This window comes from Ruegeria sp. HKCCA0235A (assembly GCF_013033235.1).
Classification (GTDB): Bacteria; Pseudomonadota; Alphaproteobacteria; order Rhodobacterales; family Rhodobacteraceae; genus Ruegeria.
This window is the reverse complement of the sequence record NZ_WQDQ01000009.1, coordinates 54,172-111,316: the sequence shown is the minus strand read 5'-3', so window position 1 is coordinate 111,316 and position 57,145 is coordinate 54,172. Positions and strand designations below refer to the sequence as shown.

Here is a 57,145-nt window from a genome sequence, read left to right as displayed (position 1 = left end):
TTTCGCTGAGCTTCGGCAAATCGACCGAGCCGGGCGTGGGCGAGCATTGGCGTGCAGGCGGCATCATGCTGCAACACATGCCCAAAGCGTCGCCCTTTGCCGCGTCGGGTGAAGGAACCGGTGACATCCTGACCGCTGCCGATCTGGTCGATGGCGAAGAAGGTGAAAACTGGGGTCGCGTCAATATCCTGCTGGATACCGTCGAGGATTTGGAGATGATCGGCCCCTCTGTTGCGCCGACCGACCTTCTGGTTCGCCTGTTTCACGAGGAACAGCCGCGTGTCTATGATGCGCAGTCCGTGCAATTTGGCTGCACCTGTTCCGAGGATCGTGTGCGACAGAGCCTGTCGATCTATTCGGCCAAGGATATCGAAAAGATGACCACGCCCGAGGGCGAAGTCACCGCGGATTGTCAGTTCTGCGGGGCTCATTATGTGTTGGACCCGGCAACTGTCGGATTCGATGCCGAAGACCCCAAAGGTGCATGACCCGGTTGAAAAGATCCGGGCGGCCCTGCGCCGCCCCGGTCACGGGTCCAGCGACTTTGACTTGAACCCGGATACCGTTCTGCCGCCCGGACGACGGTTGCGACCCGCCGGTGTTCTGGTGGCCATTTCCCTGGCTGATGACACACCGCAGGTCATCCTGACCAAACGCTCATCCGCGTTGAAGCATCACCCGGGCCAGATCGCCTTTCCCGGTGGCAAACAGGACGAAACCGATGCTGATGTTACGGCTGCGGCTCTGCGGGAAGCTGAGGAAGAGATCGGCCTGCCCCCTGAAATGCCCGAGATCCTGGGATTTCTGCCGACGCATGAGACCGTGACCTCGTTCACAGTAACACCGGTTGTCGCAGTTTTGCGGGACAGGTTCCAACCCGTGCCTGAACCCGGCGAAGTGGACGAAGTTTTCTCGACCCCCCTTGCCCATCTTTTGAATCCTGAGAATTATCTGGTCGAGTCGCGCCGATGGCGCGGCCAGAGACGCAGATACTACGCAGTTCCGTACGGCCCCTATTACATTTGGGGCGCGACCGCCCGCATATTGCGCGGGCTTGCTGCACGGGTGAATGAATGATGCTGATTGACGAAGCTTGGATCAGTGAACCAGCGACGCAAAAGGTCTGTTCGGCCCTGACCTCATCCGGGGCTCAGGCGCTTTTCGTGGGTGGATGCGTGCGCAACGCGCTGCTTGGTGCTCCAGTGTCGGATATCGACATCGCCACCGATGCAAGGCCCGGGCAGATCGTCGAGCTGGCGCAGGCCGCCGGGCTCAGGGCCATTCCGACCGGCATCGAGCATGGTACGATCACGGTGGTCAGCGCGGGCATCCCGCACGAGGTCACCACCTTCCGCCGTGACGTGGAAACCGATGGCCGTCGCGCGGTGGTGGCATTTTCCGATCATGTCGAAGAAGACGCGGCGCGACGGGATTTCACCATGAACGCGCTCTATGCCCAACCCGATGGCACCGTGCTGGACCCTCTGGGTGGTCTTCCCGACCTCGAGGCCCGGTTGGTGCGGTTCATTGGAACCGCCGAGAACCGCATTCGCGAAGACTATCTCCGCTCGCTTCGCTACTTCCGTTTTCACGCCTGGTACGGGGATCCGGATGGCGGTTTCGACCCCGATGCCCTGGCCGCCATCGGCGCCAATCTTGACGGGCTGGAGTCATTGTCGCGCGAGCGGATCGGGGCAGAGCTGCTGAAATTGCTGGCATCGCCTGATCCGGCCCCTGCCGTTGCGACCATGCGCAGTACCGGTGTTTTGGCCCGGGTGTTGCCGGGGGCGGACGATCGGTCTTTGGCCCCTTTGATCGCGCTGGAACAGGCGGCTGGTGCCGATCCCGATCCGGTGCGTCGTCTGGCAGCCATTGCCTCGCCCGATGATGCCGCGACATTGCGGTTGAGCCGTTCGCAGTTGCAACGCCTGATCAGGATGCGTGAAGAAGCACAGTCCACAACCAGTATTGCTGAACTGGGATACCGCTATGGCGATGAAGGGGGATTGCACGAGACGCTTTTGCGCTGCGCCTTTCTGGAACAACCCTGGTCCGAAGATTTGCGGCGCGATCTGCATGCAGGCGCAGCAGCGCGTTTCCCTGTCCAGGCCAGAGATCTGATCCCCAACTTCACCGGCCCGGCGCTGGGCAAGAAGCTGGCCGAGCTGGAAAAACGCTGGATCGCATCCGGTTTTTCGCTGTCACGCGAAGAGTTGTTGGCACATTAGCGCGAAGTCTCAAAAGGGGATGACATCTCGGATCCTTTGTGCTTAGTTGCGCCTGTCACATGGATGGAGGAATGCGAATGTATTACGGGATCTGGTTCGGCTAAAGCCGGGACACCTGCCCCGTAAAGGGTGGTGTTCAGGCGCCATCTTTCTTCGCACGTCTATTTTCCTGCTCAATCGGAGCACTTTCCATGTTTCGCTATTTCGAAAACCTTGTTGACCCTTTTGTTGCCTACCGTGAGGCTGACGCACCGCCGACGCGGTTATGGCCCTTCATGCTGGATTATTCGCGGCCCTTTTTCCGGGTATTTTTCTGGGCGGCGCTGGTTTCCATAATCGTCGCGGGTGTTGAAATCGGGCTGATCTACTACATGGGTCGCGTAGTGGATCTGTTGGGCGGCACGCCGGCAGAGGTCTGGCAAAATCACGGAACGGAATTGTTGTTGATGGCAGCCTTTGTGTTGCTGTTGCGTCCGCTTCTGCATTTGGTCGACGTACTTCTGCTGAACAATACGATTTTGCCGAACTTTGGTACGCTGATCCGTTGGCGTGCGCACAAACACGTGTTGCGTCAGTCGGTTGGCTGGTTCGAAAACGACTTTGCCGGGCGGATTGCAAACCGGATCATGCAGACACCTCCAGCGGCGGGTGAAGTGGTCTTTCAGGTTTTTGACGCGATTTCCTTTTCGTTGGCCTATTTGATCGGTGCGGCGATCCTGCTGTATGCGGCGGATCCGCGTTTGTTGATCCCGTTGCTGATCTGGTTCGGATTCTACGCCATACTGGTGCGCTGGACCGTTCAGCGTGTTGGTCCGGCGTCAAAAGCGGCCTCGGATGCGCGTTCGACGGTCACGGGGCGAGTGGTGGACAGCTATACCAACATCCATTCGGTCAAAATGTTTGCCCATGGCCCGCAAGAGCTGGACTATGCCCGCGAGGCGATCGAGGAAACCCGTCGGACATTTCAGATCGAAATGCGGATTTTCACTATTATGGATGCCGTTTTGGTCACGTTGAACGGTATGCTGATCGTGGGTGTTGTGGGCTGGGCGATTGCCTTGTGGATGCAAGGCAGCGCTTCGGTCGGTGTTGTTGCGGCGGCTACGGCCTTGACCCTTCGCCTGAATGCCATGACCGGATGGATCATGTGGGCCCTGACCAGCTTTTTCCGTCAACTTGGTATCGTGTCCGAGGGGATGGAGACCATTGCCCAGCCCATCGACTTGCTTGATGCGCCTGACGCGAAACCCTTGCGGCTTACCAAGGGTGAGATCCAGATCCGCGACCTCTCGCATCACTATGGTCGCGAGGCCGGCGGTTTGGACCATATCGACCTGACCGTCCGGCCCGGCGAAAAGATTGGTTTGATCGGTCGTTCCGGTGCTGGCAAATCGACACTGGTAAAGCTGCTGTTGCGGTTCTACGACGTCGAACGCGGTGCGATTTATATTGACGGTCAGAACATTGCGCATGTCACCCAGGACAGTCTGCGCAGCCATATCGGTATGGTTCAACAAGACAGCGCCTTGCTGCATCGCTCGGTCCGCGACAACATCCTTTATGGCCGGCCAGATGCGTCCGAGGCGCAGATGATCGCCGCCGCCAAACAGGCCGAAGCACATGAGTTCATCCTCGATTTGCAAGATCCGCAGGGTCGGACCGGGTACGACGCGCATGTCGGTGAACGGGGGGTGAAGCTGTCAGGTGGCCAGCGGCAGCGTGTGACGCTGGCGCGGGTGATCCTGAAGGATGCACCGATCTTGTTGTTGGATGAGGCGACATCCGCCCTAGATTCCGAGGTCGAAGCGTCAATTCAGGAAACCCTCTACGGCATGATGCAAGGAAAAACCGTGATCGCCATTGCCCACAGGCTCAGTACCATCGCGCAGATGGATCGCATTCTGGTGATGGATGCAGGCCGTATCGTCGAGGAAGGCACGCATTCCGATCTTCTGGCGCAAGGTGGCCTTTACGCCCAATTCTGGGCGCGGCAATCTGGTGGTTTCATGAACCCGGAGGCTGCTGAATGAGGATTGCCGACCTCATCTATCCGTTCAGGAACATCGAAACGCCCCCACCGCAGACGTTGGGGGCGTTCATCCGCTGGAGCCTGTCCGGGGCGTGGCCAATGCTGTTTGTTGCGGCGTTCTTCTCGGCCATTGCAGGCGCGATGGAGGCGGTCACGGCTTGGATACTGGGCCGCGTGATTGATGTAGCGACCGCCAGCGGGCCCGAGAATTTTCTGACCGCTGCCAATATGTGGATGATCCTCGGTGCGGTCGCCTTCTTCATGTTGCTTCGCCCGATCCTGTTTGGCCTGTCATCCTTGTCGAACAACTACATTGTCATGCCAAACATCACACCTTTGGTTCTGGCCAAGCTGAACCGTTGGACCTTGGGTCAGTCGGTGACCTATTTCGACGATGATTTTGCCGGTCGGATCGCGCAAAAGCAGATGCAGACATCGAACGCCATGGCTTCGGTCGTGTCGGAAACGATCAGCGCGATTGTGTTTGCCCTGGCGTCTCTGGTGGGGTCTTTGTTTTTGTTAGGGTCTATTCATCCTTTGGTGATGCTGCCCTTCGCGGCATGGCTGGCGGTGTATTTCATGCTGGTGCGCTGGTATCTGCCGCGCATCCGCAAACGTTCCGCCGCGCGGGCCGGGGCGCGGGCGATGGTGTCCGGGCAGGTGGTCGATACGATCACCAACATCAAAACCGTGAAGCTGTTCGCCCACTCAGAATTCGAAGATCAGGCGGCGCGTGAATCGATGGTGGATCTGCGTGAAAAATCGTTGGATTTCGGCAAGTTGTCGGCAAGTTTCCGGTTCATCCTTATGACGCTGGCCGGTGTCCTGCCTGTCTTGCTGCTGGGCGCGACCTTGTGGCTGTGGAAGGGCGGCATGGCGACCGCCGGGGATATCGTGGCTGCCGGGGCGGTTTCGATCCGTATTGCTCAGATGACCGGTTGGGTCAGTTTCACCTTGATGGGGCTGTATGCCAATGTCGGTGAAATCGAAAACGGGATGAAAACGCTGACCAAGCGTGACCGGGTCGAAGATATGCGCGGGGCGACGGACCTTGATGTGACCGAAGGGTCGATTTCCTTCGAAGGCGTCAGCTTTGCTTACGGGCGCGATATCGGTGGCGTCACGGATTTGAGCCTGACCGTCAACCCGAGCGAAAAATTGGGCATTGTCGGTGCATCGGGGGCGGGGAAATCCACGCTCGTCTCACTGTTGCTCAGGCTCTATGACAGGGAAAGTGGCGCCATTCGTATCGATGGCCAGGACGTGTCACAGGTAACGCAGGACAGCCTGCGCCGACAGATAGGAATGGTCACGCAGGAAACGGCGATGTTCAACCGGTCTGCTCGTGAGAACATTCTGTATGGCCGGCCGGACGCCTCAGAGGCCGAGATGATCGAGGCCGCAAAAAAGGCCGAAGCGCATGATTTCATCCTGAGTCTTGAAGATGCTCATGGTCGAAAAGGCTATGATGCTCATCTGGGTGAACGGGGCGTGAAACTCAGCGGCGGGCAACGACAGCGGATCGCTCTGGCGCGCGCCATTCTGAAAGATGCCCCAATTCTGGTTCTCGACGAAGCGACATCGGCGCTGGATTCCGAGGTTGAAGCTTCGATTCAGACCGCGCTGCATCGGGTGATGCAGGGCAAAACGGTTCTGGCCATCGCGCACCGGCTGTCGACACTCAGCGAAATGGACCGGATTGTTGTTTTGGACGAGGGCCGGATCGTCGAAACCGGAACGCATGAGGCGCTGCTGGACCTGGGCGGCCTGTATGCGCGGTTCTGGCACCGCCAGTCGGGCGGGTTCATTCAGGCAGAAGCTGCGGAATAAGGGTTTTTTTGCTGCGAAAGCCCGGCTATCAGGCCTCTCATGACGCAGCAATTCACAATCACACGGCTTGGACATCAGGGCGACGGTATTGCCGATGGCCCTGTTTACGCCCCTCGTACCCTTCCCGGCGAGATCGTCAGCGGCACCCTTGTCGGTCAGCAAGTGACCGATATCCGGGTCGAGACACCGTCCGAACACCGTGTCAAAGCGCCTTGCCGCCACTACAAAGCGTGCGGTGGCTGCCAGTTGCAGCACGCATCCGATGCATTTGTGACCGACTGGAAATTGCAAGTCGTCCGCAAGGCGCTGATGGCGCAGGATCTCAAAGCTCCACTGCGCCCGATACACACATCGCCCGAACAGTCACGTCGGCGGGCTACGATTGCCGTAAGGCGCACGAAAAAGGGCACGTTGGCGGGGTTTCACGGTCGTGCATCCGACACGATCACCGAGATACCCGATTGCCGGTTGCTTGACCCGGCCTTGATCGCGGCCATTCCGGTGGCCGAGGCGCTGGCCAACCTGGGCGCAAGCCGCAAGGGCGTTCTGGCTGTCACGCTCACACTGTCCGAAGCTGGTCTGGATGTGGCCGTAACAGGTGGCAAACCGCTGGACGGCCCCTTGGAACTGGCGTTGGCGCAGGCGACCGAGAAACATGGGCTGGCCCGGCTCAGTTGGGATGATGAGGTTATTGCCATGCGGCATGCGCCGGTTCAGCGCTTTGGAGCAGCCGGAGTCACGCCACCCCCCGGAGCTTTCTTGCAAGCAACAAAGGACGGAGAAAAGGCTCTGTTAAAGGCAGTTTCCGAGGCTACACGGGGCGCGAAACGTATCGTTGACCTGTTTGCGGGCAGCGGAACGTTCTCTTTGCCGTTGGCGGAAAGCGCCGAAGTTCACGCGGTTGAAGGCGAGGCCGCCATGATCGAGGCGCTGGATCAGGGCTGGCGCAGGGCACAAGGGCTGAAACGCGTAACGACCGAGGCCCGTGACCTGTTCCGCCGCCCGCTTATGCCGGACGAGCTGAAATCTTTCGACGCCATTGTTCTGGATCCGCCTCGTGCCGGTGCCGAAGCTCAGGTAGATGAGATTGCACAGGCGCAACGCCCGGTGATCGCCTATGTCTCGTGCAATCCCGTCACCTTTGCGCGTGATGCGAAAACGCTGGTTAACGCGGGTTACACCCTTGAATGGGTACAGGTCGTTGACCAATTTCGATGGTCAACACACACGGAACTTGCTGCGCGGTTTGTTCTGAACGCAGCATCTTGATCTTACCGGGGAAACTGACACATGGGGTCCAAACAGCGTTTGCTGAATATTATCGAAGCGCCCGTTTTCGGGCGGTTCATAACGGCCGTGATCATTTTCAATGCCATTCTTTTGGGGATGGAGACATCGCCGACCCTGATGGAACTGGCCGGCCCCTTGATCGTGGCGCTGGACAGGCTTTGCCTGGCGATCTTTGTAGCTGAAATTTCCATGAAACTGATTGCCACCGGGCGCAGGTTCTTCACAAATGGCTGGAACATATTCGATTTCCTGATCGTTGGAATTGCCCTGGTTCCCAGCGCCGGAGGTCTGTCGGTGCTGCGCGCCCTGCGAATTCTGCGGGTGTTGCGCGTGATTTCCGTGGCGCCTCGTCTGCGTCGCGTGGTCGAAGGGTTCATCTCGGCCCTTCCCGGCATGGCCAGCGTGTTTCTGCTGATGGCAATTCTGTTCTATATCGGTGCGGTAATCTCGACCAAGCTGTTTTCGGCATCGTTCCCGGATTGGTTCGGCGATCTGGGCCTGTCTGCTTATACGCTGTTCCAGATCATGACGTTGGAAAGCTGGTCGATGGGCATCGTGCGCCCGGTGATGGAGGTCTATCCCTATGCCTGGGTCTTCTTTGTTCCCTTCATCATGGTCACGACCTTTGCGGTGGTGAACCTGTTGGTGGGTCTGATCGTCAATTCGATGCAGGATGCCCATCATGCCGAGGATGAGGTTAAAACCGATGCCTATCGCGATGAGGTTCTGGAACGGCTGGAAAGCATCGAACGTCGACTGGCCGAGCAGTCAAACATCAAAAAGTGATTTCAGTTTTTCCCATTTTTGGCATAATGATCGAAAAAAAGCAGAGCAGGCAGTGAAACATGGATCGTCGAGTATTCGGTTTAGGCGCGCTGGCAACGCTGAGCCTTTCGGCTTGTGCCTCTAGCGGCCCAAGATTTCTGACTTATAACGGACCCGAGGTGACCTCTTTGGTGGTCAACAAGGGCACGCGCAAACTTTACTTGTTGCACAACGAAAAGATCCTCAGGGAATATGACGTCGATTTGGGGTTTGCGCCGAATGGAACAAAGAACCAGCGCGGTGACGGCAGAACGCCCGAGGGCACCTATCTGATTGACCGTCGCAACCCCAGAAGCCGGTACCACCTATCCCTGGGCATTTCTTATCCCAACTCGCAGGATGTCGCCAAAGCCAAGGCTGCGGGCGTTGATCCGGGTGGGGATATCTTCATCCACGGTGAACCCAATCTGCGTTCTGAGCGGAGACGCGCAAAAAAGAAGCGGGATTGGACAGCTGGATGCATCGCAGTCAAGAATGACGAAATCGAAGAAATTTATGCGATGGTCAACAAAGGTACGCTGATAACCCTGCGCCCTTAGGCCGATCCTGGCGCCCAGTCACTGAATCCGAATGCTTCATAGTCGCGCTGATAGGCTTCAACCGCCAGCGCTTTGAGGTTTTCGTCGTAGATCTGGTCCAAAGCGTATGGTTCATCCGGTGCGCAGGAGCCAGGCTTAGGCGGGTTTGAATGCCCCATGTTACGCGCCAGATCCGGCAAGGCCGTCATCAGATCCTCTTCTCTCAGAATCAGATCGGGCATCGTGAAGGATGCGATTCCCTCCAACGTCCTGGACTGGCTGCACCACGTGCCGTCCACACGGACCGGTGTCTGCCCGTTGAGGTTGAGGCGTAGAAAGTCCAGAAAGCCCGAAAAAGCTTCGCGGTGTTGTTCGACAGAATAATTGTTGTCCCGCACTTGCCCCGGGATCGGCAGCTTGAGCCGGTTGCGAAGGTAATTCCGCACCATCTTATAGCTGCCCGGCCCCGTATTCAGAATATGACTGCAAAATGCCGTATGTGCCCGGGCCAGAGGGTGACGCAGAACAGTGAATTGCCGATGTCCGGGATGGCCCTGTTTCCATGAGCGGACCTGTTTGCGGTTTCGATCCGTGATCAGCTTGTCGGTCTGACATCCGTCCAGATCAGCGAGCCATTGCACGATAACAGGCTCTATTCCGCCCCGAATGGGCAAATACATCAAAGGAGACCTTGCAGCGGCAACATAAAGCGGTACAGCCGCGCCGCGCTGCGGCTCAAAGCTTGTTGACCGATGCAATCCGAACCGATCCTGATCGCACAGGGCTTGCTTCATTTCATCAGGATTGGTGACCTTCGACAATGCCGGCGCCGGGTTTTGCGGTTTCAGGGTATCATCCAGTCGGGTCAGCCGCCCCTCAACCCCCAGCCATACAGCCAGCCCGTTTATGACCTCCAGCTCGGTCAGGTCGTCATAGTGAATGAAGAACCCGGTTTGGCCTGTCTTCTGCAGGTGCCGTTGCACCATAAGCTGATGGTCTTGCAGCTGGTTCAGGTAATCCGAAAATTCGTCGGCGTCGAAGTCAACCTGCGCGTCGACGCGGCGTTTCACATTCTTCAGCAGCCACTGCTGCGTTTTCTGTGCTATTTTCAGCGACAGGTAACTGTCCAATGGGTTGCGGGTCAGAATGATCTTGGCACAGCGCGGGTCGTTCAGCATGGGTTTCAGGATACGTGGGTCATGGTCTTCGAAATATCGGAAGCCATTGATGTCACCCGGTGCTGATTTGATCGCCTTGAGCATTCTCATGGGGTCCGCATCCCGGTCTTCCAGCGAAAGGCCAAGCAGACGATCGGATTTCAGGCTGCCCGCAAAATGCGGATTGAACGCCTCTCCGTGACAGGTGACCCCTTCCAGCGCGTTCAGGTTGGCCTCAAGCAGGTTCGAACCTGTGCGCATGGCGGCCAGAATCACGAAGTAATCAAAATGGGCTGACATGGGCAATCACTGCACCAGATACGGTTTTCGATATGGCTTTTCCTGGCGACCGAACACATCGTCCGCCGGGAAATCACCCATCAGATATGGGTGCATTCCCTGATTCTTGAGGTTTTGCAGGAACTTCCCGAATCCGGACAGATCGACCATGGTTGGCACTTCGGTCAGATGGCTGGTCTGCTGCATGCCGATTTCTTCTAGAATACCCTGCAAGGCATCCATCGGAGATTCAATGAAGTCGGCCAGCGTCCAACTGCGCATCCGCGCCTTGGTCCAGACCGATGTCAGCACCTCCAGCTGCTTGGTTTCAATCTGTTGCAGGCGCGCCGCTTCACTCCGGATTTCCGAGAAGTTCATATTGGATCGGAACAATGGGATCGCCCAAGCGCCGGTGATGACCGAAATCTGAGCGTTCTTGTCCCGCGCCAGAAACCAGTTGATTTCCTGAGTGTCCCGCGGGCTGAACTGGAAACACTGGCGTTCACCGCGCGTATTCCAGATCAGGTTCGACAGAAAGGCGGTCGGGTTATAGTCCCGCAGCGCCGCACTGTCGCTGAGGGCACCATTTGTTATGGCTTCTCCTTGCGAAAATTCGGCGCGTTCCGGCCCGAATAGATGCCCGTGGACTCTGGCTCCGGTGGTTGCGGCCAACCAAGGTTCGAAATCCTCGAACAATTCCGAAAAGCCTTGGAATACGGAATATTGTGACGATGTCAGACCGTTTTCACTGCCATGGCGGGGAAACCGGCTTTGCATATACAGCCCGTCGCGCCCACGAGTTCGCCGTTCCACCGCTTTGGAAAATACGCGATCGATCTTGCCCGGATTGGGTTCCGCCGGTTTCATCGCCCCGGCCTGATCTGTCAGGAATGCCTGGTACAATCGCTCTGCGCGGGGCCAGATTTTTCGGGCGACAAAACAATCCGATCGACGCAGCAATTGCAGATGATCGTCATAAAAGATGTGCGGGCGGCCCTGGTAATCGAATTTGGATAGGGTCAGGGACCTGCTTTCAATATGCGTGGAATACAACCGCGCAAGCGTCTGGAAATAGCTTTCATCCGGAATCCAGACATGACGGAAATACTTGTCATACAGCTTGCGCCTGGGGTCTTGAAGGATTGCCGACAGCGTTTGGCGGGTCAGGCACCACCACTGGCTTCCCATATGCGGAACCAGGCCGTCGGGGATTTTCCTGCGAAACCCTATCAGACGCTGAAGTTTTACATATGTGTCGAATAGTTTGCGATGCTTGCGCCACGAAAACGGAAACCGCAAGGTGAACCGTTCATGATCCAGCCCGCCGATGGTCCAGCTGACATCGGATGTCGTCGCGCTTTCGATGAAATCGACACGCGGCCGGTCTGACAGGTAATCGATCAACTCCTGAACCGGTCGCAAGGGCAGGCAGGCCCCCGAGGCAAGAAACACATGCCGAACTTCGGGGAAACGCTCCAGCATCAACTCGGACGCGCTTTGCGAGGCGGCAACGATACCCCAGCCACCCCAATCGCACCGATGTCGGTCAGAAAACACGATCGATGGATTGTTCGAACAGGACGCAACAAACCGGGAATAAACAGTGTCTGGCACCTTGCGATCCACATGGATGACCACCGGGCATCCCGCTGCTGTCCAGTGTCGCGCGACCTGCTCGGCGCGGTCCAGTGAGGTATGAACCAACATGACAATACCTAGACCGCTCATGCCCAGTTTCCTTTCGACATGAGGCCCAGGATCTCAAGCTGTCGCCAGTTGATATAGGCCTCGGACCACTCGCACCAGAAAACAGGCTTGTCCTCAAGCTGAGTGGCATAGGCCTTGTATTCGCCCGAGCCCCGGTAATGCTGGCCACGCAGCAATTCCTCGCGGGCTTTTTCCCCAAGAGTATTGATCAACTTGGCATGAAGCAGTGACCCGCTGGCTTTTTCGCCGCCCCATTCGTCGTAAACCTGGTTGAGCCCGCGTGGCAAAAGCGAATGGGTCGAGCTGACATAAACATAGCGCCGGTTCCATTTTACCAGCGGAATCTTGTTCAGCGCCGGTGCTTTGGAGGGGTTGTCCTGAAAGAACACGCGCGCCCGTGGGCCCCCTTGAATCCAAAGGTTCTTGTACTCGGGGTTCTTGGTGATCATGTAATTCCCGGGATCGAACCAGCGCGCGATTTCGAACGGGTTCTGACCTTCAGCATAGGGGTCGGCGTCCACCGGACCTTCGGGGTACATGTCGATCAGCATCGTGCCAAAACTGCGCACGGCACTGCCATCCAGCCAGTCCGTCAAGGCTCGGATTGGACGGGTGTCGCAGAACGGATAGATGAAGAATTCGTCCGGATCGACGCTCAGCACCCAGTGATCGTGCGCGTATTTGCGCAACAGATAGTTCGACCAGTCCAGGCCATAGCTTGCCCGTTTGTAGCTGGTCGTCGTCCGCCAGACCGAAACGTCAGCCTGTTCTTTCAAAAATTCAAAACTGCCATCATCGCTGTTGTTGTCGACAAACAGAAAATGGTTGATGCCCAGTTTGCGATAATATTCAAGAAAGAAGGGCAGGCGAATTTTCTCGTTCCGCACAACGCTCATCAGCAGGATATCATCACGCCGTATAGCCTGTGTGTTGTTGCTGACTGGCTTGAGCTCGCGGCGTCGTCTGAGGCAGCGCAGAATACGGCGCTTGCGCCGCAATCTCATTTTGTAGGATTCAAACAGGCTCACGTGACTGCCCAACCTTTTTAAAACGCGAGCTTTCCCCGAACCAGCCGTGACCGTTGGCACGACATGGCATTACCGGTTTATGCCATCTTTGCATCTTCTGAAGCAACGTCTTTAAAACCCGCAAACTGTAAACGTGCGGTTGATGCCCTTGTTTTCGTTTTCAATCCCAGCCTCCGCCGTTCATCAGACCCAACTGTTCCAGCTGGCTCCACCCGGTGTAGCGCACCGAATGTGGGGTCCACATGTCCGGCTGGTTGATTATCCCATCGTAGTATGGCCCGAATTGGTCCGGATCATGAAAATGTTGGCGTCGCTGCTTTTCGGTGTTGGATTTCTCGATAACGTCCGGCAGGAACTTCGTGTGCAGCAACACGCCTGACGGGGTATCGCCGCCCGGTCCATCATAGGTTTCGTTCAGGCGGCGCGGCAGGGCGGAATGGCATGAGTTCACGTAGGCATAGCGCCGCGACCAGCGCATCAGCGGGATCTTGTTCAGCGTGGGCGATCTTTGCCGCGTTTGCGTAAAGAACATCCGTTCCCGCGCGCCACCCTGCACCCACAGATTGCCCATCGGGCTTTGCCGCTGCGCGCGATACGGTCCTGCATCGAACCAGCACAGCAGATTTGTGGGGTCGGTGTCCGGGTCATAAGCCGCATCACCCAAAGGACCCTTGGGATAGAGATCCAGCATCAGCGCCCCGAACCCGATCTTCCCGCGCCGGTCCAGCCAGGCTGTCAGGTCATGCAGGGACCGGGCGTCGCAGTGGGCATAGACCAGCAGTTCATCCGCATCCACCATCAGGCACCAGTGGCGGTGGCCATAGCGCATCTGCAACCAGGTCAGCCAGTCCAGGCCAAACCGCGATCCACGATAGCTGGAATGGGTTCTCCACACCGAGACATCCGGTTGATCTTGCAGATACTCGGATGATCCATCGTCGCTGCCGTTGTCGACGATTAGAAAATGATCGACGCCCAAGGCGCGATAGTGACGAAAGAACCAGGGCAGGCGAATGATTTCATTGCGCAAGGTGACAAAGGCCAATATGTCACCCCGCTGGATTCGGGATGTCTGATCCTTCTGGCAGGTCAACTGATGTCGGCTGCGCAGCGACCTCCAGAGCAGCCGCCGGCGTTTCCAGCGCAACCTGTACTTCCGTGCCCATCCGATCCGGGGAAGTGTCAAAGCAGTGCTGGATGTCACCGGGTCCTCATTTTTCGTAGTGGCCGTTCTGGTGCCAGCGCCAGGCATCTGCGATCATCGTCTCTAACGTGGATCTTTTGGGCTTCCAGCCCAGTTCATTTTCAGCCCGCACAGAACCGGATACCAGCTTGGTGCAATCTCCTGCCCGACGAGGGCCCACTGTATACGGAACGGGACGGTTGGTGACGGACCTGGATTGCTCGATCACCTCTAGAACGGAAAACCCGGACCCGGTGCCCAGATTGAAGACACGGCTGCCTTTGCCCTGTTCCAGCCAGCCCAGCCCCAGAATATGCGCATCAACCAGATCGCAAACATGTACATAATCGCGGATACAGGTGCCGTCGGGCGTATCATAATCCGTGCCAAAGACGGTCAGACCGTCCCGCTTGCCGTCAATCGCGTCCAACATCAGCGGGATCAGATGGGTTTCAGGGCGGTGAAACTCGCCCACCTCCCCTTCCGGGTCTGCACCCGCAACGTTGAAATACCGGAAAATGACATGGCGCAGCCCATGAGCCGCCTCGAAATCCTTGAGGATATCTTCGATCGCGCGTTTTGATGCCCCGTAGGCGTTCAGGGGATACTGTGCCGTGGATTCATCAAGAACCACATTGTCGTGCTCACCATATGTGGCACATGTGGACGAAAATACGAAATCCAGACAACCGGCCGCAACGGCTGCTTCAATCAGATTCAGTGAACCCGTGACATTGTTCGACCAATACATGCCGGGCTTACGCATAGCATCGCCAACCTGGCTGAGCGCCGCGAAATGCATCACTGCATCTGGTTTGTGTTTCGCGAACACCTCATCCAGGCGGTCCCGATCCAAAAGGTCGCCCTGTTCAAAAGGGCCAAATTGCACCGCATCCTGCCAACCCGTGATCAGGTTGTCGTAGGTCACAGGAAGATAACCTGCCTGCGCAAGCGCCTTGCAGGCATGTGAGCCGATATACCCGGCACCACCGGTGACAAGAATTGTCTTCATGGCATATCCATCGGGGCTGGTTGAGGAACAGTTTCGCCAAAGGCGCCGTCAGAGTCATGGGGAAAAGACGTCACTCCAGCCCCATGGCTGCCATCATCTCTTCAATCTTGGGCACGTCCTGCGGGTTGTTCAGCTCCCAGAACTGACGGCCCCTTGCCTCGACCTCGACGCACAGAACCTTGCGCCCGTTTTCCATGAACCTGAGCTGCTCCAGGCCTTCCAGCAGTTCCAGAGGCCCGGCTGGCCAGCCCGGATACGCCGCAAGGGCGTCGGGCCGATAGGCGTAAACGCCGACATGATGAAACACGGGTGTCGCTTCATCGCCAGCGTATGTCTGGGACGTGAAGGGGACGACCTCTTTCGAGAAGTACATCGCACTGTGATCGCGTCCGAACACTGCCGTCGTGCCACCTACACGGCCATGCTTGCGGTCGTTCAGAAGACTGTTCAACGCACTTCCGTCACAGCGCAAGACAGGGGTCGCAACACCGGCATCCGAGGCCGCGCGCAGGCCGGAAACCAGATCTTCGACAAACCAATGCGGGGTCAGCGGAGCGTCGCCTTGCAGGTTGACGATGATTTCATACCCGCCACCCAGAACCTCATGCGCCTCGGCGCATCGTTCGGTGCCGTTCTGACAGGTTTCCGAGGTCATCACGACCTCGGCCCCAAAGCCCTCGGACACGTCGCGAATGCGCTCATCATCCGTCGCGACAACAACACGGTCGACACCCGAGACTGACCTGGCTGCACGCCAGGACCGTTCGATCAGTGTCATGGAGTCGCCTTTTGCGCCGGTCAGGGGAACCAGCGGCTTGCCGGGATAGCGGGTCGAGGCGTAACGGGCGGGAATGGCAATCAGAACAGACATCAGGCTTCCTTCAACTCAACGCCCGGAGCGTAAGCAATAAAGAACGGATTTGCATAGCCATCCTTGCCATAAACCAACGGAGTATGGTCGTCAAAACGCACAATCCGGCCACCGGCTCCGGCCAGTACCGCATGGCCTGCCGCCGTATCCCATTCCATCGTGCGCCCGACGCGCGGATAGATGTCCGCCTCGCCCGTGGCAACCAGACAGAACTTGAGTGACGACCCCGCGCTTTTGCTGTCCTTCACGTGATATTTGTTGATGTAGTCCTCGGTGGCCTGATCCCTGTGGGACTTCGACGCCACGACCAAAAGCCCGGAATTATCCGGTTCAGAGACTGATATGGGTGTCAAAGGACCGGTCTCGTTTTTGTCGAAAGCGCCTGTTTCCTCGACCGCGCGGCCATCAGCCAGCGTGAAGAACATACGACCCCGCGCCGGGGCATAGACCACGCCCCGGGTTGGCACTCCGTTTTCGACAAGCGCGATGTTGACGGTAAAGTCGCCGCGACGGTTGATGAATTCCTTGGTGCCGTCCAGCGGATCAACAATGAGGAAAGTATCGCCTTTTTCCGAATGCGAAGCGGCCTGTTCTTCGGTGACCAGAAGAATATCCGGGAATGCCGCACGCAAGCCTGCCGAAATCAATGCGTCAGCGGCTTCGTCTGCCTCGGTCACAGGGCTGGAGTCGGATTTGACTTTGACATCGAAATCATCCGCCTCGTAGAATTCCATGATCTTGTCGCCTGCCTCCAGAGCCAGTCGCCGGATGACGGGAATAAGCGCGTCGTAGGTCACAAAAAAGCTCCGTTCCTGTGGTTTGTTGATCCAAAATCGCGATCGACTTATGATGCGGCGGTTACGGAACGGCAAGATATTCATGCCAGTTTAGAGGCGACGAAGCAGAAAAGACCCTTTGAATGTTCTATTTCAAGCGCAACCAAACGCTGCTGGGCGGCGCTTTCACGACGGCTGAGCTGGTGTTCCATGCCACCGTGCGAAAGGTGCGCTCGCAACATCCGAATGCAATAGTCGCCATCCTGATCAATGTCTTGCAGCTTGTGGTGATGGGAACCACTTTCTACCTGCTCATGTCACTGATGGGCCGGGGCGGAATTCCGAAAATCAGGGGCGAATTTTTGCTGTATGTTCTGTCCGGCGTGTTTCCCTTCATGCTGCACATCCAATCGATAGGTGCGATTTCAGGGGTTGGGTCCGCGAACAATCCGATGATGCTCCATTCGCCGATGAATGTGATGGTGACGATCCTGTCTGCGGCGCTCGGTATTCTTTACAAGCAACTGCTGGCCATGTTCGTGATCCTGTTCATCTACAGTGTCGCGGTCGCCCCGATCGAGGTGCAGGATCCCGGCGGTGCTTTCGCGATGCTGATAATGGCCTGGTTTACCGGATGCGCGGTGGGTTTGGTGTTCATGGCGATGAAACCATGGTTTCCGACGACTGTGGGAATGCTCACCAATATCTACCGTCGCCTGAACATGGTGTTTTCGGGAAAGATGTTCGTTGCAAACACACTGGGCGGCGGATTGCTGATGATGTTCGCCTGGAACCCGCTGTTTCATATTATCGACCAGTGCCGGGGCTTCATCTTCCGAAACTACTTTCCGCGAAACACAAGTTGGGAATACGCGCTATGGGTCGGGATAGCCTTGTTGATGATCGGTTTGATGGCTGAGTTTTTCACGCGCCAGCATGTTTCGCAAAGCTGGAACGCGCGCCGCTAACATGCGACCCGCAGCGTCAAGTTGATCCGTCCGCCTTTTGGCAACAGTCGGGATGATCCGTATCTGATCCGGTCGATTCCGTGATAGGCCAATCGTGCCGGACCGCCCATGATCACCACGTCGCCCGAGCCAAGCCAGATCGACTCGGTCTTGCCGCCACGGGTTGTGTTCCCAATTCGGAACAAGGCGTCATCGCCCAGGGAAACCGACAGAACGGGCCAGGAAAAATCTGCCTCGTCCTTGTCCTGATGCAGGCCCATTTTGGCGCCTTCCCCGTAGTAGTTGATCAAACAGCAATCCGGCGCGCGCTCGGTGCTGACCAGATCGTGCCAGATATCAAGAATGACCGGGGGGATTTCAGGCCAGACCCCGCCTTTCGGGTGCTTATCCTGATAGCGATAGCCTGCCTTGTCGGTCACCCACCCCAGATCCCCGGCCGAGGTCATGCGCACCGACATCTCTTTGCCCGACGGCGTGACGGGTCGAAACAAGGGTGCCGCTTTCAGAATCGGTCGAAGGGCCGCGATCAGCCGTGCCTGGGCAGCAGGGTCAATATAGCCTTTCCTGATTTCGAACCCTCGCAAGACCACCCGCGTCATTCCGGAAACCCCAAACCTTTCCAATTTCTTGCCAAAAAAGACCTCAAATTCCCGAAAACCTGCACTCTACGGTGCTTGCAGGCCTCTTGCCTCGCCCTTATATACGCCGGGACGCGCGATGGTAGTGCTGTCGCGCACATCAGATCGGGGGTGGGATGCCATAAAGGGTCCGACCCTCGGGACATCGCCTTGAAGAGAAAGGGATTGCAAAAATGGGAAAAGTAATCGGGATTGACCTCGGAACCACGAACTCCTGCGTAGCCATTATGGAGGGCTCGCAGCCGAAGGTCATCGAAAACGCCGAAGGGGCGCGGACCACGCCTTCGATCGTCGCCTTCACCGAAGATGAGCGACTGGTCGGTCAGCCTGCAAAACGTCAGGCGGTCACCAACCCCGACAACACGATCTTCGGCGTCAAACGTCTGATCGGTCGTCGCGTGGATGATGCCGAAGTAGAAAAAGACAAGAAAATGGTGCCGTATTCCATCGTGAATGGCGGCAATGGTGACGCGTGGGTTGAAGCCCGCGGTGAAAAATACTCCCCCAGCCAGATTTCCGCTTTCATTCTGGGCAAGATGAAGGAAACCGCCGAGAGCTATCTGGGCGAAGATGTCACCCAGGCGGTCATCACCGTTCCGGCATATTTCAACGACGCCCAGCGTCAGGCCACCAAAGATGCCGGTAAAATCGCCGGTCTGGAAGTTCTGCGGATCATCAACGAACCGACAGCTGCTGCGCTGGCCTATGGTCTGGACAAGGAAGAAACCCAAACCATCGCGGTCTATGACCTTGGTGGTGGTACTTTCGACGTGACAATCCTGGAAATCGACGATGGCCTGTTCGAGGTCAAATCGACCAATGGTGACACCTTCCTGGGTGGTGAAGACTTTGACATGCGCATCGTCAACTACCTGGCGGATGAGTTCAAAAAGGAACACGGTGTCGATCTGTCTCAGGACAAGATGGCCCTGCAGCGTCTGAAAGAAGCCGCGGAAAAAGCCAAGATCGAACTGTCCTCGACCTCGCAGACCGAGATCAACCAACCCTTCATCTCGATGGGCGCCAACGGTCAGCCGCTGCACATGGTCATGAAACTGACCCGTGCCAAGCTGGAATCGCTGGTGTCGGACCTGATCAAGAAGTCGCTGAAGCCCTGCCAGGCCGCTCTGAAAGACGCGGGTCTGTCGGCTGCTGACGTGGACGAAGTTGTTCTGGTCGGTGGTATGACCCGGATGCCGAAAGTGATCGAAGAGGTCACCAAGTTCTTCGGCAAAGAGCCGCACAAGGGCGTGAACCCGGACGAAGTGGTTGCCATGGGCGCCGCCATCCAGGCCGGTGTTCTTCAGGGCGACGTCAAAGACGTGGTTCTGCTGGACGTGACCCCGCTGTCGCTGGGTATCGAAACGCTGGGTGGCGTGTTCACCCGCCTGATCGACCGCAACACCACGATCCCGACCAAGAAGTCTCAGGTCTTCTCGACCGCCGAGGACAACCAGAACGCCGTGACCATCCGCGTGTTCCAGGGTGAGCGTGAAATGGCTGCGGACAACAAGATCCTGGGTCAGTTCAACCTTGAAGACATCCCGCCGGCACCGCGCGGCATGCCTCAGATCGAGGTGACTTTTGACATCGACGCCAACGGCATCGTCTCGGTTTCGGCCAAAGACAAAGGCACTGGCAAAGAACAGAAGATCACCATCCAGGCATCGGGCGGACTGTCCGACGAGGATATCGAAAAGATGGTCAAGGACGCCGAAGAGAACGCGGAAGCCGACAAGGAACGCCGCGAGCTGATCGAGGCGAAGAACCAGGCGGAAAGCCTCATCCATTCGACCGAAAAGTCGATGGAAGAGCATTCCGACAAGGTCGACCCGACCACGATCGAAGCCATCGAGTTGGCGATCGCCGCGTTGAAGGACGAGCTGGAAACCGAAAATGCCGACAAGATCAAGTCGGGCATCCAGAACGTCACCGAAGCCGCGATGAAGTTGGGCGAAGCCATCTATAAGGCGCAAGCCGAAGAAGGCGAAGAGGAACCTGCTGCCGCAGACGCTGCACCAGGCGACGATGACATCGTCGACGCCGAGTTCGAAGACCTCGACGACGACAAGCGCGCCTAACGCGTTAATCGGTTCCGGCAGGCCTGGTTCGGGCCTGCCGGAACGGTCTTGACCATGCAGCACGCGTCTCCGAAACCTTCTTTTGGCACCTACGCTCTCTCACATCGGATGGAAATATTGCGCCGGTGGTCTGAGGGCATGCCGCGTCAATGGATGTCGTCCGGAATTCGCAGGATAGTAATGGCCTCTCAGCGAGAGCCTTACGATGTTGAGGTGTTTGGCGGACAGAAATGCCGATTGTACCCATCTGACAACTGGGCCGAACGTCGCGTCATAACCGGCTCGCAGTTCTTTGATCTGGATGAGCGTCAATCGCTGGCCAACCATATGTCGCAGGGCTCTGGCGATTATGTCTTTGTCGACGCCGGTGAAAATGTCGGGCTGTACACCCTGTGGGTCAGATCAGTTGCGCAGAAGTTGGGGCGCAACCTGAAAACACTGGTTGTTGAACCGGATCCGGTCAACAAGGCTCGCCTTGGTACCAATCTGGCTGCCAATCAAGTCAGTGAGGTCATCCATTGCGACAAGGCCTTGTCCAACAAACCGGGTGAGGTGTGGTTCGAATCCGCGAACCTTGGCGATCGGGGTCATGCCAAAGTTGCCGAGTCGGGCGATCTGTGCGTTCAGGCGATTCCGTTGTTGGACGCGATACGCGATGCCGGGCTGACCAAGGTTGATGCCATGAAAATGGATATCGAAGGTCAGGAAACCCGCGTATTGCGCGCTTTTTTCGAAGACGCACCGCGGGAGATTTGGCCCGAAGTGCTGCTGATAGAAATCAAGCATTCGGATGACGGGCTTGACGAGGTCTTGAATAAGGCAGGTTACGTGGCCAGTTTTGCAAACAACACCAACGGCGTGTACAGGCTCAATGAAAGCACCGCGTCCGGCGGCACGAAGGAATAACAAATGTCAAAGCGCGACTATTACGAAGTGCTCGGCGTGTCCAAGGGCGCTTCGTCGGATGAGATCAAGAAGGGTTTTCGCAGGAAAGCCAAAGAGCTGCACCCTGACCGCAACAAGGACAACCCGGATGCCGAGGCGCAGTTCAAGGAAGCCAACGAGGCTTACGACGTTCTGCGTGATGCCGAAAAGAAGGCAGCTTACGATCGCTTTGGCCATGCCGCATTTGAAAACGGCATGGGCGGCGGTGGCCGCCCCGGTGGCGGCTTTGGCGGTCAAGGCGACTTCTCCAGCGCATTTTCGGATGTATTTGACGACCTGTTCGGCGATTTCATGGGTGGTCAAAGGAGTGGCGGCGGGCGTCGCGCCGCGCGCGGCTCGGACCTGCGCTTCAACCTGCGTGTGACGCTGGAAGAAGCCTACTCGGGCCTGCAAAAAACCATCAACGTGCCAACGGCCGTGGCGTGTTCGTCCTGCGAAGGTACCGGGGCTGAAGGTGGCGTTGAACCCACATCCTGCCCCACCTGTTCGGGCATGGGGAAAGTGCGGGCACAACAGGGCTTCTTTACGGTGGAACGGACTTGCCCCACCTGTTCGGGGCTGGGTCAGATCATCAAGAACCCCTGTAAATCCTGTCAGGGGGCCGGCAGGGTCGAAAAAGACCGCGCTTTGTCGGTGAACATTCCTGCCGGTGTCGAAACCGGTACGCGAATTCGTCTGGCAGGCGAAGGTGAGGCGGGAATGCGCGGCGGCCCTCCGGGCGATCTGTATATTTTCGTCGAAGTGGCCGAGCACAAACTGTTCGAACGCGACAGCGTGAACCTCTACTGCCGCGTGCCGGTCAGCATGGCCAAGGCGGCGCTGGGCGGATCGATCGAGGTTCCGACCATCGATGGCGGTCGCGGCCGCGTTCAGATTCCGGCCGGAAGTCAGTCGGGTCGGCAAATGCGTCTGCGCGGCAAAGGCATGCCTGCGTTGCGCGGCGGTGGTGTGGGTGACATGTTCATTGAGCTGGCCGTGGAAACCCCGGTCAACCTGACCAGCCGTCAGAAAGAATTGCTGCGCGAGTTTGATGATCTGGGTGAAGACAACCATCCGGAATCAAAAAGCTTTTTCTCGTCTGTCAAGTCTTTCTGGGACGGTATGAAAGGCTGAACGACCAGGAACGGGGGCTCTGCTCCCGCCGCCCTTCGGGCGACTCCCCCGGGATATTTGCAGCCAGATGAAGCATGTGACCCGTTCTTCATCTGGCCCAAAATATCCCGGAGCGCGAGGCAGAGCCTCGCATGCCTCTGTCATTTACATGCAGTTTTGGCCTTAGCAGAAAGCTGAAAGTGGCAATATATCTGGAAAATTGAGTCTTGATTCCGGCCCTCGACCCTGAGATTGTCCGCCTCAACCGTTGGGGTGCCCTTTGACAGGGCTGAGAGACGCAACCGCGTTAACCCATCGAACCTGATCCGGGCAATTCCGGCGTAGGGAACGGTCTCTTGAACACAGACGTTTTCTCTACTCCGTTGCCCATAGAAGATGGAGCAACGACATGGCGGCAATTGCCCTGACCATAGCAGGATCCGACAGTGGCGGCGGCGCGGGAATTCAGGCTGACCTGAAGGCAATGTCGGCGCTGGGTGTTTTTGGCGCAAGTGTCATTACCGCCGTTACCGCGCAGAACACGCAAGCTGTCACCGCGGTGCATGGGATTCCGCTGGATGTGATTTCCGCTCAAATCGACGCGGTTCTGAACGATCTTGACGTCAGGGCCGTCAAAATCGGCATGCTTGGCACACCTGAGATCATTCATACGGTCGCCAGGGGGCTGGCGGCTTTCGAGGGTCCCGTGGTTCTTGATCCGGTCATGATCGCCAAATCCGGCGACGCTCTGTTGGCGCAAGAGGCGGTCCGGACGCTGCGCGATGTGTTGTTGCCAACGGCGACGGTTCTTACGCCGAATCTGCCTGAGGCGGCGTGCTTGCTGAACATGCCAGCGGGGGAAACGCGTGAGCAGATGGCTGAACAGGGCCGGGCATTGTGCGCCTTGGGTGCGGGTGCAGTCGTGATGAAAGGCGGACACGGGTCAGGTGAAATCTGCCACGATTTGCTGATCGATCGGTCGGGTGTCATGGCCGAGTTTCAGGCCCCGCGTCAGGATACGAAAAACACCCATGGAACAGGATGCACCCTGTCGTCATCCATCACCGCCGGTTTGGCCACGGGGCTGACCCTGAGGGACGCGGTTGCGCAGGCGCATGACTATCTGCAAGGGGCCATCGCGCGCGCGGATGAGTTGAATGTCGGCGCTGGGCACGGCCCGGTGCATCATTTCCACCGGGTTTGGCCCTCGTGACGCTTTGGTCTGTCATAGGGGCAGGGGTTGCCGGTCTTGCCGTTGCCAGCGAACTGGTGTCGCGCGGTGCAAAAGTGCAGATATTCGACCCCGGCGGGCCACCGGGCCCGCATGGGTGTTCGTGGTGGGCCGGGGGAATGCTGGCACCTTGGTGCGAATATGAAAACGCGGAAGAACCGGTGCTGCGCCTTGGGCAGTCAGCGATTGAATGGTGGGCCCAACGTACCAAAGTGACCCGTCGGGGAACGCTTGTTGTCGCAAGTGCCCGTGATGTGCCGGACCTGCGCCGATTTGCGCGTCGGACAAAAGAGTTCACCAAGGTCGAACGGGCAGAAATATCTGAATTAGAGCCTGATCTGGCAGGGTTTGGCCAAGGCCTGTTCTTCGAACGCGAAGCCCATGTTGATCCGCGTCAGGCGCTGCAAGATCTGTGTCGTCAATTGCAAAGCCAGGGTGTCGCGTTCCACCGGAAGCTGGCGCCCGCTCAGTTGGAAAAAGCAATTGACTGCCGTGGCCTTCACGCCCGCGAATACCTGCATGATCTGCGCGGCGTGAAGGGTGAGATGCTGGTCATACGATGCCCTGACGTGGAACTGACGCGCCCGGTTCGTTTGCTGCACCCGCGGATGCCGCTTTATATCGTTCCGCGCGGCGGCGGTGTCTATATGTTGGGTGCGACCATGATCGAATCCGAGGACAGCAGCCGCATTACCGCCCGTTCGATGCTGGAATTGCTCAGCGCGGCCTATGCCGTGAACCCGGCTTTTGGCGAAGCCGAAGTGTTGGAGATAGGCGTCGATCTGCGCCCCGCCTTTCCCGACAACTTGCCGCGCATCCGGCGTTTGGGCCGGACGATCTATGCCAACGGGCTTTATCGCCACGGATATCTGCTGGCACCGGCGCTGGCGCGGGGTGTTGCAGATCTGGCGCTGAACAACACACATTCGGAGATGGTCGATGAAGATCGTGCTTAACGGTGAGACGCGCGAGGTGCGCGCCGAAACCCTGTCGGAATTGTTGGATGAATGCGGTTTCTCGGGCCGTGTGGCCACCGCCGTGAACGAAGATTTCGTGCCCTCAAGTCTGCGCGTCGCTCACAAGCTGGCCGAAGGCGACCGGGTCGAGGTCGTCGCACCGATGCAGGGGGGCTGAAGATGAAGACGTTTTACGGCACTGAACTGCCCAACCCGCTGATGCTGGGCACGGCGCAATATCCAAGCCCGGCCATTCTGGAACAGGCGTTTCGCGAAAGCGGTGCAGGCGTTGCCACTGTATCCTTGCGGCGCGAAGCGGGTGCAGGCCAGACCTTTTGGAACATGATCCGCGAATTGGGAGTTCTGATCCTGCCCAATACGGCCGGTTGCCATACGGTGAAAGAGGCCGTTACGACCGCCCATATGGCCCGCGAAGTGTTCGAGACCCGATGGATCAAGCTGGAACTCATCGGACATACGGACAGTCTGCAACCGGACGTTTTCCAACTGGTAGAAGCCGCCCGCATTCTGACCGAGGATGGGTTCGAGGTGTTTCCCTACACCACCGATGATCTGATCGTGGGCGAACGCCTGTTGGAAGCGGGATGCGAGGTGCTCATGCCCTGGGGCGCACCGATCGGGTCAGGACGAGGGCTGAACAACGAATACGCCCTGCGTGCGATGCGGGCCGAATTTCCTGACATTCCCCTGGTGGTGGATGCCGGTATCGGTTTGCCCAGCCACGCGGCCCGCGCGATGGAGCTGGGCTTTGACGCGGTTCTGCTCAACACCGCTGTGGCCCGTGCCGGAGATCCGGTTCTGATGGCCAAGGCAATGGCGCAGGCAACCCTTGCCGGGCAATTGGCCCATCAGGCCGACCCGATCGAGCCGCGCGATATGGCGGAACCCTCTACCCCTGTTGTTGGAAAGGCCTTCCTGTCATGACGCTGGACCGTTTCTATCCGATCTTTGATCACTCGGACTGGCTGCGGCGGATGTTGCCGCTGGGTGTCAAACTGGTGCAGCTGCGCATCAAGGATCAGCCAGACGATGCGGTGCGCGACCAGATTGCCGTCTCACGCGAATTGTGCCGCGACCATGGGACGGTTCTGGTGGTCAATGACTATTGGCAACACGCGATCGATCTGGGCTGCGACTGGATCCATCTGGGGCAGGAAGATCTGGACGACGCCGACCTGAAAGCCATCCGAAAAGCGGGTCTGAAACTGGGCGTTTCCACCCATGACGATGATGAGCTTGAGCGTGTGCTGGCCATGGATCCCGATTACGTGGCATTGGGCCCGGTCTACCCCACCATTCTGAAAAAGATGAAATGGCATCAGCAGGGCCTGCCCCGCGTAACGGAATGGAAGGCGCGGGTTGGTGATATTCCCTTGGTCGGTATTGGCGGGATGAGTGTCGAGCGCGCGACCGGTGTGCTGAAGGCCGGGGCGGACATCGTCTCGGCGGTCACGGATATCACACTGAACCCCGACCCCGAAGCACGGGTGCGCGCGTGGATCGAGGTCACACGATGAGCCGATATGCCCGCCAGACGCTTTTGCCCGAAGTCGGGGCGCAGGGGCAGGCACGCCTGTCGGCGGCCCGTGTTCTGGTCGTCGGTGCGGGCGGTCTGGCTGCACCGGTTCTGCCACTTTTAACAGGGGCCGGGGTGGGGCGGATTACGGTCATGGACGGTGATACCGTCGATCTGTCCAACCTGCACCGTCAAACGTTTTTCTCCGAGGCCGATTGCGGGCACTCCAAGGCGGAAACCGCCGAGGCGCGCTGCCGCGCGCTGAATGGTGAAACTGATGTCATCGGTCTGAATCAGGCTCTGACCAGTGAAAATGCGCCTGGCTCGGTGTCGCAAGCCGATATCATTCTGGATTGTGCCGACAGCTACGCAGCCAGCTACATCCTGTCGGACACGTGTCTGGCGCAGGGCAAGCCTTTGATCAGCGCCTCGGTGCTGGGGCTTTCGGGTTATGTGGGCGGGTTCTGCGGCGGGGGCCCGTCGCTGCGCGCTGTGTTTCCCGATGCACCGGACAGTGGCGCCAGTTGCGCCACTGCGGGGGTTTTGGGCCCCGTGGTTGGCGTGATGGGGGCGATGCAGGCGCAGATGGCGCTCAGCTTGATCCTTGGACTTGATCCCTCGCCCCTTGGGCAGTTGGTTCAATACGATGCAAGAACCCTGCGCAGCACCGGGTTTCGCTTTGATGACGCACCCGAGCCCGGCAACTGCTTTCGCTTTCTGTCCGCAAGCCAGCTGAAAGACACGGATCAGATCATCGAGCTGCGCAGTTCGCAGGAAGCCCCTGTTCCCATCCATTCGAACGCGACGCGCATTTCACCGGATAATTTGCGAAGAATAGATCCTAACAAAGGAAAAAGGCTGGCTCTTTGCTGTGCCACCGGTTTGCGGGCATGGCGTGCCGCCGAACAGATTCAACCAGATTGGCCGGGCGAGATTGTCCTCGTCGCGGCCTCAACCTCGTGAAGAAAAGGGAAACGCGAGACATGAAAAAGCTGATGACAGCCATCGCCCTTCTGGCCGCCGGGCCGGCATGGGCCGAAGACAAAATGACCGTCCTGCTGGACTGGTTCATCAACCCTGACCACGGTCCCATCATCGTGGCGCAGGAAAACGGCTACTTTGCCGAACAAGGGCTTGAGGTCGAGATCGTTCCACCCGCCGACCCGTCCGCCCCGCCCCGTTTGGTGGCTGCCGGCCAAGCCGACCTGGCGGTGTCTTACCAGCCGCAATTGCACTTGCAGATTCACGAGGGCCTGCCGCTGAAGCGCGTCGGCACATTGGTTGCGACGCCGCTGAACTGCCTTCTGGTGCTGGAAGACGGGCCGATCAAGTCGCCTGCTGACCTCAAGGGTAAAAAAATCGGCTTCTCGGTCGCGGGGGTCGAAGAAGCCATCCTTGGCACCGTTCTGGGCAAATATGATGTTGCGCTGGGCGATGTCGAGCTGATCAATGTCAACTTTTCCCTCTCGCCGTCGCTGATGACCGGTCAGGTGGATGCGGTGATTGGCGCATATCGCAACTTCGAACTGAACCAGATGGATATCGAAGGTCGTCCCGGCACTTGCTTCTATATTGAGGAAGAGGGCGTTCCGTCCTACGATGAACTGATCTATGTCGCCAATCCTGAAACGATGGACAAGGACAAGATCGCCCGGTTCCTCGCCGCGACTGAAAAAGCGACCCAATATATCGTCAACAATCCGGAAAAAAGCTGGGAAATCTTCGCGGCGACCTCGCCGGAACTTCAGGACGAGCTGAATGCCCGCGCCTGGGTCGATACACTGCCGCGCTTTGCGCTGCGCCCGGCAGGTTTTGATGCCGGTCGTTATGCCCGGTTCGAAACCTTCCTGAACGAAAGCGGGATGATCGACAGCGTCCTTCCGGTCAGTGACATCACCATCGACGTGACCGCGCAATGAGCAATTATGGCAAAGCCTTTGCGCTGATGCGCGATGCTGCGGCGGAGCCGTGGCGGGATTATACCCGCCACGCCTTCGTAGAGGGCATGAAAGACGGAACGCTGCCACGCGAGGCGTTTCTGCACTATCTGCGGCAGGATTACGTGTTTCTGATCCACTTCTCACGCGCCTGGGCGCTGGCCGTGGTGAAATCAGAAACGCATGAAGAAATGCTTGCCGCATCGCGAACTGTGAACGGTTTGATCAGCGAAGAGATGAAACTGCATATCGGTATCTGCGAGGCAGAAGGTATCTCGCAGGCAGAGTTGTTTGCCACGCCAGAGAGGCACGAGAATCTGGCCTATACCCGGTTTGTCCTGGAAGCAGGCTACAGCGGAGATCTTCTGGACCTGCTGGCGGCCCTTGTTCCTTGCGTCATGGGGTATGGTGAGATCTGTACGCGCCTATCCGCCGAGGCAACGTCCGAGGCATATCGCGGCTGGATCGACACTTATGCCGGCGAGGATTACCAAGGCGCATGTGTGGCGGTTGGCGAGTTGCTGGATCAGGCTCTAACAAGACGTATTGGGGCTGATTTTCCAGGGTCGCCACGCTGGGATAGACTGTGCAAGACCTTCCGCAAGGCGACAGAGCTTGAAGTCGACTTCTGGCAGATGGGTTTGACGCCATGACACCTGCGCCCGAACTGACCATCAACGGCACTGCCACGATCGACGGCGCGACCCTGTTTGCGCCGTTGTCCCTGACCCTAGGGGCCGGGGCGTGGACATGCCTGCTGGGCGGTTCGGGCGTGGGAAAAACCACGGTTCTGAGGTTGATTGCGGGGCTCGAGACCGGGGCTGTCTTCGCCGGGCGGATCACGGCCAGTGATGGCTTGCCTGTGGCTGAGCGTGTCGCATACATGGCGCAGGACGATCTTCTTTTGCCTTGGGCAACTGTCGCGCAGAATGTCTCGCTGGGTGCGCGTCTGCGCGGGGAAACCGTGGATCTTGATCGACGCGACCGCCTGATCAAGCGTATGCGGTTGCAGGATCACATGAACAAGAAGCCTAGCGCGTTGTCCGGCGGGCAACGTCAGCGTGTCGCCCTGGCCCGGACGCTGATGGAAGATCGCCCCGTTGTTTTGCTGGACGAGCCCTTTTCGGCCCTTGATGCCCGCACCCGCGCTGACATGCAGGATCTGGCCGCCGAAGCATTGCACGGTCGAACCGTCCTTCTTGTGACCCATGATCCCGCAGAGGCCGCGCGTCTGGGGCAATCCATCGTGGTGATGACGGAGCACGGATTGACGCCCTGCGATCCGCCCCGGGCCCCGGCCCCGCGCCGCGTGGATGATCTGGAGACATTGGAAACCCAGGGTGCCTTGCTGCGTCTTCTCCGCGAGGGCGCGGCATGAAGTATTTTTCTGCATTGGCCGCAACTTTGTTTGCCTTGCTGATCTGGCAGGGCATCGTGACCCTGACCGGGTTGCCGAAGTTCATCCTGCCCGGACCCGCCGTCGTGGCCGAAACCTGGTGGCAGAACCGCTGGGTGATCGCAGAGCATACCTGGATCACCGCGATCGAAGTGGTGATCGGTCTGGCATGCGGAACGCTGCTGGGTGTCGTTACTGCGTTGCAACTGGCGAATTCGCGGGCGGCGCGGGTGCTGGTGCAGCCGATGCTCGTGTTTACGCAAGCTCTGCCGGTATTCGCATTGGCGCCGTTGCTGACGCTGTGGTTGGGCTATGGGCTGTGGTCCAAGGTCGCCATGGCGGTGTTGATCATCTATTTCCCGATCACCTCATCCTTTTTTGACGGGCTTATGCGCACCCCTTCGGGGTATCTGGATCTGGCCCGAACGATGCAGGCCAGCAAGCGCGCCGTATTGTGGCATATCCGTATTCCGGCCGCTCTGCCGTCGCTGGCGTCGGGGATGCGGCTGGCGGCGGTCTATGCCCCGATCGGAGCGGTGATCGGCGAATGGGTCGGCTCGTCGCAGGGGTTGGGATACCTGATGCTGCTGGCCAATGGACGTGCCAAGACCGATCTCATGTTTGCCGCGATGCTGACCCTGGGCGTATTCTCGATTCTTCTGCACATGATTGTCCGCCGGGCCACGGCACGCATGGCGGGTGAGGTGCGTTAACCAATCAGAAACCGATTCTGGGTCAGGGTGCGCTCATGACACAGGACGCCTTTGCCGAAGCCCCGATGCTGTTTGATACGGACGAAGCCCCGGCGCAGCCGCTGCCCTCTGGTCGGCTACCCTCCTACATAAAAGACCACCGCAAGCGGCTGCGCGAACGGTTCATGACCGGCGGATCGGCGGCGATGCCGGATTACGAACTGCTTGAACTGGTCCTGTTCCGATCCATTCCCCGGCAGGATGTGAAGCCACTGGCGCGGGCGTTGATGGACACTTTTGGTGATTTCAATCGTGTCCTGACCGCGCCCGAGGAACGGCTGCGCCAGATCAAGGGCGTTGGCGATACCGTGGTTACCGACCTGAAAATTCTTGAGGCCTGCGCCCACAGGATGGCCCGCGCCCGGGTGATGCAGCGGCATGTGATCTCGGGCTGGGATGCGCTGCTGGATTATTGCCACACCACCATGGCGCATCGTGAGATCGAACAGTTTCGCGTGTTCTATCTGGATCGCAAGAACGTAATGATCGCGGATGAGGAACAGGCCAAAGGCACCGTGGATCACGTGCCGGTTTACCCGCGCGAGGTTGCCAAACGAGCGCTGGAACTGAATGCCTCGGCCCTGATTCTGGTGCACAACCACCCGTCGGGTGATCCGACGCCCTCGCAGTCGGATATCGACATGACCAACCGTATTCAGGATGCCTGTTCGGCCCTGGGTCTGACCCTGCACGACCACCTGATCATAGGAAAATCGACCGAGTTGAGCTTTCGGTCCGAAGGGTATCTGTGAGCTTCACTGCACCCAGATTTCAACCCGGCGGTTGACCTTGCGGCCCCACTCGGTGTCGTCACAGGCCATCGGCATTGCCTCGCCAAACCCTTCCGCGACCACCTCGATACTGTCTGATATCGATGTCTCGGCCGCGGCCAGAACCGCGTTTCGTACGGTCTGTGCACGCCGCAGGGCAATGCGGGCGTTGGTGGCGGCCCCGCCATCCCCGTCGCTGAAGCCGGCAAACACCAGCTTGCGTGCCTTCAGTGTTCCGGCGTCAAGCATATGTGCCAGTTGCTGAATATTGGAGCGTGACTGCGCATCCGGACGGGATGATCCGGGCTCGAACCGAACCGACAGGGACAGGCGCGACAGCGGGCGCAGGGTTTCGATCATGCGCTGAAGCTCGTCCAGCCCAACTTCGGGCCCTCCGGTGGCGATGGCATTGGCAAGCCGGTCGCCTTGTACGCCAACCGGCAAGGTTTCAGGCGACTGATCCACATAACCTGCGTCACGAATGGCCATCTGGGCCCCGGGGCTTAGACTAAAGGCCAGAAACTGCCGTGCGATCCGCGGCAGGCGGCGTTCGGGCAGATACAGGAACATCGGCAGATTCAGCGGATAATCTTCGGTCTTGATCGATTGACGGGTTGCGGTCAGCGGATGCCCACACCCTCCGGTCAACGGCAGGGCGCGGGTATCGCCGGCTGTCGCCTTGCTGGCGATTCCGATGGAAAACGGGTCTTTGGCCACGGCCTTGGTCAGGTCGCTTGTTCGAGTGTGACGAATTGCGGTATCGGTCAGTTCCACACCAGCGGTCTTCAATACCTGATCCTCGACAGCCTGCGCCAGCCCCGAACCCGGATCCGGCACATGCAAGGCGATCGGAGCATCCGGCCCGCCCAGGTCCACCCAGTTCTTCACTTCACCTGACAGAATGCGCGCCAAATCGGCCAGCGAAATCTGACGCATCACACTATCGGGCGCCACCACCGGAACCATGGCGTCCAATGCAACAACCCTGGATCGCCGGGCCCGTTTCAAATCACCCAGCCCCGCGGCTTCGGCTGCATCCCGCTCTGCCTCGCGTACTTCGCGCAGGGCCATCACGATATCTGTCTGGTCTTCGATCAGCTTGGCGAATCCACGATCCGTGGTCCCAACGTCAAAGTAGAACCGCGCCAACGGGGCGTCACGGCCTGACTGAAAAAGTTCATAGACGAAGGTGTCCGAATCCACGCGGGCAGGCGTTGCGGTCAGATCTTCCTGCCGCGCAAACCCGATGATCAGGGCGGGCAGGACCGTTTCGGCCATGACAGACGATCCGGAAAACCACAACTCGGCTACGAAATCCGTCAGGCTGGGGCATGCAGGTCCGTCGCAGGTGACGCCCGAGCCATCAACGGTCAACTCACCGAACTGCGTATCGACGCGGTAGAATTCGCCGTCAAAGCCCAGCAGGTTGCCTGTTACTTCGACCTTGCCGTCATGAGACGTCAGCGTGATGTCCTGCGCCACTGCACAGGTCGCACCTGCAACGGTTAACAGCGCGGTCACAGCCGCACGAAAGAAAGTCATAAGAGAGTCGAGCCTGCCTGCGGATTACTTTGCCGCAATTGTCAGGTCTGAGAGCAGATTATTCAACACCAGAAACTCACCGGCCTGTGAACAATCCGGCAGGGTCAGGGACATGTCGCGCGACCGCAGGCGGCTATCTGACAGAAGTTCCAGCGCCTGCACATTCAGCGTTTGCCCGCAGTTGGATTCGGTCACTTCGGCTTCGACCGTCAGGTCGATGCTGCCGGACCGATCCGACGCGCCCGTCGGAAAGGAATATACTTCGATATTCTTGGCACGACCCAGACCCGTCTGGCCCAGGCGCAGAACCTCTCCTGCGCCATTTTCCGAGGAATCATCCCACACGTGGCCGCTGCTGCCATAGCTTGCCCCGAATTCCAGCGCGTGAATCTGCAACTCGGTTTCACCCTGCCATTGCAGGACGACGCGGTCATATTCGGCAATGTCGGTCACGTGAGTGGTGGCGACCGTACCCGTTTCATCTTCGAACGAGATCAGGAAAATCGCGTATTCCGACAGTGCCGGAATGGTCATGTCCAAGGCGCCGGAATCGTCGGTGTTCTGGCTGACCGTCAGGCCGCTGTGATGAATTTCAACGCGTTCGTTTCGGTGGCAGGGTGCCCGCAGCGACAGCTGTGCCATGGCGCCGGGGACGGCGACGGCGCGCGCGCTGATGTTGCAATCCGTCGTTTTCGGGGCTGACGGAACTGCGCGAGGTTCGGGCGCTGCCGCCCCGGAATCTGCGTCAGACGCCGAAGCCGAAGTCAGTACGATAGCATCCAACCGCGACAAAACCGAAGATTGCTGAGATGCCGAGGCAACATCAACACTATCCCCCGCGTTCGCCGGCTGCGCGGTTGGTCCGTTCTGCATCAGGTAGCCTATGCCCAAAGCACAAGCGACCGTGCCGCACATGGTCACGTAGTTTCGAACTACAAACAAGACACCCTCCCCAGTTGAAGGAGCAAATCGCACATTCGCCACGAATCACGGCCAATTTGTGGCCGCGAGACGAACACATTGTGGATTCGGCGGGTGACGTTAGGTCAGTCGGCCATGGCAGTGTTTGAACTTCTTGCCCGAGCCACACGGGCAGGGATCATTTCGCGACGGGTTCCCCCAGGTCGATGGATCGCTTTCGTCGAACCCGGGAAGCGCATCGCCCGAAGCCGCAGCCTCGGCCTTGGCTTCGGCCTGTTTCGCGGCCTTGTCCACGGCCTCCTGCGCCTGAGCCTGCTGCCCTGCCATCTGCGCCAGCATTTCTTTCTGTTCTTCTTCGGTCAGCGGACGTACGCGTGACAATTGCTGTGTCACGGTCTCGCGCAGGGAATCCAGCATGCTTTCGAACAGCTGGAAGCTTTCGTTCTTGTATTCGTTCAGCGGATCGCGCTGGGCATAACCGCGGAACCCAACGACCGAGCGCAGATGTTCCAGGGTCAGCAGATGCTCGCGCCATTTGCTGTCGATGGTCTGAAGCAGAACCTGTTTTTCGATGTTGCGCATGTTTTCAGGGCCAAAGGCGACGGCCTTCTGCGCCATCATCTCATCCGCAGCCTTGATCAGACGTTCGCGCACCTGCTCGTCATCCACGCCTTCTTCGGCGGCCCAGTCCTGAACCGGGACGTCCATGTTCAGCTTGTCCTTTATCGCCTCGTGCAGGACCTCGGTATCCCACTGATCCGCATAGGATTTCGGCGGCATGTATTCGTCAATCAGGTCGTCAATCACCTGTTCGCGCATATCCGAGACGATCTCGGACAGGTCGTTCGCAGACATGATTTCGCGGCGCTGGCTGAAGATCACCTTCCGCTGGTCGTTCATCACGTCGTCGAACTTCAGAACGTTCTTGCGCATGTCAAAGTTGCGGCCTTCGACCTTGGACTGCGCGCGTTCCAGCGACTTGTTCACCCAGGGGTGAATGATCGCCTCGCCTTCTTTCATGCCCAGCGTGGTCAATACCTTGTCCAGCCGTTCCGAGCCGAAGATGCGCATCAGGTCATCCTCGAGGCTCAGGTAAAATACCGTTCGGCCCGGGTCGCCCTGACGGCCGGAACGACCGCGCAACTGGTTGTCGATCCGGCGGCTTTCGTGGCGTTCCGACGCCATGACGTAAAGACCGCCAGCAGCCAGAACCTTTTCTTTTTCTTCGGCGTGGCGTGCTTCTTCGGCGGCCCGCAGCTCGGACGGATCCGCGTCTGGATTCTCGGCAATCGCTTTCAGCACCTTCATCTCGACATTGCCGCCAAGCTGAATGTCGGTGCCGCGACCGGCCATGTTGGTGGCGATGGTTACCGCGCCCAGACGACCGGCATCGGCAACGATCTGTGCCTCTTGTTCGTGCTGGCGAGCGTTCAGAACGTTGTGCTTGATACCTTCCTTGGTCAGCAGCTGGCTCAGCAGTTCGGATTTCTCGATCGACGTGGTCCCCAGCAGAACCGGCTGGCCCTTTTCCTGCGCCTTTTTCGTCTCGGCGATCATCGCATTGTATTTTTCGGCGGCCGTACGATAGACCTGATCATCTTCGTCGATACGGGCAATCGGCAGGTTGGTCGGAACTTCGACCACGCCCAGACCGTAGATCTCGGCAAATTCTTCGGCTTCGGTCAACGCGGTGCCGGTCATGCCGCTCAGTTTGTCGTACAGGCGGAAATAGTTCTGGAATGTCACGCTTGCCAATGTGACGTTTTCCGGCTGGATCTGAACCTTTTCCTTGGCTTCGATCGCCTGATGCAGACCTTCGGACAGGCGACGCCCCGGCATCATGCGGCCGGTGAATTCATCGATCAGAACGACGTTGCCGTCGCGCACGATGTAATCCTTGTCGCGCTGGAACAGCTTGTGTGCACGCAGCGCCTGGTTGACGTGATGCACGACGGTGGTGCTTTCCGGATCATACAGGGAATGGCCTTCGGGAATCAGGCCGGCCTGAAGCAACTGTGCCTCAAGAAATTCGTTGCCTTCATCGGTAAAGGTCACATTGCGCGATTTTTCGTCCAGGGTGTAATGATCATCGCTCAGCGTCGGGATCAGGGCATCAATGGCGGTGTACAGATCCGACCGGTCCTGCGCAGGACCCGAGATGATCAGCGGCGTCCGCGCTTCATCGATCAGGATCGAGTCAACCTCGTCCACAATCGCAAAGTTGTGATGTTTCTGGTAAACCTGCTCCAGATCCGCCTTCATGTTGTCGCGCAGATAGTCAAAGCCCAGCTCATTGTTGGTGGCATACGTGATGTCACAGGAATACGCGGCCAGTTTTTCCGCGTCGGGCTGGCCGGACCAGATCACACCAGTTGTCATGCCTACGGCCGCAAACACCTTGCCCATCCATTCCGCGTCACGTTTGGCCAGGTATTCGTTCACCGTGACGACATGCACGCCCTTGCCGGTCAGCGCGTTCAAATAGGCCGGGAAGGTGGCGACCAGAGTCTTGCCTTCGCCCGTCTTCATTTCCGAGATGTTGCCCTGATGCAGGAAAATGCCGCCCATCAGCTGCACGTCAAAGGCCCGCAGGCCAAGTGCGCGCTTGGCGCCTTCGCGTACGTTGGCAAAGGCCTCGGGCAGCAGGTCGTCCAGGCTTTCCCCATCCAGTGCGCGCTTGCGCAGGTCTTCGGTCTTGTCGATCAGACCTTGATCTGAAAGCTTTTCAAACTCTGGCTCCAGCGCATTGATCTTTTCGACCAGAGGGCGGGTCGCCTTGATCTTGCGGTCGTTCGGTGTTCCGAACACCTTTTTGGCGAGCGTTCCGAGTCCCAGCATGTTCACTCCAGAGGATCTGTTCTTTTCGTGGTTGCGACAGGCTTGCCCACCTTGCGCGCAACCCATAGATACGGGGGGTGAAAGGCGGCCCTGTCCAAGGCTTCAAAGCGATGTAAGCGGCAGGTTCCAGAGTGTCAACGCCGCGCCCTGTCGCGGCAAGAAAATAGGATGATTCAATGCCCAAAGGTCTCACTTTTCTGCCATCGCTGGCCCTGGCCGCCGTGATGGCCCTGCCGCTGGCCGCCGAAACCCAGCCGGATGCGTCGACGGTGGTCGCTCGGGTAAACGGGGATGAGATCACATTGGGTCACGTGATCGCCACCGTCGCTTCTCTGCCACCGCAATATCAACAGGCGGAAGACGACGTGCTGTTCGATTTCGTTCTGGAACAGCTGATCCAGCAGCAATTGCTGGGACAGCAACAGGACGGCCTGAGCAAGCAAAACGCGCTGACACTCGACAATGAAAAGCGGTCGCTTCAGGCGGTTCAGACGGTGGCGGCCCTGACCAACGATGTCGTCACAGAGGAAGCCATTCAGGCCGCTTACGATGCGCGTTTCAATGATTTTGCGGGTGAAGACGAATTCGACGCCAGCCATATTCTGGTGGAATCGGAAGAAGAAGCCAAAGCGCTCAAGGCACAGCTTGATGATGGCGCCGACTTTGCGGAACTTGCCCGCGAGAACTCGACCGGTCCGTCCGGCCCGAATGGTGGCGCGCTGGGATGGTTCGGAAAAGGCCAGATGGTACCTGAATTCGAGGCAGCAGTGATCGCGCTGGAAAAAGGGCAGGTGTCGGATCCGGTGCAAACACAATTTGGCTGGCATCTGGTCAAGCTGAACGACAAGCGCAAAACCGAAGCCCCCGAACTGGACGCGGTGCGCGATGAGCTGGCCCAAACGATCCAGCAAGATGCCATTCAGGCGCGGATCGACGAGTTGACGCAGCAGGCACAGATCGAACGCCCCGCGCTGGAAGGCGCAGGCCCCGAGATCATGCGCCAGCTGGACCTGATTCAGGAGTAAAGACCAGTGGCCACGATCACGAAGGTTTCGCCGCTGGCGCCGGCGTCTTTCCCTGAACTGCCTGCGATTGACGGTGTGCGTTTTGCCACCGTCGAAGCGGGTGTGCGCTATCAGGGTCGCACGGATGTCATGCTGGCTGTTCTTGATCCGGGCACGTCGGTGGCGGGTGTCTTCACCCGCTCGGCCACCCGCGCGGCACCGGTTCTGGATTGTCAGGAGAAAATCGGCGGCCCCAGCGATGGACCTGCGGCGATCCTTGTGAACTCGGGCAACGCCAACGCCTTTACCGGGCATTATGGCCAGACATCGGTTGCCGAGGTGACGCAGGCCGTTTCCAAATCGACCGGTGTCCCGGTCGAACGGGTCTTTACCTCATCCACCGGTGTCATCGGTGAACCGCTGCCGCATGATCGCATCATCTCGCAGCTTGAGGCGTTGAAATCCGGCCTCAGCCGCCATGCAATCGAAGACGCCGCGCGGGCGATCATGACGACGGACACGTTCCCGAAAGGGGCGAGCGCACAGGTCGAAATCGGTGGCAAAACAGTCTCTATTGCAGGGATTGCTAAGGGTTCTGGAATGATCGCGCCAGACATGGCGACGATGCTGGTCTATATCTTCACCGACGCACGGGTTGAGCAATCGGCGTTGCAGGAAATGCTGAGTGCCCAGACAGATCGCACCTTCAACTGCATCACTGTGGACAGCGACACCTCGACATCGGACAGTCTGCTGCTGTGTGCGACGGGGTCTTCGGGCGTTGATGTCACCGGCGATGCCGCTTTCGCAGGGGCTTTGGAAACGGTGATGCTGGACCTTGCGCAACAAGTGGTGCGTGACGGGGAAGGCGCTACGAAATTCGTGGAAATCCGCGTGACCGGAGCCGCCTCGGACGCTGACGCCAAGACCCACGGTCTGGCCATCGCCAACTCCCCTCTGGTGAAAACCGCCATCGCCGGTGAGGACCCGAACTGGGGCCGTATTGTCATGGCCATCGGCAAGTCGGGCGCGGCGGCCGATCGCGACAAGCTCAGCATTTCCTTCGGTGATATTCTTGTGGCCGAGAACGGCTGGGTCAGTCCCAACTACCGCGAAGAGGACGCCGCCGAATACATGAAAGGCCAGGATTTGGTGATTGCCGTTGATCTGGGGCTGGGCGAGGGGAAATCCACCGTCTGGACCTGTGATCTGACCCACGGCTATATCGAGATCAACGCGGATTATCGCTCGTGAAAACCGTGTTAGTCTCTGCTGTCGCCCTGATCGACATCGAGGGCCGCGTGCTGCTGGCCCAACGTCCCGAAGGCAAATCCATGGCCGGACTGTGGGAATTCCCCGGCGGCAAGATCGAGCCGGGCGAAACCCCCGAGGCCGCCCTGATCCGCGAGTTGCACGAGGAACTGGGCATCGACACCTGGGCCTCGTGCTTGGCGCCGCTGACCTTTGCCAGCCACAGCTATGACGATTTCCACCTGCTGATGCCGCTGTTTGCCTGCCGCAAATGGGACGGCATCCCGCAGTCGAAAGAGGGTCAGGCGCTGAAATGGGTGCGCGCGAAAGATCTGCGGAACTACCCGATGCCGGCTGCCGATGTGCCGCTGATTCCGATTTTACGGGATTGGCTTTAGGCGCTACTTAGACCCTGAAGCGGCCTAATCGTCATAAGCACTCAAATCCTCTGGGGCGTGAAGGAGTGTGCCCTCGTACTTCTTCAGACCGTCTTCGATACGCAGCCATGGAAGTTTGCTTTGGTAGTTGACGTGGAAGGTCGGAACAAAGTCCTCTGGGTATTCCATTGAAGCGGCATATAAATGCATCCCGCCAGGGTAATGGTCTGCTTCAAAACCAACTGGAGAACCACAATCGCGGCAGAAATGCCGAAATACACCTTTTGAGCTTTCCAGTGTTTTGGGTGCTTGGGCAGTCCATTTGAAGTTCCGAAGTGGAACACCCAACCATGCAACTATGGGTGCGGCACAGTTTCGACGGCAATCATCGCAATGGCAGTAGCACGCCCATGTCACATCCCCGATAAACTCCCATTTCGTATTTTTGCACAGGCAATTGCCTCGCGTTGTCATGCCAAGCTCCTTGTTCATTTGCCAATGTGTATTGGCACGCCCATTGGCCCAAGACTGTTTGAAAGCGGACAGTTAAAATACAAAACACGACTAGAATATGCGGTTTGAAACAGGATCAGACGATCACCCCTCCATTGTTACAATTCGTAAGAATTGAGAAAACATCACGAAAAAGTTGACGCTGATCGTCCTCCTTGTCCTTAATCGGGGCAACAGCGTTCCGGTCTGACCCGGCGACGCCGTTCCGGCCCGAACCGGGGCCGGATGGGGAGGAGAGATAGAATTGGCTCAGACGCAGTCGGGCGCCGAAGGGATGCACTCCCTTCCGGCGCTGCTACATCGCAATGCGACGCAGTTCGGGGATGCCCCGGCTTACCGCGAAAAGGAATTCGGGATCTGGCAATGCTGGACCTGGGCGGAAACGGTCGCCGAGATCCGCGCGCTGGCGCTTGGATTTCTTGAACTTGGCGTTGAAAAGGGCGACCACATCGCCGTAATCGGGCGCAACCGTCCGGCACATTACTGGTCAATGGTTGCGGCGCAGATGGTCGGTGCTATTCCGGTCCCTCTCTATCAAGACGCGGTTGCCGAAGAGATGGCCTATGTGCTGGAGCATTGCGGGGCGAAATATGTCGTCTGCGGCGATCAGGAACAGGTCGACAAGGTCATCGAGATTCAAGAAAACCTGCATCAGGTCAAACACATCCTCTATACCGACAAGCGCGGTATGCGGAAATACGACCACAGCCAGATGAATGCCCTTGACGACATCAAGGCCGAGGGCAGCGCCGGTCATGCGCGTTTCGACGCCGAACTGGACAGGCGCATCGGCGAGATCACCTATGACGACACCTGCGTGATGCTTTATACCTCGGGTACCACGGGCAAGCCCAAGGGCGTGGTGCTGTCAAACCGCAACGTGATCGAAAGTGCCAAGAACTCAGCCGAATTCGACCACCTGACCCGCAACGAGGACATCCTGTCCTATCTGCCGATGGCCTGGGTCGGGGATTTCATCTTTTCCATCGGTCAGGCTTATTGGTGCGGGTTCTGCGTGAACTGCCCCGAAAGCGCCGACACGATGATGACCGACCTGCGCGAGATCGGGCCGACCTATTTCTTCGCGCCGCCGCGGGTCTTCGAGACCCAGCTGACCAATGTGATGATCCGAATGGTGGATGCCAGCAAGCTCAAGCAGCGCATGTTCCACTACTTCATGGCGCATGCCAACAAGGTCGGCGGCCGGTTGCTGGATGGCAAGCCGGTGAGCTTGGGCGACAAGGTGAAATATGCGCTGGGCAATCTGTTGGTTTACGGGCCGCTCAAAGACACGCTGGGATATGGGCGCTTTCGGGTGGGTTATACGGCGGGTGAGGCGATCGGGCCGGAGATCTTTGATTTCTATCGCTCTTTAGGCATCAACCTGAAACAGTTGTACGGCCAAACCGAGGCGACCGTGTTCATCACCGTCCAGCCCGACGGCGAGGTGCGCGCCGACACCGTTGGCGTCCCGGCCCCCGATGTCGAGATCAGGATCGACGACAAGGGCGAGATACATTACCGCTCGCCCGGTGTGTTCGTCGAATATTTCAAGAACCCGGACTCGACCGCATCGACCAAGGACCCTGAAGGCTGGGTGGCCACGGGCGACGCGGGGTTCATCGAGGAAAGCTCGGGTCATCTGCGGATCATCGACCGCGCCAAGGACGTGGGCAAGATGGCAGACGGGTCGATGTTCGCGCCGAAATATGTCGAGAACAAGCTGAAGTTCTATCCGGATATTCTGGAGGCGGTGCTGTTCGGCAATGGCAAGGATCGTTGCGTGGCCTTCCTCAATATCGATCTGACCGCGGTCGGCAACTGGGCCGAACGCAACAACGTGGCCTATGCCTCGTATCAGGAACTGGCGGGACATCCGCGCGTGTTAGAGACGATCAAGGCCCATGTGGAAGAGGTGAACAAGTCGGTCGCCGCTGACGAGATGCTATCGGGTTGTCAGGTGCACCGCTTTGTGGTGCTGCACAAGGAACTGGATGCCGATGATGGCGAGATGACCCGGACCCGCAAGGTGCGGCGCGGGTTTGTCGAGGACAAGTTCAGCGACATCATTGCCGCGCTTTATGACGGGTCCAAGGCGGTTTCGACCACGACCGAGGTGACCTATGAGGATGGTCGCAAGGGATCGATCTCGGCGACGCTGGAGATCGTTGACGCGCCGGTTGTTCCCGTCGCCCAACACAAGGTTGCCGCAGAATGAGGGCCGTACGAGCGCCGCTCGACCTGCGGTCATCGCCCCGCCCGCCGTCCCGTTTTCGCGCAAGTCAGGGAGTGACCGATGCTGGATAATTCCGAAGGATATGTCACCGAAGACGGTCGCAAGATCGGCGGTGTGGTGATGGAAATGAAGAACATCACTCTGCGCTTTGGCGGTGTGGTGGCGATCAAGGATATCTCGTTCGATATCCGCGAGGGCGAGATCCGCGCCATCATCGGGCCGAACGGCGCCGGGAAATCCTCGATGCTGAACGTGATCTCGGGCTTCTATGTTCCGCAGGAAGGCGAGGTCTGGTTCCATGGGTCCAGACGCCCGCCGATGCGGCCATTTGAAGTCGCCCAGCAGGGAATCGCGCGGACGTTTCAGAACATCGCCCTGTTCGAGGGTATGAGCGTTCTGGACAACGTGATGACGGGTCGTCTGAACTTTATGAAGACCAACATCCTCCAGCAGGCGATCTGGCGCGGCAAGGCCGAAGCGGAAGAGGTGCAAAACCGCGAGGCGGTCGAGAAGATCATCGACTTCCTTGAGATTCAGCACATTCGTAAAACGCCTGTGTCGCGCTTGCCGTATGGCCTGAAAAAACGCGTCGAACTGGCGCGGGCGCTGGCGGCGGAGCCCAAGCTGCTGCTGTTGGATGAACCGATGGCGGGCATGAACGTCGAAGAGAAAGAGGACATGAGCCGCTTTATCCTCGATGTGAATGATGAGTTCGGGACCACGATTGCCCTGATCGAGCACGATATGGGCGTTGTGATGGATCTGAGCGACCGGGTGGTCGTGATGGATTACGGCAAGAAGATCGGCGACGGCACACCCGATGAGGTGCGCAACAACCAGGAAGTCATCGACGCCTATCTGGGGGTCAGCCATGATTAAGCTCTGGGCAGAATTGGGGAGGGGCTGGCATGCCTGAACAACTTATCTTCGCGATGGAGGTCATCCTCAATGGTCTGATGGCCGGGGTGCTCTATGCGCTGGTCGCGCTGGGCTTTGTGCTGATCTACAAGGCGTCCGGTATTTTCAATTATGCGCAAGGGGTTATGGCCCTGTTTGCGGCAATGACGCTGGTCGGGATCATGAATGGGCAGGTGCCGTTTGCCCATCTGATCAACGCGACTTTCGGCACCCATATCCATTATTTCGGGTGGAATGTGCCCGCGCTGTTCGCGATCATTCTGACGATGGGTGTGATGGTGTTGCTGGCCTGGGCCGTGCAGCGGTTCGTCATGCGCCATCTGGTGGGGCAGGAACCGATCATTCTGTTTATGGCGACCATTGGTCTGGCGTACTTCCTTGAAGGCGTGGCCGACCTGATGTGGGGGTCCGAGATCAAGCCGCTGGATGTGGGCCTGCCACAAGGGATCAACCTGTGGATTGACGAGACCACCTATAACATCTTCGACTACGGCTTCTTCATCGACAATCTGGACATCGTGGCAACGATCATTGCGGCGCTGTTGGTGGCCGCTCTGGTGGCGTTCAGCCAGTACACCAAGCAGGGCCGGGCCATGCGCGCGGTGGCGGATGACCATCAGGCGGCGCTGTCGGTGGGCATATCGCTCAACTTCATCTGGGTCATGGTCTGGTCGGTGGCCGGGTTCGTTGCTCTGGTCGCGGGCATCATGTGGGGCACCAAATCGGGGGTCCAGTTTTCACTGTCGCTGATCGCACTCAAGGCGCTGCCGGTGCTGATGCTGGGCGGGTTCACCTCGATCCCCGGTGCCATTGTCGGCGGTCTGATCATCGGCGTGGGTGAAAAGCTGTTCGAATTCGCAATCGGACCGATGGTCGGTGGCGCAACCGAGAACTGGTTTGCCTATGTGCTGGCGCTGATCTTCCTGGTGTTCCGTCCGCAGGGCCTGTTCGGAGAAAAGATCATCGAGAGGGTGTAGGGCATGACCAAACTGATCGCCATCATCAACGTGATCGCATGGGCGGGGTTCTGGGCCTTTGGCTACATCGCCCTCACATCAGACGATCTGACCGAAGGCCAACTGACGATTGCAGCGATCCTGGCCTTTGCAGGGCTGATCATGGGGGTTCTGGCCTACTTGAAGCTGGTGCGCGCCTCGGAGGCGAGCGGATATGCCAAAGGGTCCAATCAACTGGACGCCGAAGCCCGGAACCGGGCGCAGGAACAATGGGGAAAGTAAGACATGTTCTATCGTGAGGCCGGAGATTTCAAAACCTCCTACGTGGATGACAGCCAGACTTTCCCGATCAAGTTCGATCGGTATCGGTACTATGTGGTGCTGGCGGTGGCATTCGGGATCATCCCGTTCATCATCAACGACTACTGGGCCAATGCACTTCTGCTGCCCTTCCTGATTTATGCGATCGCGGCCATTGGGCTGAACATTCTTGTGGGGTATTGCGGGCAGGTCAGCCTGGGTACCGGGGGGTTCATGGCCGTTGGGGCCTATGCCTGCTACAAGCTGATGACCGCCTTTCCAGACGTGTCGATGTTCATCCACGTGATCCTGGCCGGTGGCATCACTGCCATCGTGGGCGTGCTGTTCGGCTTGCCATCCTTGCGGATCAAGGGGTTTTATCTTGCGGTGGCGACGCTGGCGGCGCAGTTCTTTCTGGTCTGGCTGTTCAACCGGGTGCCGTGGTTCTACAACTACTCGGCTTCGGGGCAGATCAACGCGCCGGAACGGGATGTGTTCGGCATCATCATCACCGGTCCGAATGCATCGGCTTGGGCCACCTATCTGTTCTGTCTGATTTTCCTGACCGCCTGCGCCATCGTTGCGCGCAACCTGACACGTGGTACGACAGGGCGGACATGGATGGCGATCCGCGACATGGACATCGCCGCCGAGATCATCGGGGTGAACCCTCTCAAGGCGAAACTGACCGCCTTTGCCGTAAGCTCGTTCTTTGTGGGTATCGCGGGCGCGCTGTTTTTCGCGGTCTATCTGGGCGCGGTTGAGGTTGGCGAGGTGTTCGGGATCCAGAAATCGTTCCTGGTTCTGTTCATGGTCATTATCGGCGGATTAGGGTCTATTTTTGGATCCTTTGCCGGGGCCGCTTTCCTGGTGTTGCTGCCGGTGGTTCTGAAACTTGTTGGCGTTGATTTGCTGGGCTGGCCCACTGACATCGTCGCGCATCTTAACTTGGTGATCGTGGGTGCGCTGATCATCATGTTCCTGATCCTAGAACCACACGGGCTGGCACAGCTGTGGCGCGTGGCGAAAGAGAAACTCAGACTCTGGCCGTTCCCGCACTAAGGGGCAGGCCCAAGGAAAAGACGGGTGCGAAGCCCGAAACTCAACATCGGATCAATCAAGGGAGGACACACCCGATGAACAAGAAACTGGCAACCCTGGCGCTGGGCGCCGTGATGGCCGCAGGTCCGGTCATGGCCGACCTGGTGTTCCCATCGCTCAGCTACCGGACTGGCCCATACGCAGCGGGCGGCATTCCGTTCGCGGATGGCTATGCGGACTATTTCACTCTGCTGAACGAACGCGATGGCGGTATCGGTGGCGTTCCGGCCAAGGTTATCGAGTGCGAAACCGGCTATAACACCGAAAAAGGTGTGGAATGCTATGAATCGACCAAGGGTGAAGGCGCCCTGGTCTATCAGCCTCTGTCGACCGGCATCACCTATCAGCTGATCCCGAAAGTAACGGCAGACGGCATCCCGCTGCACACGATGGGCTATGGCCGGACCTCGGCTGCCAACGGCAAGGTGTTCAGCCATGTGTTCAACTATCCGGCCAACTATTGGAACGGTGCATCCGGCGCGATCAACTATCTGCTGGATGAAAATGGCGGAGATCTGAGCGGCAAAAAGATTGCGCTGGTCTATCACAACTCTGCCTACGGCAAAGAACCGATCCGCACACTTGAAACCCTGGCCGAAAAGCATGGCTATGAACTGACCCTGCTGCCCGTTGACCATCCCGGTCAGGAGCAAAAGTCGCAGTGGTTGCAGATCCGCCGTGAAAAGCCTGACTATGTCATTATGTGGGGCTGGGGCGTCATGAACCAGGTCGCGGTTCAGGAAGCCGCCAACATCCGCTTCCCGATGGAAAATTTCATCGGCGTCTGGTGGTCGGGCGCGGAATTTGACGTTGAGCCGGCAGGTGAAAAAGCCAATGGCTATAAAGCGTTGACCTTCACCGGCCTGGGTATGGACTATCCGGTCTACGACGATCTGAAGAGATACGTTGTGGATGCCGGTAAAGCCGCCGGCGCAGGTGATCAGCTGGGAACGGTTCAGTACAACCGTGGTCTCTATGCCGCGATGTTGGCAGCCGAAGCCGTGAAGACCGCACAGGAGATGCACGGAACCGCCGATATCGACGCATCGATGATGCGTGACGGAATGGAAGCGCTGGAGATCACCAATGCCAAGATGGAAGGTCTGGGCATGGCAGGTTTTGGACCCGAATTCGCGGTAAGCTGTGAAAACCATGGCGGACCCGGTCTTGTGGGCGTCGTTCAGTGGGATGCGGCAGCAGGAACCTGGAACCCGGTTCAGGATTTCAAACCGACCGATGTCGAGGTGATCAGCGCGCTGATCGAAGAAGACTCGGGCGCATATGCGGCTGAAAACAACATCTCTCCGCGTTGTGAATGATAAACTGATCGCCCCGGACATTCCGGGGCGGTGCAGACAACCGGAGCGGCGGTTTGCCGCCGCTCCTCACGAACAGTCCCGAAGGGGACAGGCATGAGGACACGCGCTGATGCTTGATGCGGCACAAACCACTGACGTGCAGGCGGAAACCCTGCTTGAGGTCAACAATATCGAGGTGATCTACAACCACGTGATCCTCGTGCTGAAGGGCGTAAGCCTGACTGTGCCCAAGGGCGGTATTACGGCCTTGCTGGGGGGCAATGGCGCGGGCAAGACGACCACGCTCAAAGCAGTCTCTAACCTGCTGCATTCAGAACGCGGCGAGGTCACGAAAGGCACGATCAAGTATCGTGGCCAAAACGTACACGAAAGCGACCCCGCCGTTTTGGTTGAAAAAGGCGTGATTCAGGTGATGGAAGGCCGTCACTGTTTCGAACACCTGACGGTTGAAGAAAACCTGCTGACGGGCGCGTATACCCGCAAGGACGGCAGCGCAGCGATCCAGCAGGATCTGGAACTGGTCTACAATTACTTTCCCCGCCTGAAAGAGCGCCGCCGCTCGCAGGCAGGTTATACGTCGGGTGGTGAACAGCAGATGGTCGCCATGGGCCGGGCACTGATGTCGCGCCCCGAGACAATCCTGCTGGACGAACCTTCGATGGGACTGGCGCCGCAGTTGGTCGAAGAAATTTTCGGTATCGTGAAAGATCTCAACGAGAAAGAGGGCGTATCGTTCCTGTTGGCCGAGCAGAACACAAATGTCGCCCTTCGGTTCGCGCATTACGGATACATTCTGGAATCCGGGCGCGTTGTGATGGATGGCCCGGCCGCAGAACTGCGCGAGAATCCGGATGTCAAAGAATTCTACCTCGGCATGTCTGACGAAGGCCGCAAGAGTTTTCGCGATGTGCGGTCCTATCGTCGCCGCAAGAGGTGGCTGTGAGCGGATGGAGGATATCGCGATGACCTATTTCGACGCACTCGAAACACGCTCGGCGGACGAACGAACTTCGGATCAGGCTGCAGCTCTGGTAGAGCAGATCAAGCGTGCTGCATCGGCACCCGGGTTTGCTGCACATTTTTCTGATTCAAACACTAACAAGGTGATTTCGGCAGATGATTTGCCGATGCTGCCGGTGCTGCGCAAGTCGGACCTGATCCGCGCGCAGACGGAGCGCCCCCCTTTTGGTGGGTTCACCGTGAAGCCTGCGCGCCACTTTCATCACGTGTTCCAGTCCCCCGGGCCGATCTATGAACCGGGCAGCACCGATCACGACTGGTGGCGTATGGGCCGGTTCCTGCATGCCGCTGGTGTTGCAGCTGGCGATATTGTTCAGAACTGCTTTGGCTATCACCTGACGCCGGCTGGCATGATCTTTGAAAACGGTGCCCGCGCAGTTGGTGCTGCCGTTTTGCCAGCGGGAACCGGGCAGACCGAACTGCAGGTGACAGCCGCGCGTGACGTTGGCTGCACCGCCTATGCGGGCACTCCTGATTATCTAAAGGTCATCCTGGACAAGGCCGACGAGATGGGCGTTTCGCTGAATTTCTCCAAGGCCGCTGTTGGTGGTGGCGCGCTGTTCCCGTCCCTGCGTCAGGAATATGGGGATCGCGGTATTTCGTGCCTGCAATGCTATGCGACGGCGGATCTGGGTAACATCGCCTATGAAAGCGCCGCGATGGAAGGGATGATCATCGACGAACACGTGATCGTCGAAATCGTGACGCCCGGAACCGGAACCCCGGTAGAGCCGGGCGAGGTGGGCGAAGTTGTCGTGACCTCTCTCAACCCGGATTACCCGCTGATCCGCTTTGCGACAGGGGATCTTTCTGCAGTCATGCCGGGTGTCTCGCCCTGTGGCCGGACCAACACCCGGATCAAAGGCTGGATGGGTCGCGCCGATCAGACCACCAAGATCAAGGGAATGTTCGTACGCCCGGAACAGGTTGCGGCCCTGGTCGACAAGCATGAGGAAATCGTCAAAGCCCGCGTCATCGCAGCCCGCCAAGGTGAGATGGACACGATGACTGTCCGGATCGAAAGCCCACGCGGTGACGACCCGGCATACGCCAAGTCAGTGGCCGAATTGTTGAAACTGAAAGGTGCGATCGAGGTCGTGGCACCCGGATCCCTTCCCAAGGACGGGGTGGTGATCGAGGATCAGCGCGTCTACGAATAGTGGTGTTTTTCAGGTCTGCGGCAGATTGTGCCGCAGATTTGTTGACCGATGCACTGGTGTTTCCGAGCTTTTTGGTCGATTAAAGGCGAACCCTTCGCCTTTGCCAATCACAAGCCGGGATGATGGCCGAAATCGAGTTTTCACAGAACGGATCGCGCAATCGCGGTGTACGCGGTACCCGACTGCTGGCGGGGATCGCCTATGTCGTGGCTGCCGCATGCCTTTTGCCGATGATCGCCGTGGTCCTGGCGGCTGTAACCGGAGGAACGGACACGATCTCGCACCTGATGGAGACGGTGCTGCCTGGCTATATCGCGACGACCCTGATTCTTGTGGTCCTGGTCGCGGCCGGCACGTTCAGCATCGGCACCGGGGCGGCCTGGCTGGTAACGATGACCCGTTTTCCCGGCGTGCGGTTTCTAGAGATCGCACTGGTCCTTCCGCTGGCCTTTCCGGCTTATGTTCTGGCCTATGCCTACACTTTCATTCTGGATCACCCGGGCATCGTTCAAAGCACGCTGCGTGATGTAACGGGCTGGGGCCCGCGCGACTATTGGTTCCCGGAAATCCGCTCGACCGAGGGTGCGGCGGTCATGTTGATCCTGGTGCTTTACCCTTATGTCTATCTGCTTGCACGGGCTGCGTTCCTGCAACAAAGCGCAACCGCGTTTCTGGCGGCGCGGGCTCTGGGCAACAATCCATGGCTGGCTTTTCGGCGCGTGTCACTGCCGATGGCGCGACCCGCCATTGCAGGCGGCGTTCTGCTGGCCGTCATGGAGACCATCGCAGATTTCGGAACCGTGTCGTATTTCGGTGTGCAGACCTTTGCCACCGGGATCTACACAAGCTGGTTTTCCATGGCCGATCGTGCGGCAGCGGCGCAACTGGCCCTGTGCCTGCTGGTCTTTGCCCTGATCATGGCCGTGGCCGAGCGCACCCAGCGTGGCAAGGCAAAATACTATCAGGCGGGGAAACAGCATGTGGCGCAACCGGCGGCAAATCTGACGGGTCTGCGCGCCTGCGGGGCATTTCTGCTGTGTGCAATACCCGTTCTTTTCGGTTTTTTGCTGCCTGTCATCATTCTGGTCGAGATGGGCCTGGACTCCGAACAGAGCCTGCTGTCGCAGCGTTATATCGGTTTCATCCAGAATTCGTTGATACTTGCTGGTACGGCGGCGGTCATCACCGTCTTTGCGGCGATCAGTGTCGGTTTCTTTCAACGTCTGAGGCCCGGGCGCGCCTCGTCTGCGACCGCATATATGGCGCGTCTGGGATATGCCGTTCCCGGTGGCGTCATTGCAGTTGGTTTGATCGTCCCCTTTGCGAGTTTTGACAACGCGCTGGACGTCTGGATGCGACAGACCTTCGACGTGTCCACGGGGCTGTTGGTGACAGGTTCGATCTGGCTGCTGGTCGCTGCTTACATGGTGCGTTTCCTGGCTGCCGCGCTTAGCGCCTATGAGGGGGGCCAAAGCACTGTACATGCGAATATGGATGCCGCAGCCCGTTCACTGGGTCAGACGCCTTTGGGAACATTGCGACGGGTTCACCTGCCGATTCTGACCCCCTCTCTGCTGACGGCCCTGCTGATCGTGTTCGTAGACGTGATGAAAGAGCTTCCCGCCACGCTGATCATGCGCCCATTCAATTTCGACACATTGGCGGTGCAGGCGTATCGGCTGGCCTCGGACGAGAGGCTGGAGGGCGCCGCCGTGCCTTCGCTGGTCATTCTGGCGGTAGGTCTGTTGCCTGTAATCCTGATCTGCCGTCAGGTAGGCCGACGGTAACACTTGTGTCGCAATTGTAGGACAACTGCGCATCAGGCTTGATTCAAACACGATTTCCGGCAAGGCTGGAGGTATGAATATGCAGCCTCCCAGCCGGTTCTCGGCAAGCGCAGCGCAGATGCCCGTGGCTTTCGACCGGCATGAGATGTCTCAAATCCTATCCGTTTATGGTCGGATGGTCGCCGCCGGAGAATGGCGTGACTACGGTATTTCCAACCTGCGCGACATGGCGGTGTTCTCGATTTTTCGGCGCACCGCAGAACATCCGATCTACCGCGTCGAAAAGCACCCGCGCCTGAGGTCCCGGCAGGGAATGTATTCCGTCATAGGAATGGATGGCCGCATCCTGAAACGCGGCCACGATCTGCGGGCAGTCCTGCGGGTGCTGGAACGCAAGCTGATCCGGGCCGTAAACCCGGATTAGAGCCTTTTGTGGGCCGTGACGGGCCCGTCACCCTGATCCAATATGCGGCGGATCGCCTGATCCATTGGTTCGAATACCACCGCCATATGACTGGCGTTCGCATGCAAAAGCATGTTTTGGCCCGAAACCCAGGCCACGTGCCCTTTCCAGAACAACAGATCACCCCGTTGCGCAGGGGCTCCTTCGATCACGGTTTTGCCCAAAGCGCGTTCCTGATCGCCGCTGTCGCCGGGGCACGGCAGGCCACAAGTCAAAAGCGCCGCCTGCACCAACCCGGAACAATCGATGCCGAACCGGCTGTTGCCACCCCACAAATAGGGTGTGCCCAGAAACAGCTGGGCCACTTCGACCGGGTCGTCAGGCTTTGCGGTCATCGGCGCCGTGTGTACCTTTGGGATATATCCCAGTTCGGTTTCAACAAACCGGTCCGTCTCGGTCTTGGCTTGGATTTTGCTTCCGAAACTCAGCGACACCAGATCGCGGCTTTTGAAATCCGCTTCCTGGTAGGCGTGCGTTGCAGGCGCCGTGATCCAATGCGTCGCAGGCGCATCCGCCGTCAGCTGATCTGATCGCAACCAGCCGGTATACCCGTCTTTGTCTGCGATGACTCTGTTCCACCCGCTCTTTGTTTCCTCGATCCGAACCGTATCGCCGAACAACAATTGCCGGTCGCGTGGTCCGTCTGGGCTGCGCAGCAAATCGACAACGGATGCGGAAACTCGATGGCGTGTCACAGTCCCAATATCTCCGGCAACGCCGTCAGCACGGCACGTGGCCCCTGACCCAGACCGCCCTTGGTGCGTCCCGGCTCTTTGCTGGGCTGCCAGGAATAGATGTCGAAATGGATGTAGCGGCATGCGCCCACGAATCTGCGCAGAAACAGGGCGGCTGTGATCGACCCTGCAAACCCGCCCGACGGCGCGTTGTCCAGATCGGCGATGCCGGGTTCAATCATCGCTTCATAGGGCGTGTGGAACGGCATGCGCCAGACCGGATCAGCCGAAGCCTCGGCGGCATGCGACAGGGCAGACGCGCAGCGCTGATCATCGGTGTAGAACGGTGCCAGATCGGGGCCTACAGCCACACGGGCGGCCCCGGTCAGCGTCGCCATCGAGATCACAAGATCAGGCTCACTTTCTTCAGCAAGCGCCAACGCATCAGCAAGCACCAGACGCCCTTCGGCATCCGTATTGTTGATCTCGACCGTCAGTCCCTTGCGAGAGGTCAGGATGTCACCAGGGCGGAAGGCATTTCCCGCAAGCGCGTTTTCGACCGCCGGTATCAGGACCCTCAATTGCAGGGGAAAACCCAGCTGCATGATCATCCGCGCCAACCCCAACACATTGGCCGCGCCACCCATGTCTTTCTTCATCAGACCCATGGATGCGCCCGGTTTCAGGTTCAATCCGCCCGTATCGAAACACACCCCCTTGCCGACCAGAGTCAGCTTGGGGCCGCTGCTGCCCCAATTCAGCTCGATCAGCCGGGGGGCCTGTTCGGCGGCGCGCCCTACGGTGTGGATCATGGGAAAATTCTGTTCCAGCAAGGCCGCGCCGCTGATCACGCTGCACGCGGCACCGAATTCGCTGGCCAGAGCCTCGACCGTCTGCTGCAACTGCTCAGGACCCATATCCGAGGCTGGCGTATTCACCAGATCGCGGGTCAGAACTTCGGCATTGGCCATCGTTTCGATACGGTTGGCGTCGACACTTTCGGGCGCAACCAGCGCCGCAGTTCCAGCGGATTGAGACGCGTAGCGGTCGAAGGCGTAGCCTGTCATCAACCAGCCCAAACACTCCATCTCCAGACGATCAGCGGGAATGCCGGACGCGATATGATAGGTTCCTTCGGGCAATGCCATGGCTACGGCGGCCAATGGGAACCTTTTTCGCGCGCGCTTGTCTGCTGTTCCATACCCGGCCAGCACAAAATCAACCGCGCCATGCGCGCCTGGCGCCAGCAGGGTCTGCCCCATCGCACCTGTAAACCCGTTTGCGGCAACCCAGGCCCGGACGGTATCCGGCTGGTCCTGCAACCAACTCTCCAAATCCGGCTGCGCAATCACATGAAGCGGTATGGACGGGTCAGAGGATGGGGCGAAGGACAGGGTCATGGGCGTCTCGGCTGATGGTTTCTGCGCACAGACTAGCCGCGCATGATCTGCCCGCAACCCCTGTCAGACGGAAAGGTCCTGCTGGTCCCAGACGGCGGTCAGCGATCGTTCGCCCACGCGGATCAAACGCCCAAGCGTCGCGCCCGCCGCAACGGCGTCACCGGCATCGACGGTGTGGGCCACGTCACCCGCCACCTGGGCCAGGGCCGTCATCCCGATCTGTTCGGATATAGCGACCAGTGACCTGGCGCATTTGCGCAGGTCCGCCCATTCGCGCCGACGCCAGTAGCGTTCGCAGTTTGACAGGCGCACGGCAAGCTCTTCGACCGTGCGACACAGAACATCCAGCGCATTCTTGTCGCCAAGTTGCCGGTACAGCCCGCTTAATTGATCCGAGTCCAGACGGACGGATTCCTTGTGTTCAAGCGTGATAATCTTTTCCACCACATTCACCCTAGTTCAAACGCCCCCACGGCGCGGTGTTGATCCTGGCAGAAAATTCCTTTGCAAAACCTTGCAGGGAAACTGGATAATGGCTCGAATTTTCTTTGAATTCGGTTTAGATCATCCGTCAGCGACAAGAACGGGGACATTGAAATGGAATTTGCCAAACCTCTGCCGAGCTACCTTGTAAAACGGTATCACGGATGGAAGGCCACAACATATTCGGAAAACCAGGTTTGGTATCGCCGTCTCGCCGATGAAGGGCAACGCCCCCGCGCCATGGTCATATCCTGCTGCGACAGCCGGGTTCACGTCACGTCCATGTTCGGCGCTGACCAGGGCGATTTCTTTATTCACCGCAATATCGCCAATCTGGTGCCGCCCTATGCTCCGGACGGGGACCACCACGGCACCAGCGCCGCCATCGAATATGCCGTAACGGCGCTCAAGGTCGCTCATTTGATCGTGCTGGGGCATTCGCAATGCGGCGGCGTGCAGGGCTGCATCGACATGTGCAAGGGGCAGGCGCCGCAGCTGGATGCCAAGGACAGCTTTGTTGGCCGCTGGATGGATATTCTGAAGCCGAAATTCGAACTGGTCGCGGATATCGAGGACGGTGTCGAACAGGCCCGGCAGTTCGAACGTCAATCGGTTGTCGCTTCGCTGGAAAACCTGATGACCTTCCCCTTCGTCTCGTCAGCCGTTGATCAAGGCGCGCTGAGCTTGCACGGCTTGTGGACGGATATCGGCGCAGGCGGGCTTGAAAGCTATGATCCTTACCAAAAAAAGTTCGTCCCGGTCTGACGGCGACAGAGCTGGAAATCCGAAACAACAATGGCGGCTCTGATTCAGGGCTGTTTTTGGTATACTCCACCCATTACACCTGAAGATCGGAGCCTGCCATGAAAGTCATCAAGCGCATCTTCGCTGGATTGGTCGTTTGTATTCTGGTTCTGGTCGCGGTTTCCTATCTGTTGCCGGGAAAGGCGGAAGTTTCGCGTAGCATCGCGATCGACGCGCCGCCAAGCGCCATCTTTCCTTACGTGAATTCGATGCAGGAAACCGAAAAGTGGTCTCCGTGGCTGCACCGGGACCCCGAAACCAAATTGACTTATTCCGGCCCTGCCGCCGGGGTCGGAAACACTCTGAACTGGGCGTCGGATCACCCGCAGGTCGGTACGGGATCACAGGTAATCGTCGAAAGCGTGGAAAACCAACGGGTCAAAACGGCGCTGGATTTTGGCCCGATGGGTACTGCCACAGCGTCCTTCGTCCTTGAGCCTGACGGGGCGGGAACCAGAGTGACCTGGGGGTTTGACTCGGATCTGGGCCTGAACCCCATGTCCCGCTGGATGGGGTTGATGATGGATACGTGGGTGGGCGAGGACTATGACCGTGGTCTGACCAATCTGAAAGCACTGGTTGAAAACCAAAGCTAGGCCGCTTGTTTGTATGGAAGCATGCGTCGGCGTGCTTGACCGAAGTCCTAGCCCAGTCGAAACCGGGCAAGCTTTCCCAGGTGATCGGATCCCATGAAGGGGCGCAGCTCAACCGTTCCGGTTGTGCCTTTGGGGAACAACAGGTTGTCTATCGGCAATGGGATTTTCCAACTGCCGAGGTTGTGGGTGTTCAGGACGGTTCCAAAACTTTGGTTGTTTGCGGCTGCTCCGATCCGTCTGACGCTTTCGCCCCAGGGGACCATATTGAAATCCCCGGCAATCAGAACCGGTCCTTCAAGCTGGCTGATGCGGTCGGCAATCACCTGGCTTTGCCTGGACTGGTCGTAAGGAAATGGCCAGTTCAGATGAACTGAAACAACCCAGACCAAGTCACCGCCGGGCGCTTTGACCTGTAACCCCACAAGCCCATAACCTTGCAGACAGAACTCGGAATTCTCGACAATCGGCAAGGTCGTCAGGATGGCGACGTTTTGTTCAGGACGGAATTCACAGATCGCCTGTTCGGGATAATGCTCGAACAGATTGCTCATGTACTTGCGATTGTGGCTGGAGACTTCCTGCAAGGTCACGATCTGCGCGCCTGATTCAAGGATATCATCGGCGAGCGAATACCGGGGCCAGGCTTTGCTCATCAGGTTCTTCTGGTACAGCGTCAGGCAGGAGTCGTCGCAATCGTCCGAGGGTGCGGCAACGCTGGCCGCGATGGATCCGATGGCCACCCCGGAAAAGACCAAAGTGGCCAATGCAAGATATCTGGCGCGCATGAAAAGAAGAATTACCGCGCAGGGGAGAAGCAAAACACCAGCCTGAGGCCGGAGCAGAGCGATTGAATCTCCTACGGCAAAAACCTGCCCCGTAAAGCCAATGACGACCAGTATCATCAGAACGCATGTGCATCCGATGGTCAAGGTTCTGGCAATCCTGCGTCTGGTCGAAATGTGCATGCCCTGCCTCTTTTTCCCTGCACCGGGCAGTATTTTTTCCGGACTTCTGACATCCGCCACGAACAAGGTTCAGTTTTAGGTGGCAAGCGTGTCTGGTTTTGTCAACAGGTTGGCGATTTTCACCGGGCGCAAGACTGTACCCTAGCCGAGGTACATAGCGCAGCCATGATGGATGCGGGTGATGGACCGGAAGGTGCCGATTTGGTGGGAGAGGTGATCCGAGCCGGTTCTGCTGAGCGCATTGACGGGCCACCTCGGGCGCGGACTCACCTGTGACGTTGACTGCTGATCACGGTGGTAACCGTTCGTGTTGCGCGACTTTGTGCAAGTGCAATGGCGCTCAAAACCAAGGCACAGGCCACTGCTTGCGCACCTGTGATTGTTTCACCGAAGGCAAATACGCCCACGGCAAACATTGTCGGCAGTTCAATGCTGCCGAAAACGGCCGTGCGCGATGCCCCGATGACAGGGGAACAGACGGTGTAAATCAGCTGGGGAACCAGTGCCGTCATAAGACCGATCCCGACGATCAGAAACCAGTCACTGCCGCCTGATGGCAGGACTTCGTCAATTTCCGAAGAGATAATCAAAGGGGTTAGCCCGACGACCGATCCCAACGAAACCGACGCTATCCTGGCCAAAGGAGCAATTCGCGAAAGACGGTGTACAAGCACGCATATGCCGAAGCCAAATCCGAAAGGTGCAGCCAAAGAGACAAGCAACGTTGGAATTTGGTCAATCGGTACGGATGCCGGAGACCCTGCAATGCCTGCCGCAAGAACAATCAAACCGGCCGCAACAAGGCTGCGCCGCGTCGGCGGATCGGCGAATATCGCCCAAGCGATGATGATCGTAAACACCGGGTAGGTCATGTAAAGAACACCCACCGTTGATGCTGGCACTGTTTCAAGTGCGGTAACATATCCGACCCACCCAAGCCCCATGACTGCCCCCGCAGCCATACCCCAGACTAATTCCCGCCGGTTTGAACGATGCTTAAAAAGGGTGGGCAACAATAGGATCGCCGTCAAAATGTACCGATAAAACGCAACTGCGTAGGGCGCGAGTCCCTGGTCAGTGAGACCTCGGCTGAAATAGGGTACAAAGCCAAAACAGATGGATGCAAAGAACACTCCCGCCCCGGCAAGGGCGTAGGGTATTGGATCGTGCTTGGTTGATGTTGGCCGGCCCATCTTTGACACCTACCATGCAGTATTTCCGTTGGCATCAGCAACCTGACCGAACCGTCACGTCGTCTGTAAACCGGCTATTGGAAAACGCAAAAAAACCCGCTGAACAATCAGCGGGTTTCCTGGTTTTCAAGCTTTGACGAAAATCGGGATGTCAGCCCTTTTTCAGAACCTCGCGGCCCAGAAGTTCCGCGATCTGCACCGCGTTCAGGGCGGCGCCCTTGCGCAGGTTGTCGCTGACGCACCACAGGTTCAGACCGTTCTCAATGGTCGAATCCTGGCGGATACGGC

At 58.4% G+C, this 57,145-nt stretch carries 56 protein-coding genes and 1 riboswitch (2 of these 57 running past the window's edge); of the genes, 38 read left to right on the top strand and 18 right to left on the bottom strand.

Annotation, left to right across the window (positions count from 1 at the left end; translation table 11 throughout):
* The 8 genes from GOW56_RS15955 to GOW56_RS15920 form a co-directional block, all read left to right on the top strand.
* Positions 1–488, top strand: the final stretch of a protein-coding gene (locus GOW56_RS15955) for an Hsp33 family molecular chaperone HslO (RefSeq protein WP_171206492.1). It extends 499 nt beyond the left edge of the window; only the last 488 of its 987 coding nucleotides appear in the window; the start codon falls outside the window, past its left edge; it ends in the stop codon at positions 486–488.
* Positions 463–1,077, top strand: coding sequence for a CoA pyrophosphatase (locus GOW56_RS15950; protein ID WP_152459591.1), 615 nt, complete (start codon positions 463–465; stop codon positions 1,075–1,077). Before GOW56_RS15955 ends, GOW56_RS15950 begins: the two co-directional genes overlap by 26 nt.
* Positions 1,074–2,228, top strand: a complete 1,155-nt coding sequence (locus GOW56_RS15945) for a CCA tRNA nucleotidyltransferase (protein WP_171116730.1) — start codon at positions 1,074–1,076, stop codon at positions 2,226–2,228. The genes GOW56_RS15950 and GOW56_RS15945 overlap by 4 nt, the downstream gene beginning before the upstream one ends.
* Positions 2,229–2,419: 191 nt before the next feature.
* Positions 2,420–4,258 (top strand): ABC transporter ATP-binding protein, encoded by a 1,839-nt coding sequence (locus tag GOW56_RS15940; protein WP_171206491.1) that lies wholly within the window; start codon positions 2,420–2,422, stop codon positions 4,256–4,258.
* Positions 4,255–6,087 carry an ABC transporter ATP-binding protein gene (locus GOW56_RS15935; RefSeq protein ID WP_171206490.1) on the top strand — a complete coding sequence of 611 codons (1,833 nt, stop codon included), beginning with the start codon at positions 4,255–4,257 and terminating at the stop codon, positions 6,085–6,087. The genes GOW56_RS15940 and GOW56_RS15935 overlap by 4 nt, the downstream gene beginning before the upstream one ends.
* A gap of 39 nt (positions 6,088–6,126) precedes the next feature.
* A complete protein-coding gene (locus GOW56_RS15930; protein WP_171206489.1) occupies positions 6,127–7,356 on the top strand; it encodes a class I SAM-dependent RNA methyltransferase in 1,230 nt (409 codons plus the stop codon).
* A 21-nt stretch (positions 7,357–7,377) separates the two neighbouring features.
* Positions 7,378–8,163 carry an ion transporter gene (locus tag GOW56_RS15925; RefSeq protein WP_152459586.1) on the top strand — a complete coding sequence of 262 codons (786 nt, stop codon included), beginning with the start codon at positions 7,378–7,380 and terminating at the stop codon, positions 8,161–8,163.
* 59 nt (positions 8,164–8,222) lie between these two features.
* Positions 8,223–8,741, top strand: coding sequence for a murein L,D-transpeptidase family protein (locus tag GOW56_RS15920; RefSeq protein WP_171116742.1), 519 nt, complete (start codon positions 8,223–8,225; stop codon positions 8,739–8,741).
* Here the strand turns inward: GOW56_RS15920 and GOW56_RS15915 are convergent.
* From GOW56_RS15915 to cysQ, 7 genes are all read right to left on the bottom strand, one after another.
* Positions 8,738–10,177, bottom strand: coding sequence for a nodulation protein NodH (locus GOW56_RS15915; RefSeq protein ID WP_171206488.1), 1,440 nt, complete (start codon positions 10,175–10,177; stop codon positions 8,738–8,740). The two genes, GOW56_RS15920 and GOW56_RS15915, sit on opposite strands and share 4 nt — an antisense overlap.
* Positions 10,178–10,183: 6 nt before the next feature.
* Positions 10,184–11,884 carry a beta-1,6-N-acetylglucosaminyltransferase gene (locus GOW56_RS15910; RefSeq protein WP_171206487.1) on the bottom strand — a complete coding sequence of 567 codons (1,701 nt, stop codon included), beginning with the start codon at positions 11,882–11,884 and terminating at the stop codon, positions 10,184–10,186.
* On the bottom strand, positions 11,881–12,867 hold the full coding sequence (locus GOW56_RS15905; protein ID WP_152459939.1) for a glycosyltransferase family 2 protein: 987 nt from the start codon (positions 12,865–12,867) through the stop codon (positions 11,881–11,883). Before GOW56_RS15905 ends, GOW56_RS15910 begins: the two co-directional genes overlap by 4 nt.
* A 184-nt stretch (positions 12,868–13,051) precedes the next feature.
* The gene (locus GOW56_RS15900) at positions 13,052–14,095 is read right to left on the bottom strand and encodes a glycosyltransferase family 2 protein (RefSeq protein WP_371807915.1); all 1,044 of its coding nucleotides are present in this window, start codon (positions 14,093–14,095) and stop codon (positions 13,052–13,054) included.
* A 7-nt stretch (positions 14,096–14,102) separates the two neighbouring features.
* On the bottom strand, positions 14,103–15,086 hold the full coding sequence (gene galE, locus GOW56_RS15895) for a UDP-glucose 4-epimerase GalE (protein WP_171206485.1): 984 nt from the start codon (positions 15,084–15,086) through the stop codon (positions 14,103–14,105).
* 70 nt (positions 15,087–15,156) lie between these two features.
* Complete coding sequence (locus GOW56_RS15890; RefSeq protein WP_171206484.1) at positions 15,157–15,957, bottom strand: manno-octulosonate cytidylyltransferase; 801 nt, start codon at positions 15,955–15,957, stop codon at positions 15,157–15,159.
* Positions 15,957–16,754, bottom strand: coding sequence for a 3'(2'),5'-bisphosphate nucleotidase CysQ (gene cysQ, locus GOW56_RS15885; protein WP_171171471.1), 798 nt, complete (start codon positions 16,752–16,754; stop codon positions 15,957–15,959). Before cysQ ends, GOW56_RS15890 begins: the two co-directional genes overlap by 1 nt.
* Positions 16,755–16,876: 122 nt before the next feature.
* On the opposite strand from cysQ, the gene GOW56_RS15880 reads away from it, so the two are divergent.
* Positions 16,877–17,701, top strand: coding sequence for an ABC transporter permease (locus tag GOW56_RS15880; protein ID WP_152459578.1), 825 nt, complete (start codon positions 16,877–16,879; stop codon positions 17,699–17,701).
* Here the strand turns inward: GOW56_RS15880 and GOW56_RS15875 are convergent.
* Positions 17,698–18,300: an alpha-ketoglutarate-dependent dioxygenase AlkB gene (locus tag GOW56_RS15875; RefSeq protein ID WP_171171469.1), complete on the bottom strand. Its 603-nt coding sequence runs from the start codon at positions 18,298–18,300 to the stop codon at positions 17,698–17,700. The two genes, GOW56_RS15880 and GOW56_RS15875, sit on opposite strands and share 4 nt — an antisense overlap.
* A gap of 212 nt (positions 18,301–18,512) precedes the next feature.
* On the opposite strand from GOW56_RS15875, the gene dnaK reads away from it, so the two are divergent.
* From dnaK to radC, 14 genes are all read left to right on the top strand, one after another.
* Positions 18,513–20,420 (top strand): molecular chaperone DnaK, encoded by a 1,908-nt coding sequence (gene dnaK, locus GOW56_RS15870; protein WP_152459576.1) that lies wholly within the window; start codon positions 18,513–18,515, stop codon positions 20,418–20,420.
* 180 nt (positions 20,421–20,600) lie between these two features.
* A complete protein-coding gene (locus GOW56_RS15865) occupies positions 20,601–21,326 on the top strand; it encodes an FkbM family methyltransferase (protein WP_171206483.1) in 726 nt (241 codons plus the stop codon).
* 3 nt (positions 21,327–21,329) lie between these two features.
* Complete coding sequence (gene dnaJ, locus GOW56_RS15860; protein WP_171116760.1) at positions 21,330–22,478, top strand: molecular chaperone DnaJ; 1,149 nt, start codon at positions 21,330–21,332, stop codon at positions 22,476–22,478.
* Between the two features lie 238 nt (positions 22,479–22,716).
* Positions 22,717–22,822, top strand: a riboswitch (TPP riboswitch).
* A gap of 44 nt (positions 22,823–22,866) precedes the next feature.
* A complete protein-coding gene (gene thiD / locus GOW56_RS15855; protein WP_171206482.1) occupies positions 22,867–23,670 on the top strand; it encodes a bifunctional hydroxymethylpyrimidine kinase/phosphomethylpyrimidine kinase in 804 nt (267 codons plus the stop codon).
* Complete coding sequence (gene thiO, locus GOW56_RS15850; protein WP_171171462.1) at positions 23,667–24,644, top strand: glycine oxidase ThiO; 978 nt, start codon at positions 23,667–23,669, stop codon at positions 24,642–24,644. Before thiD ends, thiO begins: the two co-directional genes overlap by 4 nt.
* Entirely contained in the window at positions 24,628–24,822 is a 195-nt protein-coding gene (thiS, locus tag GOW56_RS15845) for a sulfur carrier protein ThiS (RefSeq protein ID WP_152459571.1), read from the top strand. Before thiO ends, thiS begins: the two co-directional genes overlap by 17 nt.
* Positions 24,823–24,824: 2 nt before the next feature.
* The gene (locus GOW56_RS15840; RefSeq protein WP_171206481.1) at positions 24,825–25,589 is read left to right on the top strand and encodes a thiazole synthase; all 765 of its coding nucleotides are present in this window, start codon (positions 24,825–24,827) and stop codon (positions 25,587–25,589) included.
* A complete protein-coding gene (locus GOW56_RS15835; RefSeq protein ID WP_171206480.1) occupies positions 25,586–26,182 on the top strand; it encodes a thiamine phosphate synthase in 597 nt (198 codons plus the stop codon). Before GOW56_RS15840 ends, GOW56_RS15835 begins: the two co-directional genes overlap by 4 nt.
* A complete protein-coding gene (locus GOW56_RS15830; protein WP_171171455.1) occupies positions 26,179–27,144 on the top strand; it encodes a HesA/MoeB/ThiF family protein in 966 nt (321 codons plus the stop codon). The genes GOW56_RS15835 and GOW56_RS15830 overlap by 4 nt, the downstream gene beginning before the upstream one ends.
* Positions 27,145–27,164: 20 nt before the next feature.
* A complete protein-coding gene (locus GOW56_RS15825) occupies positions 27,165–28,100 on the top strand; it encodes an ABC transporter substrate-binding protein (RefSeq protein ID WP_171116773.1) in 936 nt (311 codons plus the stop codon).
* Positions 28,097–28,771, top strand: coding sequence for a thiaminase II (gene tenA, locus GOW56_RS15820; protein WP_171206479.1), 675 nt, complete (start codon positions 28,097–28,099; stop codon positions 28,769–28,771). Before GOW56_RS15825 ends, tenA begins: the two co-directional genes overlap by 4 nt.
* The gene (locus tag GOW56_RS15815; protein ID WP_171206478.1) at positions 28,768–29,496 is read left to right on the top strand and encodes an ABC transporter ATP-binding protein; all 729 of its coding nucleotides are present in this window, start codon (positions 28,768–28,770) and stop codon (positions 29,494–29,496) included. The genes tenA and GOW56_RS15815 overlap by 4 nt, the downstream gene beginning before the upstream one ends.
* Complete coding sequence (locus GOW56_RS15810; protein ID WP_152459564.1) at positions 29,493–30,227, top strand: ABC transporter permease; 735 nt, start codon at positions 29,493–29,495, stop codon at positions 30,225–30,227. The genes GOW56_RS15815 and GOW56_RS15810 overlap by 4 nt, the downstream gene beginning before the upstream one ends.
* A gap of 35 nt (positions 30,228–30,262) precedes the next feature.
* Complete coding sequence (gene radC / locus GOW56_RS15805) at positions 30,263–31,018, top strand: DNA repair protein RadC (RefSeq protein ID WP_152459563.1); 756 nt, start codon at positions 30,263–30,265, stop codon at positions 31,016–31,018.
* A 3-nt stretch (positions 31,019–31,021) separates the two neighbouring features.
* On the opposite strand, the gene GOW56_RS15800 is transcribed toward radC, so the two are convergent.
* From GOW56_RS15800 to secA, 3 genes are all read right to left on the bottom strand, one after another.
* Complete coding sequence (locus GOW56_RS15800) at positions 31,022–32,578, bottom strand: phosphate ABC transporter substrate-binding/OmpA family protein (RefSeq protein ID WP_171206477.1); 1,557 nt, start codon at positions 32,576–32,578, stop codon at positions 31,022–31,024.
* 24 nt (positions 32,579–32,602) lie between these two features.
* Complete coding sequence (locus GOW56_RS15795; RefSeq protein ID WP_171206476.1) at positions 32,603–33,520, bottom strand: hypothetical protein; 918 nt, start codon at positions 33,518–33,520, stop codon at positions 32,603–32,605.
* A gap of 99 nt (positions 33,521–33,619) precedes the next feature.
* Positions 33,620–36,337: a preprotein translocase subunit SecA gene (gene secA, locus GOW56_RS15790; protein WP_171206475.1), complete on the bottom strand. Its 2,718-nt coding sequence runs from the start codon at positions 36,335–36,337 to the stop codon at positions 33,620–33,622.
* Between the two features lie 176 nt (positions 36,338–36,513).
* On the opposite strand from secA, the gene GOW56_RS15785 reads away from it, so the two are divergent.
* The 3 genes from GOW56_RS15785 to mutT are packed head-to-tail and all read left to right on the top strand — an operon-like array spanning position 36,514 to position 38,990.
* Positions 36,514–37,362, top strand: coding sequence for a peptidylprolyl isomerase (locus GOW56_RS15785; RefSeq protein ID WP_171206474.1), 849 nt, complete (start codon positions 36,514–36,516; stop codon positions 37,360–37,362).
* A gap of 6 nt (positions 37,363–37,368) precedes the next feature.
* On the top strand, positions 37,369–38,595 hold the full coding sequence (gene argJ / locus GOW56_RS15780; RefSeq protein WP_171206473.1) for a bifunctional glutamate N-acetyltransferase/amino-acid acetyltransferase ArgJ: 1,227 nt from the start codon (positions 37,369–37,371) through the stop codon (positions 38,593–38,595).
* Positions 38,592–38,990: an 8-oxo-dGTP diphosphatase MutT gene (gene mutT, locus GOW56_RS15775; RefSeq protein ID WP_171206472.1), complete on the top strand. Its 399-nt coding sequence runs from the start codon at positions 38,592–38,594 to the stop codon at positions 38,988–38,990. The genes argJ and mutT overlap by 4 nt, the downstream gene beginning before the upstream one ends.
* Positions 38,991–39,014: 24 nt before the next feature.
* Here the strand turns inward: mutT and GOW56_RS15770 are convergent, their stop codons facing one another.
* Positions 39,015–39,443 carry a GFA family protein gene (locus tag GOW56_RS15770; protein WP_254447241.1) on the bottom strand — a complete coding sequence of 143 codons (429 nt, stop codon included), beginning with the start codon at positions 39,441–39,443 and terminating at the stop codon, positions 39,015–39,017.
* 313 nt (positions 39,444–39,756) lie between these two features.
* On the opposite strand from GOW56_RS15770, the gene GOW56_RS15765 reads away from it, so the two are divergent.
* From GOW56_RS15765 to GOW56_RS15720, 10 genes are all read left to right on the top strand, one after another.
* Positions 39,757–41,700, top strand: coding sequence for an AMP-binding protein (locus GOW56_RS15765; protein ID WP_171206538.1), 1,944 nt, complete (start codon positions 39,757–39,759; stop codon positions 41,698–41,700).
* Between the two features lie 78 nt (positions 41,701–41,778).
* Positions 41,779–42,597, top strand: a complete 819-nt coding sequence (locus GOW56_RS15760; protein WP_171116793.1) for an ABC transporter ATP-binding protein — start codon at positions 41,779–41,781, stop codon at positions 42,595–42,597.
* Positions 42,598–42,626: 29 nt separating this feature from the next.
* A complete protein-coding gene (locus GOW56_RS15755) occupies positions 42,627–43,613 on the top strand; it encodes a branched-chain amino acid ABC transporter permease (protein ID WP_171206470.1) in 987 nt (328 codons plus the stop codon).
* Positions 43,614–43,616: 3 nt separating this feature from the next.
* Complete coding sequence (locus GOW56_RS15750) at positions 43,617–43,874, top strand: hypothetical protein (protein WP_170345775.1); 258 nt, start codon at positions 43,617–43,619, stop codon at positions 43,872–43,874.
* A 3-nt stretch (positions 43,875–43,877) separates the two neighbouring features.
* Positions 43,878–44,954: a branched-chain amino acid ABC transporter permease gene (locus GOW56_RS15745; protein WP_152459551.1), complete on the top strand. Its 1,077-nt coding sequence runs from the start codon at positions 43,878–43,880 to the stop codon at positions 44,952–44,954.
* Between the two features lie 74 nt (positions 44,955–45,028).
* Complete coding sequence (locus GOW56_RS15740; RefSeq protein ID WP_171206469.1) at positions 45,029–46,312, top strand: ABC transporter substrate-binding protein; 1,284 nt, start codon at positions 45,029–45,031, stop codon at positions 46,310–46,312.
* Between the two features lie 109 nt (positions 46,313–46,421).
* Positions 46,422–47,255, top strand: coding sequence for an ABC transporter ATP-binding protein (locus GOW56_RS15735; RefSeq protein ID WP_152459549.1), 834 nt, complete (start codon positions 46,422–46,424; stop codon positions 47,253–47,255).
* Positions 47,256–47,274: 19 nt separating this feature from the next.
* Positions 47,275–48,492 (top strand): phenylacetate--CoA ligase family protein, encoded by a 1,218-nt coding sequence (locus GOW56_RS15730; protein WP_171206537.1) that lies wholly within the window; start codon positions 47,275–47,277, stop codon positions 48,490–48,492.
* Between the two features lie 122 nt (positions 48,493–48,614).
* Positions 48,615–50,279 (top strand): iron ABC transporter permease, encoded by a 1,665-nt coding sequence (locus GOW56_RS15725; RefSeq protein ID WP_171206468.1) that lies wholly within the window; start codon positions 48,615–48,617, stop codon positions 50,277–50,279.
* Positions 50,280–50,352: 73 nt separating this feature from the next.
* Positions 50,353–50,703: a DUF2794 domain-containing protein gene (locus GOW56_RS15720; RefSeq protein WP_117871396.1), complete on the top strand. Its 351-nt coding sequence runs from the start codon at positions 50,353–50,355 to the stop codon at positions 50,701–50,703.
* On the opposite strand, the gene GOW56_RS15715 is transcribed toward GOW56_RS15720, so the two are convergent.
* The 3 genes from GOW56_RS15715 to GOW56_RS15705 form a co-directional block, all read right to left on the bottom strand.
* Positions 50,700–51,437, bottom strand: coding sequence for a C40 family peptidase (locus GOW56_RS15715; protein ID WP_171206467.1), 738 nt, complete (start codon positions 51,435–51,437; stop codon positions 50,700–50,702). The two genes, GOW56_RS15720 and GOW56_RS15715, sit on opposite strands and share 4 nt — an antisense overlap.
* Complete coding sequence (locus GOW56_RS15710; RefSeq protein WP_171206466.1) at positions 51,434–52,816, bottom strand: M17 family metallopeptidase; 1,383 nt, start codon at positions 52,814–52,816, stop codon at positions 51,434–51,436. Before GOW56_RS15710 ends, GOW56_RS15715 begins: the two co-directional genes overlap by 4 nt.
* Positions 52,817–52,879: 63 nt before the next feature.
* Positions 52,880–53,269, bottom strand: a complete 390-nt coding sequence (locus GOW56_RS15705; RefSeq protein ID WP_171116810.1) for a hypothetical protein — start codon at positions 53,267–53,269, stop codon at positions 52,880–52,882.
* Positions 53,270–53,413: 144 nt separating this feature from the next.
* Here GOW56_RS15705 and GOW56_RS15700 point away from each other — a divergent pair, with 144 nt between their 5' ends.
* Both GOW56_RS15700 and GOW56_RS15695 read left to right on the top strand, forming a co-directional pair.
* Positions 53,414–54,064, top strand: a complete 651-nt coding sequence (locus GOW56_RS15700) for a carbonic anhydrase (protein ID WP_152459543.1) — start codon at positions 53,414–53,416, stop codon at positions 54,062–54,064.
* Positions 54,065–54,162: 98 nt separating this feature from the next.
* Positions 54,163–54,699 carry an SRPBCC family protein gene (locus tag GOW56_RS15695; protein WP_171206465.1) on the top strand — a complete coding sequence of 179 codons (537 nt, stop codon included), beginning with the start codon at positions 54,163–54,165 and terminating at the stop codon, positions 54,697–54,699.
* A gap of 47 nt (positions 54,700–54,746) precedes the next feature.
* On the opposite strand, the gene GOW56_RS15690 is transcribed toward GOW56_RS15695, so the two are convergent.
* The 3 genes from GOW56_RS15690 to GOW56_RS15675 all read right to left on the bottom strand — a co-directional run.
* Positions 54,747–55,664 carry an endonuclease/exonuclease/phosphatase family protein gene (locus GOW56_RS15690; RefSeq protein ID WP_171116815.1) on the bottom strand — a complete coding sequence of 306 codons (918 nt, stop codon included), beginning with the start codon at positions 55,662–55,664 and terminating at the stop codon, positions 54,747–54,749.
* Between the two features lie 266 nt (positions 55,665–55,930).
* On the bottom strand, positions 55,931–56,857 hold the full coding sequence (locus GOW56_RS15680; RefSeq protein WP_171206462.1) for a DMT family transporter: 927 nt from the start codon (positions 56,855–56,857) through the stop codon (positions 55,931–55,933).
* 151 nt (positions 56,858–57,008) lie between these two features.
* On the bottom strand, positions 57,009–57,145 hold the 3' portion of the coding sequence (locus GOW56_RS15675; RefSeq protein WP_171206461.1) for an aspartate-semialdehyde dehydrogenase. 886 nt of this gene lie beyond the right edge of the window; 137 of the gene's 1,023 nt are visible here — the last part of the coding sequence; its start codon lies beyond the right edge, outside the window; its stop codon occupies positions 57,009–57,011.

What these genes read in the sequence shown, in the direction of transcription:
- GOW56_RS15720 (WP_117871396.1), top strand. Translation starts at nt 50,353, where the DNA reads ATGAATATGCAGCCTCCCAGCCGGTTCTCGGCAAGCGCAGCGCAGATG.
- GOW56_RS15760 (WP_171116793.1), top strand. Translation starts at nt 41,779, where the DNA reads ATGCTGGATAATTCCGAAGGATATGTCACCGAAGACGGTCGCAAGATC.
- GOW56_RS15690 (WP_171116815.1), bottom strand. Translation starts at nt 55,664, where the DNA reads ATGCACATTTCGACCAGACGCAGGATTGCCAGAACCTTGACCATCGGA.
- GOW56_RS15735 (WP_152459549.1), top strand. Translation starts at nt 46,422, where the DNA reads ATGCTTGATGCGGCACAAACCACTGACGTGCAGGCGGAAACCCTGCTT.
- GOW56_RS15800 (WP_171206477.1), bottom strand. Translation starts at nt 32,578, where the DNA reads ATGACTTTCTTTCGTGCGGCTGTGACCGCGCTGTTAACCGTTGCAGGT.
- GOW56_RS15910 (WP_171206487.1), bottom strand. Translation starts at nt 11,884, where the DNA reads ATGAGCGGTCTAGGTATTGTCATGTTGGTTCATACCTCACTGGACCGC.
- GOW56_RS15680 (WP_171206462.1), bottom strand. Translation starts at nt 56,857, where the DNA reads ATGGGCCGGCCAACATCAACCAAGCACGATCCAATACCCTACGCCCTT.
- thiS (WP_152459571.1), top strand. Translation starts at nt 24,628, where the DNA reads ATGAAGATCGTGCTTAACGGTGAGACGCGCGAGGTGCGCGCCGAAACC.
- GOW56_RS15915 (WP_171206488.1), bottom strand. Translation starts at nt 10,177, where the DNA reads ATGTCAGCCCATTTTGATTACTTCGTGATTCTGGCCGCCATGCGCACA.
- GOW56_RS15865 (WP_171206483.1), top strand. Translation starts at nt 20,601, where the DNA reads ATGGCCTCTCAGCGAGAGCCTTACGATGTTGAGGTGTTTGGCGGACAG.
- GOW56_RS15815 (WP_171206478.1), top strand. Translation starts at nt 28,768, where the DNA reads ATGACACCTGCGCCCGAACTGACCATCAACGGCACTGCCACGATCGAC.
- galE (WP_171206485.1), bottom strand. Translation starts at nt 15,086, where the DNA reads ATGAAGACAATTCTTGTCACCGGTGGTGCCGGGTATATCGGCTCACAT.
- GOW56_RS15750 (WP_170345775.1), top strand. Translation starts at nt 43,617, where the DNA reads ATGACCAAACTGATCGCCATCATCAACGTGATCGCATGGGCGGGGTTC.
- GOW56_RS15935 (WP_171206490.1), top strand. Translation starts at nt 4,255, where the DNA reads ATGAGGATTGCCGACCTCATCTATCCGTTCAGGAACATCGAAACGCCC.
- GOW56_RS15890 (WP_171206484.1), bottom strand. Translation starts at nt 15,957, where the DNA reads ATGTCTGTTCTGATTGCCATTCCCGCCCGTTACGCCTCGACCCGCTAT.
- GOW56_RS15830 (WP_171171455.1), top strand. Translation starts at nt 26,179, where the DNA reads ATGAGCCGATATGCCCGCCAGACGCTTTTGCCCGAAGTCGGGGCGCAG.
- GOW56_RS15730 (WP_171206537.1), top strand. Translation starts at nt 47,275, where the DNA reads ATGACCTATTTCGACGCACTCGAAACACGCTCGGCGGACGAACGAACT.
- GOW56_RS15745 (WP_152459551.1), top strand. Translation starts at nt 43,878, where the DNA reads ATGTTCTATCGTGAGGCCGGAGATTTCAAAACCTCCTACGTGGATGAC.
- GOW56_RS15785 (WP_171206474.1), top strand. Translation starts at nt 36,514, where the DNA reads ATGCCCAAAGGTCTCACTTTTCTGCCATCGCTGGCCCTGGCCGCCGTG.
- GOW56_RS15695 (WP_171206465.1), top strand. Translation starts at nt 54,163, where the DNA reads ATGAAAGTCATCAAGCGCATCTTCGCTGGATTGGTCGTTTGTATTCTG.
- GOW56_RS15920 (WP_171116742.1), top strand. Translation starts at nt 8,223, where the DNA reads ATGGATCGTCGAGTATTCGGTTTAGGCGCGCTGGCAACGCTGAGCCTT.
- GOW56_RS15700 (WP_152459543.1), top strand. Translation starts at nt 53,414, where the DNA reads ATGGAATTTGCCAAACCTCTGCCGAGCTACCTTGTAAAACGGTATCAC.
- radC (WP_152459563.1), top strand. Translation starts at nt 30,263, where the DNA reads ATGACACAGGACGCCTTTGCCGAAGCCCCGATGCTGTTTGATACGGAC.
- dnaK (WP_152459576.1), top strand. Translation starts at nt 18,513, where the DNA reads ATGGGAAAAGTAATCGGGATTGACCTCGGAACCACGAACTCCTGCGTA.
- GOW56_RS15930 (WP_171206489.1), top strand. Translation starts at nt 6,127, where the DNA reads ATGACGCAGCAATTCACAATCACACGGCTTGGACATCAGGGCGACGGT.
- GOW56_RS15770 (WP_254447241.1), bottom strand. Translation starts at nt 39,443, where the DNA reads ATGACAACGCGAGGCAATTGCCTGTGCAAAAATACGAAATGGGAGTTT.
- GOW56_RS15880 (WP_152459578.1), top strand. Translation starts at nt 16,877, where the DNA reads ATGTTCTATTTCAAGCGCAACCAAACGCTGCTGGGCGGCGCTTTCACG.
- dnaJ (WP_171116760.1), top strand. Translation starts at nt 21,330, where the DNA reads ATGTCAAAGCGCGACTATTACGAAGTGCTCGGCGTGTCCAAGGGCGCT.
- GOW56_RS15710 (WP_171206466.1), bottom strand. Translation starts at nt 52,816, where the DNA reads ATGACCCTGTCCTTCGCCCCATCCTCTGACCCGTCCATACCGCTTCAT.
- GOW56_RS15940 (WP_171206491.1), top strand. Translation starts at nt 2,420, where the DNA reads ATGTTTCGCTATTTCGAAAACCTTGTTGACCCTTTTGTTGCCTACCGT.
- GOW56_RS15765 (WP_171206538.1), top strand. Translation starts at nt 39,757, where the DNA reads ATGCACTCCCTTCCGGCGCTGCTACATCGCAATGCGACGCAGTTCGGG.
- tenA (WP_171206479.1), top strand. Translation starts at nt 28,097, where the DNA reads ATGAGCAATTATGGCAAAGCCTTTGCGCTGATGCGCGATGCTGCGGCG.
- thiD (WP_171206482.1), top strand. Translation starts at nt 22,867, where the DNA reads ATGGCGGCAATTGCCCTGACCATAGCAGGATCCGACAGTGGCGGCGGC.
- GOW56_RS15740 (WP_171206469.1), top strand. Translation starts at nt 45,029, where the DNA reads ATGAACAAGAAACTGGCAACCCTGGCGCTGGGCGCCGTGATGGCCGCA.
- GOW56_RS15950 (WP_152459591.1), top strand. Translation starts at nt 463, where the DNA reads ATGCCGAAGACCCCAAAGGTGCATGACCCGGTTGAAAAGATCCGGGCG.
- GOW56_RS15755 (WP_171206470.1), top strand. Translation starts at nt 42,627, where the DNA reads ATGCCTGAACAACTTATCTTCGCGATGGAGGTCATCCTCAATGGTCTG.
- GOW56_RS15875 (WP_171171469.1), bottom strand. Translation starts at nt 18,300, where the DNA reads ATGACGCGGGTGGTCTTGCGAGGGTTCGAAATCAGGAAAGGCTATATT.
- GOW56_RS15725 (WP_171206468.1), top strand. Translation starts at nt 48,615, where the DNA reads ATGGCCGAAATCGAGTTTTCACAGAACGGATCGCGCAATCGCGGTGTA.
- GOW56_RS15810 (WP_152459564.1), top strand. Translation starts at nt 29,493, where the DNA reads ATGAAGTATTTTTCTGCATTGGCCGCAACTTTGTTTGCCTTGCTGATC.
- GOW56_RS15825 (WP_171116773.1), top strand. Translation starts at nt 27,165, where the DNA reads ATGAAAAAGCTGATGACAGCCATCGCCCTTCTGGCCGCCGGGCCGGCA.
- GOW56_RS15840 (WP_171206481.1), top strand. Translation starts at nt 24,825, where the DNA reads ATGAAGACGTTTTACGGCACTGAACTGCCCAACCCGCTGATGCTGGGC.
- GOW56_RS15945 (WP_171116730.1), top strand. Translation starts at nt 1,074, where the DNA reads ATGATGCTGATTGACGAAGCTTGGATCAGTGAACCAGCGACGCAAAAG.
- GOW56_RS15905 (WP_152459939.1), bottom strand. Translation starts at nt 12,867, where the DNA reads ATGAGATTGCGGCGCAAGCGCCGTATTCTGCGCTGCCTCAGACGACGC.
- GOW56_RS15835 (WP_171206480.1), top strand. Translation starts at nt 25,586, where the DNA reads ATGACGCTGGACCGTTTCTATCCGATCTTTGATCACTCGGACTGGCTG.
- secA (WP_171206475.1), bottom strand. Translation starts at nt 36,337, where the DNA reads ATGCTGGGACTCGGAACGCTCGCCAAAAAGGTGTTCGGAACACCGAAC.
- GOW56_RS15925 (WP_152459586.1), top strand. Translation starts at nt 7,378, where the DNA reads ATGGGGTCCAAACAGCGTTTGCTGAATATTATCGAAGCGCCCGTTTTC.